The sequence below is a fragment of the Flavobacterium sp. MEB061 genome (genome assembly GCF_000834715.1).
Classification (GTDB): domain Bacteria; phylum Bacteroidota; class Bacteroidia; order Flavobacteriales; family Flavobacteriaceae; genus Flavobacterium; species Flavobacterium pectinovorum.
Genome location: NZ_JXQR01000014.1, coordinates 57,672 through 115,342, shown reverse-complemented (window position 1 = coordinate 115,342; position 57,671 = coordinate 57,672). Strand labels below are relative to the sequence as shown.

Sequence of the window (57,671 nt, the reverse complement as noted above, 5' to 3'; positions counted from 1 at the left end):
TGAATAAAAAATAGAACGATCTACATATTTTTTCACACCATCATTATTATCATACATTAAAGCATTAAGGTTTGGCAATGCAGCCTGGATTGTCAATAGTCTACTAGTATATGCGATACCCAGATCTCCATCAAAAGCAGCGCCTTTATTATAGTTCTGTAATGCAACATCATCTTTATCTCCTATAATTTTATTGTAATCAATAGAAGCAAATTTTGCACCTGCAGATAATCCGAAATTTAATTTTTGATCAACTCCTATTGGTAAATGATAGGCATAAGTTCCCATTATTCTTGTTCTATTGATTAAACCAGCTCTGTCACTACTTACATTTAATCCTAACCCTGTTCTGTTGCCTCCATTATATTCGAAAGTAGCATTCATTAATATTGGATTCCCGGGAACTTCATCCCATTGTCTTTGGTAGCCTATGTTAAATTTCATACCTTCTTCTAACCCTGCCATAGCAGGGTTATTTAAGTATTGATTTTGAAAATACATGGACTCGTATTCTGTTAACTGCGCATTTGCGGTATTTGCTCCTAATAGAATCAGAAACATCATTACCTTTATATAGATTGCTCTCATTTTTTTAATTTTCATTGTTTTATTTCTTTCCTTCTTAATTATTAGTCTCTAATAATTGAAATGAACCCTTTAAGTTTAGGTGAACCATTTCCTAGATCAATTAGATAGTAATAAGTATCCTCAGTAAGTGGAGAGCCTTTATAAGTACCATCCCAATCACTGTTATAGTTATTTTTAGAATATACTAATCTTGCTGCTCTGTCAAAAACTTTAACTGAATTGTTAGGATATACATTCAGACCTGGAACTACCCAAACATCATTTTTACCATCTCCGTTTGGAGTAATAATATTTGAAGGGATAACTGGTACTGCATCTTCTCTGTTTACAATAATAGTATATGTTTCTTGTGTACCATCTGGAGCTGTAACAACTATTGTAACTACATTCTCTCCTGTTTTTAGATCAATTGGAGCCGTATTGTCAGTAACTGTTTTTCCATCAACTATTATCTCAACAGTTGCATTTGGATCGATTGGTGTAGGAGTGATTATAATTGAATTAGTCTCATTTGGCACATCTACTGTGTAATTTTTTGTATCTGTATTAAATTCTGGACTTAAAGTACCTTCACTTACAACAATATCAGATAAACCTGCATTATCAGATGGCTTAGAAGCTGCTTCTTCTCTTGTAACAACTATTACATAAGTATTAGTAGTCCCATCCTCTGCAGTTACTACTGTAGTAATCGTATTTTCACCTACTTGCAAAGGAATTTCTCCAGAAGCTTTTCCGCTTGGTACTTCTACTCCATTTACTGTTACTGTTGCTGTAGCATCTGCAATAGTTGGTGTAACTGTAATCCCTGTAACATCATTAGGTACTGTAGCTGTATAATCTTTAGTTCCTTCTGTAAAAGTTGGGCTTAAAGTACCTTCACTTACAACTAAATCTGTCAAACCTGCATCATTAGAAGCTTCTCTTGTAACAACTATTACATAAGTATTAGTAGTTCCGTCCTGAGCCGTTATTATCGTAGTGATTTCATTTTTACCTACTTCTAAAGGAATATTTCCGGAAGCAGTTCCACTTGGCACCTCTACTCCATTTACTGTTACAGTTGCTGTAGCATCCGCAGTAGTTGGTGTAACTGTAATATTTTTAACATCATTAGGTACTGTAGCTGTATAGTCTTTAGTCCCTTCTGCAAAAGTTGGGCTTAATGTACCTTCACTGATAGTTAAATCTCCTAAACCTGCATCACTAGAAGGCTCTCTTGTAACGATTATTGTATAAGTTTGAGTAGTTCCGTCTTGCGCTGTAATTACTGTAGTAATTGGATTTTCACCTACTTCTAAAGGAATACTTCCTGAAGTAGTTCCGCTTGGTACTTCTTTTCCATTTACTGTTACCGTTGCTGCAGCATCGGCTGTAGTTGGGGTAACTGTGATTTCTTTAATATCATTAGGTACTGTAGCTGTATAGTCTTTAGTTCCTTCTGAAAAAGCAGGGCTTAAAGTACCTTCACTGATAGTTAAATCTCCCAAACCTGCATTGCTAGAAGCAATCACTGTTAAAGTTCCAGAAACGTAGCTAATAGCATAATTTGATGAAACTGCTCCACTAGCAGCAATTGGATAAGTACCTACTGCACTTGTTTTAACTGCTGTAGTTGTAATTGTAGGTAATGTTGTTAAACTAACCTGAGTATCTCCATTTACAAACCCAGCATAACTTGCTGTTAATACTGGATTGTCTGATCCGTAAACTTTACTGTTATCAATTGCAGTAATAGTTAACGCTGCAGGAGTAATAGCCAATACTGCATTTGCTCCATAAGTAATAGTGTAGTTTGATGAAACTGCACCACTTACTGTGATTGGATAATTTCCAACTGCACTTCCTTTAACCGCTGTAGTTGCAATTGTAGGTAATGTTGTTAATTTTGCTTCAGTGTCTCCATTTACAAAACCAACATAAGTTGCTGTTAAAACAGGATTATCTGATCCATAAACTTTAGTGTTATCAACTGCAGTAATAGTTAACGCTGCAGGAGTAATATCTAATATATTTGCTACATAAGTAATGTTATAGTTTGAAGAAACTGCTCCACTAACTGTAATTGGATAATTTCCAACTGCACTTCCTATAACTGCAGTAGTTACAATTGTAGGTAATGTAGTTAATTTCGCTTCAGTATCTCCATTTACAAACTTATCATAAGTTACTGTTAAAACTGGATTCGCAACACCATATTGTCTATCTTTTTTAACTGCTGTGATAGTCAGTGGTGCTTTGTTTACAGTACTTGTAGCTATTGGTATATTTATAGTGGTTGTACCATTACTGGTTAACACTAGATTTCCAGAATAATCTTTTGCGTCAATTGTTCCTTTTAATCGAACATACACTTTTGTAGATGCAATAGCGCCTGCAGCTCCAATAGTAATTGTATTGCTAAAAGTAACTCCATCTGTACTCACTTCAAATCCTGAAGGAGGAGTAACTAAAATTCCTTCAAGCATAGCAAGACCAGAGAGGTCAAAACTATTTGAACTTGATGGCGTACCATAAGTTGTAGTTAACCCAGATAAGCTATCGGTACTTACTACAATTGTTGGTCCAACATTTACAATACCATTATTAGAAGTAAAAAAAGTATTATTTTTATTAACCGCGTTTGAAAGAGAGCTTCCCCATGATCCACCAGATCCTGTTGTAACACCCAATTTTATACTTTTGGCAGTATGTACTAAATTAGCAGTAAGATCAGCAACTACTCCGCTCACGATAGAGAAAGTTTCATTTATTGTAGTTTTTGCACCAAAAGTTTTAGTTCCAGCTCCTGATAATGTAAGATTATTATAAATTATTGATCCCGTTCCTAAATTTTGTGCACCTCCATTAAATTCTACCGTACTTGTTCCCGCTGTAAAATTACTTCCAGTGCCACTTACATTTCCTGAAAATTTTAAAAGACTTGAATTAGCATTTAATGTTCCTTGTGTTCTAACCCAATCAGTAAAACTATGAGTCAAACCAGCTCCAAGATTAAGTGTTCCTGCACCATCAATTATTAATTTCCCTGTATTTAAATTTTTTGTAAAAGTCGCTACACCAGCAGTTTTATTCATAACAACTCCTTTTGTTGCTGCAAAACCATCTATAGTTTGACTAACAGCACCTGTTAAATAAACAAAGCCATCTGTTGTCAACGATCCGTTATTGTTTATAAAATCACCGCCAAAATACAAATCTGTGTTAGTAGCTACTAATGAAGCACCCTCATCTATTACAAGCGATACCCCATCATTAAATCTTTTTTCTACACCATTATTACTTAAAGTTACTATGCTTGAACCTGTAACAGAAGAAATTTGAACCCCTCCGTTTGCAATAAATGGGCTAACCCATTCCGGTCCGGCTGTCAGGGATGATGCGCTATTGTATTGTAAAGAAGCATTGGCACCATAAGTTGGTGCAGCAGAAGCTGTCGCCGTACCTGCCATAGCAAGAATACCGTTTACAATTACTGAAGGAGTAATTGTTCTGATGCCACTACCAGAAATTGTTAAATTATTATAAGTATAGGCACCTATAGCTCGCGTTCCTGTACCATTATAAGATACAGTTCCTTTCCCACTTGTTAAAGTACCTGCATTTAATATTCCTCCTGTCATTACTCCTCCAATCAGCAAATTTCCATCTCCGGAAAAAGTCACATCATTTTGAAGAGCAGTACCATTCATTGTAACATTTCCCGTTACAGTTACTTTTCCAGTATTAATAGTTAAACTACAATCGCTGGTATCCCCCCCGCCACTATTCATAATTATCGATGCAGGAGAAAAAGACCCCGCACTTACTGTTAGAACAACAACACTGCCTGGAGTTGAATTTGACAACTCAAGAATTGCACAAGCAGCTCCCGCAACAGATATTACAGGTTGATTGGATGCATTTGTTATTAATACATTGTCAGTAGCAGTCGGCCTTCCTTCAGGACTCCAGTTTGTATCTACATTCCATGCAGTACTCGTAGCACCGGTCCAGGTTTTAAGACTTTGCCCATACCCTACACTAAATAAAAGAAGGGCTAATACAATAAGTAAATTTTTGTTCATTTTTATTTTATTTCTATTCATTTTTGTTTTTAATTTTCATTCATTTTTGCTAATTTTTCTAATTCATCTTTTTTCTTTTTTTAAGCCATTTTTGTTCATTTTTATCCATTTAATTATTCACTTTTCAAAAAAAATTAAAGTCCAATATCAATTCTTCTAAAAAAATCCATCCATTTCCTTAGACATTTAATCCTAAATCCGCATAAAAAATTAATTTAACCGTCTACTAAAAAAAACAAGAACGAGTTGTAATCGCCTTATTTTACAGTAGTTTTAGATATTAAAAAAAAAATCTGCCGGACTTAGAGACTAACAGAATTTAATTTTCCAAAGGTTAAAGCCATTTTGATTTATTATTGCCTTCAAAAGTTTTTAAGTTTACAAATAAGGACATTTCTTACACTATGAAGAATTGTTTAAAAAAATTAATAAAAACCATATATATTAATAGGCAGGGATCTGCAAAAAAAAGCCTACTTAACACCTTATAAAGTCGGATATAAAATTTAATTGAATAGTGTCAAAAGGATTTTAGGAAGAAAGACAAACAACAATAAAAATCGTATTATAATTTAGTTGTCATAAAAACGTGGAGATCAATACTCAAAAAAAAACAGGCAAAATACATTACTTATGTATTTTGCCTGTTTACTGTGACCGCGGAGGGGTTTCTTTAAAAATCATAACGTAATCAAAATCAACAGTTATCATTTTTCTTTGGGAAGTTTGTGGGAACTGTTTTCAATAATTTCTTTTAATCTTTCTATCAGTTCACTATCTTCTTCTCCTATATCTATAGAGATATTTTCTTCTTCATTATCATTTTTTAACATCATCTTTTTTAGTCTTTTTCATTAATTCTGGTTGTGGTTCATCCACAGATTCATAAACAGTGGAATCCGGCCGATTATATTCGGATCCGGATAACCTTTCTTCTAAAACGCCAATTTTAAAGCGTAACAATTCATTTGTTTCTGCCAATTGAGAATTTGCGGTACTTAATCGGAAAACTTCAGTTCTCAAATCAAGTTTTTCAATGCTGTTTTCATTATTATCGGCATCATTTTTCAGCATGCTTCCACTTCCGGTGATAAACCATTCCGCATTGATTTCGGGAAAATGATGTAATATTTTACACGCTTTATCAGTTCCCATGTTACTGCTATTGTCCAAAAACTTGTTTGAAAAGCCTAAATCTTTACAAAATTTATACTTTGTAATTCCTTTATAATCAAGGTATTGAATTATTCTTTCGGTACTCCCCATTCTTTTAGTGTATTTTTTTACGCTAATATTTGTTTTAGTGTAAAATATTACATTACATTTGTAATAGTTCAAACGTATTTCGCTCGTAGTAAAATTAAACAAATAAAATCAATTCAAAATAGCACTTATCTATGATTAAACCAGCTGAAAGAAAGAAAATGAAAAAGGTCTTTAAAAAAGGCTATTCAAAGGAGGTTCTGGAAAAACTAAATGAAAACGGAATCGTGACACAAAAGGGAACTCCTTATGGGATTTCTTATATAACTCATGTTTTTAACGGTCGTAATGAAAACACGGATATCGAAAAAACGATTGTGGGTTTATATGCAGAAAAAAAGGAGGAAAAGAAAAAAATTGCTGAAGAAAAGAAAGCAATTTTTACCAAAAAAAAACCCGAAGCTGGAACTCCGGGTTTGATTTAAATAATTAACCTATAAAAGATTAATCTAATGGAAAGCAAATCTACATTAAAAAACCAAATTCACCAAATACCCGCAGGACTACTTCCGGGTGATAATCGAACAGAAATATTTGGTGATCGCAAAAGCAAAAAGACATTTTTTGTATCAGATGGACAAACCTTTCAGTTTAACACATTGGCACCAATGAAAAAAGCCCAAATTTTTGAACAGCTTTTAAAAGATGATATCGCTTTTGGAGATCTGAAACACTTGCCACAGGAAGAAGCAACTGAAAAATTCGCCTTTTGTATTTATGGTGCTGCTGATCACATTGCCGACTTTACAGAAAGTGGCCAGCTAAACAAAGTTGACAATTTTATTTGTTCCAACAACTGTAAGTGTCTGAAATGGAAATCAAAATCAATCACAATTGATGGCACTGCTTTAACAATCAGAGAAATTCAGATTGTCAACTTAATGGCTTCTGATCTTCCGGACAAACAAATTGCCGAGAAACTAAAAATCGCTAAAAGCACGCTAAATACGCACAAACAAAATCTTTTCGAAAAAGCAGGTGTAAAATCTAAATCAGGACTAATTACCAAAGCTATCAACCAAAAAATAATCCAATAACCATGACAATAGTAAAAAATTTTAGCTCAAACAACACAGGGTATTCAAAAGGTTTTCAGATGCTTACAAATTTTGTTTTCCAAATTTTAGCTGTAGAATATCGTGATACACTTGATGCATATTTCACAATAAAACTATCAAACGGAAAAATAGATTTGCCTATTAGCGACATAAATATTTGTGGCCAGAATGGAGGGAATTTCAAAGAATTATTATCAGGAACTGAACATTGGATTTTCAATCAATCTATAACAAATGAAGATATAGTTGAAATTTTCATCTATGAATTTGACCAATACAACATCATACTAAAAATTAAAGAACTCCAAAAGGAACAATTCGCCTATGGAAACCAAAGCGCTGCACTTGAAAAATCAGAAAGTATTTCATTCGAAGATAAAAAAACATTACGCTCCCATTATTCTGCCAAGCAAACTGAATTACAGGAATGTATTAACAAACTCACAAACAAATTATCCGTTGTCGGTTCAGAGACAGTTATCGTGCAAAATCACTATTCCAATTGATTACTCCGGAATGACAGTTTCACAATATTATAATCTCTTTATCAAATAATTCATGTATACCGAAAAATCAATAGACGAAGTTAGAAACGCTGATATAGTACGGATAATTGGGCATTTTTGCGAATTGAAGCGCGCCGGATCAAAGTGGACTGCAGAATCTCCTTTTAATCATAGCAAAGATGCTTTTTTCGTAACACCTTCGCTTAACATGTTTAAGTGTTTTTCTACAGGGCATGGTGGCGATGGAATCCGTTTTGTTCAAATTTACAAAGGCGTTTCCTTTGGCGAAGCAATCAAAGTTATTGCTGATATCTGTGGAATTGTTCTTGAAGAAGTACAGCTATCTGAAGAAGATCAGCGAAAAAGAAACTACAAACAAGAGTTATTCGATGTTAATGCCATTGCGTGTACCAAATACGAAATGCAGCTTCAAAATACTGCAGATGACCATTGGGTTAAAAAAATGCTTATTGAGCGTGATATCAAGCCTGAAACGGTTGAAAAATTTAGAATTGGGTATTCATCCAAAGAATACAAATTAATTACCAATCCGTTTATAGAAAATGCAAAGTTAGAACAGGCTATTAATGTAGGTTTATCGGTTTCTAAGGAAGGAAATAATTATGATTTCTTCAGGGATAAACTAATGTTTCCTATCAGGGATTTCCGCGGGAATGTTTTAGGTTTTGGGGGCCGAAAATCAAATGAAGCGGATGGACCAAAATACATCAATACCAAGGAAACCGAAATCTACAATAAAAGCGTTGTCCTTTATGGACTATTCGAAAACAAAGAATTTATAACCAAAGCAAAAACCGCTTTTCTGGTTGAAGGCTATACAGACGTTACGGGACTTTCGCAAAATGGTTGTGAACTTGCAGTTGCCACCGGCGGAACTGCCTTAACTCCTGAACAGGCAAAATTACTGCATCGTTTTGCTGATCATGTTATTATCCTTCGTGACAATGATGGGCTTGACGAAAAAGGAAACGAGCAAAAAGGAACTTTGGCTGCCCTTAAGGATATCAATATACTTTTGGCTGAAGGATTGAAAGTTTCAGTAGTTATTCTTCCAGAAGAAGAAGATCCGGACAGTTATGCCAGAAAAACAAAACATGTCGAAAAAATGCTTTTCGGGAATGCTGAAGATGCCGTTAATTGGAAAACAATAAAACTGAAAAATAAGGCAGCCAATGACCCTGACGAACTTTCTAAATCTGTAGGTGAAGTTGCTTTGATGCTTTCGGTTATTAAAGACGATATCAAAAGATCTTATTATCAAAAAAATTGCGCAAAAATTCTAAAACAACCGGAAAAAGTAATCAAAGAAAAAATTGATAGCTTTTTTAAAGTGGCTGAAATTAAAGCTGCACAAAATGAAAAAGTACAAACGGAATCTTCTGAATATTTAGGATTGCCAAAAGGTGCAGATTACAAACAATTTTTAGAAAAAGGATATGTAACGCATGAAAATAATGTTTATTTCCGTGGAAAAACAAATTTTTACAAAGGTTCAAATTACCGTATTACGCCACTTTTTCACGTTTATGGAAAGCAGGATAATAAAAGATTGTGTGAAGTAATATCTGATACCGGTATTAAAAGACTAATTGATTTTGATACTGCAGATTTTGTTCAGATGGCAAAATTTGAATCTAAATTATTGGATGAAGGAAATTTTACTTTCACATCAGAAGTTACGCCAAATCAGTTCAAATTATTGCGAAATGATATTCTAAGCAGTTTTATCATGGCTTTTGAATTAAGAACGTTAGGATGGCAAAACGAAGGTTTTTTCGCTTATTCAAACTTAGTATCACAAAAAGGAATCACTAAAACGCCAAATGATTACGGGATTATTCAGCTAGAAGCCGAAGTAAGTATTCAAAGTGATTATATCGCAGATGTAAAACATTTTTATTCGCCATCATCTTCAGTAATGTATAAGAATTCCCGTGATGGTGATGATCCGTATGAGAATGATCGCTATTTGGTTTTTAAACAGGCTCCGGTTGCATTTCATACCTGGATGAACCAATTAAAAAAAGTGTATGGTAAAAAAGCAACAACCGGAATCGCTTGTATTTTCTTTTCGCTTTTCAGGGATTTGTTTGTAAAAACCTATCAGATATCGCCAATTCTGTTTTTAACAGGTGAAAAAGGTTCTGGAAAGTCAAAATTTGCAGAAAGTATTGGAGCTGTATTCGCTTACAAACAACCTGCTTTTGATTTGAATGCAGGTACCATTTCGGGGTTTTCCCGAAGAATCAGCAGAACGACCAATACCATGACCATATTGGAAGAATTTAATGATTTGATTGACTTAAAAATGAAACAGTCTATCAAAGGATCTTATGACAATCGTGGGCGTGAAATTGGACAAAACACAGGCGATAACAAAACTAAAATGACCAAAGTAAATTGTTTTTTGGTAATTCTATCGCAGTATTTGTCTAGTTGGGATGATAACTCTATTACATCCCGAAGCGTAATTGAACATGTAATTAAACCACAGGAAAACTTTACTAACGAAGAAGTGGCTGATTTCAATTTAATTCAATCGTGGGAAGAAGAAGGTTTGACCAGTTTTATTTTGGATATCATCAAATACCGTCCTGAAGTTGAAGAAAATTACAGACGTGTTTATGGTGAAATTATCAAGGATTTAAAAAAGCAATTAAAAGACACCGATTATCAGGAGCGAATGCTTCAAAATTATACGGTACTCCTAACACCAATGAAGATCTTAATAGACAAATTTCAATTTCCATTTACGTATAAAGAAATGCAGGATCAGTTTAAGGAAGCCATTCTGGAAAGTTCAGATTTGATTGTGGAAAGTGAAGGTTTAGCAGAATTCTGGCGAACTATGGAGTATTTACGTGACAGATCCCCGTTCCCACTTATTAAAGAAAGAATGCATTTCATTATTGACACACCATTGACTTTAAAACTTCAAACCAAAAAAGGAGAGCCAGACTATGAATGGAAAAACACCAAACGAACTCAGGTTTTATTGCTTCGATTGAATGCAATTCATCAATTATACCATAAAGAAGTTTCAACCCGTGAAGGTGCCGATGTTATTGGAGAAAACACTTTGAGAAATTACTTTAAATCAAAAAAATATTTTATAGGATCTGTTGGAAGATACCATTTTGATGATACTTCTACATCAGCGTATGTTTTCGATTATACCATGATGCACGAAGGAGGAATTTTAAACTTATTAAGAACCGCACCAAAAAAGACAGAGAATGATATTCCATACAACAATGGAAGTTCAGACGAAGATCCGAATTGGTTACAAGCTAAATAATTATGAGAACAAAAGCTGTCATTTTGAATTTAAGAGTTGCCAAAGCATCTGATTTTAGAAATGAATTAGGAGAAAAGAAATACGGTTGCATGTATTTTCAGCAATCGATAAATGGCACTTTTTGTAATCAGCCTTATTTCTTTCATGAAAATACAGATTTAGATGTTTTTAGAGAATTGTATAATTCAAAGCAAATTTGGGTTTTAGCCGGAATATTTGACGATGTAGAATTTACAGAAAAACGTAAACCGATAATTGACAAAAACAAATATGGAATCAGAAGAAGTAAAGAAAGAAAACCAATGGCCTCCAGACCATGTTTATGTAAGCAAAAGCATTGAGGAGTACGTAAAAAAGGCGCGAAAATTTAATCATCAAGATTGGTTAAATCAAATTTATAATAACCCTAAAATAAAAATTGAAATGAAAGAACAAAATGTAAAAACAGAATCTACCAAACAAAAAAGATTCACATTAGTAGTAGAAGCTAAGGAAGTTTTTAAAGGAAACGACCGACAAGAAGTAGCAGGTGAAATCTTTAAGCTTCAGAAAGATTCGCATCCATTAATTATTTTATTGGATTCTGAGGCTAAAGAATCTTACCAATATTCTAAAACAATTCACCAAAGAAACTATCGTGTTCAGGCTGGAAACTACGAAAAAGATAGTGTTTTAAAACCTGCTCAGGAGGTTACGAAAACGGAAGAATAATTTAATAATCTATAAAAATTAAACTAATGGAAAATATTATAAACGTTGAAGTGAAGGCTATTTCACTAGGAGAATTTAATGATTTTCAAACTTGGATTCAAAATTTTGACACTTTCCGTCAAAAATATGGTTTGACAGCACAATTTTTACATCAGGATTGCAACGGTTTTACCACAACCGGATATGATCTAAGGAATTTTAAAAACGAAGCTCCATATCCTGTAAAAACCTATCTGTTGATTCAGGATCCTGAAGTGCCAAGACCTTTACCATATAAATCAATTTCAAAGAACTAAATCATGAAATCAAATAAAGAGATAGCGCAAGAAGTTGAACAAACATGTGCATACGTAAATAAGATGTTTTTTTTAGCAATGTCTTCTGGTTCAAATGAACTGCATAAAGTTTTAAACAATTTTGAAGATTTTAAAAAAACATTCCCAAAAATTCCATCTGAAGATTGGGGATTATATAGCGATAATAAAGAACTGCCCGGACTTTTAGATTTATATGGATATGATGGTTGGTTAGTTGAAGTTAAAGTTTACAAACGTGATCGTTTTAAATCTGAAAATAAAAATCATAAAGTGAAAAGGAACAAATTTATTTACTGTCAAGATTTTAATGAAATTATTCCAAAAATGCTTGAGTTTTCAAAAGATGTTTTAGAAGAAGATATAATAAAATTTAATAGAGATCAAAATGGAAACAAATAACTGTACCGTTTGCGGGCTTCATAAAGGAGCCTGTTTACACCAAATGCAACTGATTGATGATCGGAATGATCGTCGGGTTACCCGAATTGTATGGTTTCTTTTTGGTTTTGTGGCCAGTAGTATATTAATCTTTTATCTTTTAAAATGATGTCAGGAAATAAGAACAAATTGATAGCTTTTAATTACTTCGGAGGAAAGTTCACATGGTTAAACTACTTGTATGCATATTTCCCCAATGATTTTGTTCACTTAGCCGAATTATTTGGAGGTTCAATGGCCGTATCTCTTAATTACAAAGGTAGATGTATAAAAACGGTAAATGAGATCAATGGTGACGTTACTAATTTTTTTGAGGTTTTGCGTGATGATACAGAAATGTTGCTTATGAAATTGGAACTTTCTCCATGCTCAGAAGAAAATTACCATAAATGCTGGCCGATATCTGGCGACAAAACAGAACGTGCAAGGAAGTTTTATGTGCGAGCTCGCCAATCTTTTTATGGATTGGGAGCTCAAAGGGAAAATAAATCTTGGCATATGGCAAAAACGAAACTTCACGCACAAGTAGGTGAGACAGTTTCAAAATGGAATAATGCCTTACCTAAACTGTTAGAGGTGGCCAGAGTGATTAGAGCAAATTTTCAAATCATAAAAACAGATGCCTTATTAGCAATTTTGAAATTAGATTCTCCTAAAACCTTCTTTTACCTAGATCCACCTTATTTATTAGAAACTCGTGGCTCACACGATGATTATATGTTTGAGTTTTCAGAAGAAAAATATAGAGAAATGGCTGCTATTCTTTATAAAATAGAAGGATATGCAATGATTTCCGGTTACGATCACGATTTGATGTTTGAACTCTTTGAAAGCAAAGGATGGACAAAAATAAAATTCCCTACGAAAAAGAACAATATCAGATCAAAGCAGGTTACAGAATGTATATGGATAAACTATCCATTGACAAAAACCAATTCTAATAACGGGAAGCAAAGTGAACTTTCATTAAAAAACTAACTTATGAGAATCAATACAAATCAATATAATCTTAATCTTAATCACGATCCGGAAGCAATTAAAAATCATTCCAAGAAATTAAAATATGCGGAGTTTTTCGCCGGCGGTCTTGGTTGCGCTTGGGCTGCCAAAAAAAATCCTGATTTGGATGTCAGGTGGGTTCTAAACCATGATTTGATTGCTTGTAAAACTGCTTTTTTCCATTTAAATGGTACAAAAGTATATTTTGCAGATATATACATGCAGGACGAACATGAATTAGAACCAGTAGATGTTATTCAGGCTTCTTTTGAGTGCGATTTTCACACGCCTGCAATAGGTTCAACTCGTATTGACCAAAAAAGTTATATGATGGGATGGGAACTATACAGATACGTGGCTTTTTTGAATCCTTTAGTTTTGAAAGTAGAAAATGTGCCAGGCGTCAAAAATTGGGCTCCACTTGGTGAAGATGGCCAGCCAGATAAAAACCGTGCCGGTGAAGAGTTTGAAAAGTGGAAAAAGGCAATGATGGATTTAGGTTACAATTATACTGAAAGTATCAGATGCGCAGCTGATGATGGAATACCAACTACAAGAATACGCTACTTTGCAATTTTCTATAAAGAAGGCATTGAAGTTTCATGGCCGGAAACGACCCATAATGAATTTGGTACTGATGGTAAATCACCATGGATTCCGTGTAAAAATTTCATTGATTTAGAAAATCCCGGACAGAGCATTTTTGGTCGTAAATTCAATGAGAATTTGCCTAAACAACACCGAAAGCCACTTTGTCGTAATAGTATGCGTAGAATTGGAGCAGGTATAAAAAAGAACGCTCCAAATTTTGTTAGACTTATTTCAAAATTCTTATCTGAAGAAGGAATATTACTAGATCAAAGTATAAATAATTATATAGAATCAGAACCAATTGACAGTAAAGATAAATTGATATGTCGTGAAAAAATACAATTTATTGCCGATCATTGTCATTCAGATTCTTTTCAAAAATTAGATGATCCTTTAAAACCTTACACAAGTCAACAAACTAAAAGGTTAATTACAATTGATCAATTTGTGGCTCAATATTATGGCACTATTCAGACACAAACTATTGAAACTCCTTTGAATACAATACCTTGTCGTGACATACATCAGCTACTAACAATAGAAAAAATTCAGTTTTTGTGTGAATATTATGGAGGTTATGGTAATCCGGAATCAACTATTAAAAGCCTTGATAAACCACTATCTCCAATTCTTAGCGAGCCAAAGCATCAATTGGTAACATTACTTAGTGGATTTGATATTAAAGCACGATTTCTGACCAGTGAAGAGCTGGCAGAAATAAGCACTTTTCCCAGAGATTTTTTCTCGCGTAAAGGTTTGAACTTATCACATAAAAATGCAATTAAACTTATTGGGAATGCAGTTCCTCCTGAGTGGTTTTATAAAATACTATCGCATAATATTGACTCTATTTTAGAATATAAGAAAAAAGGATTAGCAGCATAACGCCATATTCTGTATGAAAACTTTGCTTGTCGGCAAGGTCGCTATTTGTAATGTGTTATAATCGGGAGAATATTGGCAAAGTTTTCATGACCCTTTTAAATTACAATAAGACTGACGTGGGAAAGACCTCTTTTTTAAACTTTAAAACTATCATAATGACAATAGAAATATTAGAAAATAAAATAGCTTTTCAAATAGGTTTCTTGGAATTTTCCGGAAAATTACCTGAAGAAATAATTTCTGATCTAAAAGCACTCGCTATAGATTATGCGGAACAATTCAAAATTAAAGCTGAACAATATGACAAATTAGAAAACCGAATAGCTAAATGTTATGTTGATGAAAATGGCAACGAACTTTCTCCAGAAGAATCTGAAAACATTGATTTGGGAACAATTGGTGAAATAGCAGCCGGAGCTTTTGGATGGATTTAAATTAAAATTAAATAAACTTCTGGGAGGAGTTATAAAACCCAAACCAATTATTATGAATAAATTTTTAAAAATTTCAGTTATTTCGGTTGTCATTACTATAATGTTTTTTTTAGTTTCTGGACTATGGAAAGCTGTTTATGAGGGCAATTACTTTGCAAACAATTCCTTGTCTGGTATTTTACTCGTTATTGGAATTATAGTTTTGATGGTTTTGACATTTATAGGATCTAAGACTTTTTGGAAATCTTTTATTTTTCTGTCTTTGGTTGTATTACAAAGTTGCAATTACGCAAAATCCAATCAGCAAGTTCTTGTATCTGAAGATTGCGGAATGAATTGGAAAAAAGTAAACGCTGGTGATGCTGTTCCGAAAGGCGGAATGAATCCGTGTTACATGAAAGTTGTTGTACCTAATTTCCCAATGCAGGGAGATATGAAGTTTTTAGCGAACTTAGATAAGCGAGTAAAAGTAACAACTCATATTGATTATGATTACAGCATAATAAATGGTTTGGCTTTCATCAATGAAGCTAAATACATTGGAAAAGCCAACGCTGATGCTGATAGTCAAGACGCACTTGATCCTGCAGCATTTGAAGGAGCTGAAAACCGTGTCATTGATAAAAGAATTAAAGAGGTTGCAAAACGTCTATTCCTTAATGAAGATATAGTTGACATGGAACAAGACGAACTTGAATTACGTTTGGAAACTGAGGTCAATAAAGTTTTAGAAAAATTCGGCGTAAGATTGAATTTTATAACGCTTACTTTCCTTCCTGACGATCAAACAAAGCAAGCAATTGATATTTCTACAGCTATGCGAATTTACCGCAGCAATGATCTTGAAGAGCTTGGAAAACAAGTAATGATTGCCAGATCTGGCGCAACACAAATAACAATTGAAAATAAAACAGAAACACCTGCTAATATTGAATAAATAATTGCAATCCAAATTTTAAAAACCACTCGATTTGAGTGGTTTTTTTTATTCAATTTTCCAACCTATACGCATAATATCCTCATTAAGCTTATTGATATGAATTTGATATGGAATTTTATCTGCTAACCGGATTAAAAGTTTCATCCGGAAAGGCGATAAGTTTTGAAAATTCTGAAAGATGCAAATAGGATTGTTTCTTTTGTTATTGATTACCATTGTACATCCAGTTTGCAAATTATTGTACTTTGAGAAATACTGCAAGCTTTCAAGTGTTTTTGGCTCTAATCGCCTAAAAATCGCTTTCATATTATCCACTTCCTGATCTATAAAATACCTGGTATTCATTTAAACAATTTCTATTCCGTATCGGACGGTAATTAAATTTTCATATTATTTTCAAATTCTGGGATTACAAAATTATGCATAAACTCATTTGGCTAATGGTTCTAAATTGTAACATTATATTAATCTATAATACAACCTCGATATCACATCCCCCCGGAATTTCAATTTTGCCAATCCCCCCAGACCCCCCAATTTAAAAAATTTTGCAAATTTTTGTTTTTCTAAAAGTAAGAGGTTAAAAAAGTTCCACAGTTCCACAAATAAAATATTTATATTTTATAATATATATAACTATTTAATATACAATATATTAAGTCTAAATTAGTTTTAAATTTTCGTGTGGAACTTTGTGGTATTGTTGTGGAACTTATGGAACTTTATTTTAAGGTTCCACAAAAAAAGACTTATTTCCCCAATTTCCAATTACTAAAACAACCGTAAATGCTTGATAATCTGCAATGTGGAATTGTGGAACTTTATTTTTTGAAAAAACATATCTTAAATTTATTTCTCACTTTTTTTTACTCATATTTTATTTCCTGCTGTCCTAATCACTTCTTTGGTAATTGTCGTAAATTCGTCCAAACCAAAAAAGTAAAAATGATACAAATTTCCATTCCGGTAAAAAAGCATGTAAAAAAATATCTAATTAAAAAATATGGTGAAATTCACACCATTTCAAAGAAGACTTTTTTAGGTTTATTATTATTGGAGCTGATCAGTACTGAAGCTGATACTTCGGATATTGATTTCAATGGTTTTGACAGGTACATAATTGACATTCCGGAACTATATTTTAATACAAAAGGATATGTAATCAATAGAAACAAACTTAAATTTTTAGGAGTTTGCCTAGAAAGACTATTTTTTGAAGATTTTCATGCGTTTGTAGATGTGGAATTGGCGAAAGGAAAATCGAACGCTTGGCAAAGTGTTGAATTGTTCTTGAATTTGAACAATATTAACGAAAACGAAATGAAGTTGGGTAGCATGTATCGCAACTACCAAAGGCATTGCGGAGAAAAAATAAAAGAGAAAAAAATAAATGTAATAGTTTATTCGTAGTTACAAAAACGCCTGAAACCGCACCTGTAACGGTGGCAAAATACGACAGTTTTATAAAAATAAATATCAAAAAAATTATGAATTTTACGTGTACTGAAAAGCTTGCCGGATTTGCCGAATTTGAGTTGTTTCTTATAGAAGAAACTGCTAATTGGCCGCTTGTAATTACTGACACAAATTCGAAAGATGTTGTGTTTACTCCATACGAAAATGATGTTGAAGCCATAATCGATGAAGATAGTATAACTGTAGATGTGAACCCAAAACAGTCTTCAGATGGTGAAATACAACAAATATCAATATCTTTTCGATTAATTACCCGAAGTGAAGCTTTAGAACAATTACTGGAACAATACGCAAATAAACCTTGTGTTGGAAAAGGATCTTTAAACAATGACTTTCGAAAATTGTATGGGACTAATGATCAACCTTTATACATGAATTATGAAGTTAACGACGGTACAAAGGTCGATGGAGATTCATATACGTTGGTTAGAATAAAAGGCGAAACCCGCAAACGCCCTGTATATTACAATCCTTAAAATCGCTGTCCTATTTTAAGATTCTGAATAAATCAAAATTTGTATTGTAGAAATTAACAATACAAATTTTTTTATTTTGAATCAAAGCTTAGATACACTTTTTACAGGTCATTTATATATAGACAAGTCTTACGGCGTTAGTTTAGTTCCTTCTTTAATTTCTATGTATACCGGAAAAAGGATCGTAGAAAAAACAGAAGTTGAAAAAATAAATAGTATTACAAAAGTTTACATCACAGCAAAAACTTCAGCTGCTGATGTTAATTCTGCTTTAAATGATTCTTCAAATAAGGTTGTTGTTCTCGATTTTAAACAACCTGTAGTTAAGTTTAGTACGTATTACTGGCTTGGAACTCAAAGTTATATTTCCATTTTACAACGTTTAAAAAATGATCCCACCGTATTAGGCGTTGTCATTGACATGGATACAGGTGGCGGTCAGGTTTATGGCACCCCTGAGATGTACGATGTTGTTGCTGATTTCAAGAAAGTTAAGCCAATTGGTTTTTATACTAATGGTTATATGTGTTCAGGTGGTTATTATATCGCTGCACCTGGTTCTTTTATTATTGCAAATAAGAGAGCTGATGCCATTGGTTCTATTGGTGCATATACTATTATCATGGATTACGATAGCTTACTTGAAAAGTTTGGTGCTAAAGTTCATACGATTTATTCAGATTTATCTCCAGACAAAAACAAGGGTTACAGAGGTGTAATGGATGGAAGCGATCCGGAATATAAAAACTACATAAAAGAAGAATTAAACCCAATGGTTCTTGTTTTTCATTCTGACATGAAAAATGCGAGACCACAACTAAAAGAAGAAGTTTTTAAAGGTGGTACATGGACCGGAGTACAAGCAGTTGAAATGGGCTTGGTCGATAAAACAGGATCTCTACAAGATGCAATTTCCGAAGTTTTTCAAATAGCTGAAAACAATAGTAAATCAAATACAAATACAAACAAAAATATGAACACAAAACAATTGCCATCGTTACAAGCTGCTTTGGGTTTAGATACTCCTTTGGCTTTTACTGAAGAAAAAGGTACGTATTTAAACGATGAACAGTTAGATACGATTGAGAGTAGAATTGTTGAATTAGAAGGATCTAATACAACATTAAAAACAGACTTAGATGCTGCAGTCGCAAATACTGAAGTGAAGGACAAACTAACAGCTTCGGAAGGAACTGTTACTGCTTTAGAAGCTTCAATCGACAGTATGTTAACATCTGCAGGTTTAGATGTTACAGGAACTTTAACCGAAAAAACTAATGCATTAAGTGCAAAAGTTACGGAAATGGGAAAAGCTGACGGTTCCAAACCAACAGTAATAAAAGTTGATGTAAATAATTCTGCTGCTGCATCAAATGTAGTTGGAGGTATTGACATTACGGGAGCAATGAATTGTTAATCAATAAATTTTAATATATGTCAATTATCGCTACAGATATAGTTACGGCTTTTGGAGCACGCTATATAAATGAAGGGCAAAATATGGAAAGCCTGAAGGAGCAAATCCGTCAGCCATCTGTAACGCCATCTTATGCGGTACCAATCATTACTGAAAATGATGTGTATCGTTCATCTAATGCTGCATTAGGTGAAATTGTTCAAGGATTTCAAAAAGCATTTACCGCAAAAGGGGATTTGACTTTTACACCGAATGAAATCGTTTTGCGTAATGCAAAAATCGATATTTCATTATATCCGGATGATGTAAAAGGAAAATGGCTTGGTTTCCTTGCTTCTTTAGATAAAGCTGCAAGAGCTGAATGGCCTATTGTTCGTTATCTTTTGGAAAAGCATGTTGTGCCTCAGATTCCGCATGATATGGAAACAAAAGCATATTGGGGCGGTTCTTATGTTGCTCCAACAGCGGGTACAGCAGGAACAACTGCAGGAACATTAGACGGCTTGAAAAAACTGATTGATGCAGGTTTAACAGCAACTACAATGAATGCTATCGCATTGACTGCATTGCCTACGCCTACAACAATTTTCGACTGTATTGAGGAATTTACAGATGATATTTTTGCACACAATGCCATTCTGGAAAGTGTGAAAATGCGTGTGTATATGGAGCCAAAGTTTTTGAAAAACTATTTCAGAGACAAACGTAATACACACGGAACTGATGTGGATTATAAAGCAGGTCAAAATACTGTCGATTTTTCTCCATTAGTTGAATTGGTTGCATTACCATCAATGGCAGGTTCTGGTTATATCTGGGCTACACCTGTAGACAATTTTGTTCATTTACGTAAAACAAACGGAATGAAAGATCCTAAAGTTGAAGAGGCTAAACGTGAAGTTGCTTTGATGCTTGACTGGTACGAAGGTATCGGATTTGATTATAACCAATTGGTTTACGCATATAAACCAGCTTAATTTTTAAGAAATGGGAAATAATAAAAAAAATACACCTGCAGTTGATAAGACTGCAGGTGTTAATCAGGAAGAAAGCAGATTCGCTGAAACAAAATCTGAACGCGGAACCGTTGAAGGTGAAAAGCTATTTGTTGAACAACAATCAGAAGCTGAAAAAGCCGAAGCGGACAAAGTAGCAGCTGAAAAAGCGGAATCCGATAAAGCAGCAGCCGAAAAAGCCGAAGCGGATAAAGTAGCAGCTGAAAAAGCCGAAGCGGACAAAGTAGCAGCTGAAAAAGCGGAATCCGATAAAGCAGCAGCCGAAAAAGCCGAAGCGGATAAAGTAGCAGCTGAAAAAGCGGAATCCGATAAAGCAGCAGCCGAAAAAGCCGAAGCGGATAAAGTAGCAGCTGAAAAAGCCGAAGCGGACAAAATAGCAGCTGAAAAATCGGAAGCCGAAAAAGCCGAAGCGCACAATTCAATTAATGCAACAATAATTCCTTCGGGAATATTTATTGCGGAAAATGGTGATGAATTTGAATTCACTGTGAGTTCTTTTACATTCCAAGGAAAAGTTTACACCAAAGAGGAAGCTTTGAGTGATCACGCTGATGTTTTAGAGCATCTAATTTCTGTTAAATCATTCATTCTAAAAAAAGTATAATATGTTAGCATTAGAAGATATCGGAGGCCAAAGCTGTGAACCAGTTGCTGGGTTAGCAAATGGAATATATTATGCCCCACACGCTGATTTTGCAACAATCAATGATCCCAAAAAAATATGTGATCCAACACCTGCTAATGTTGCTGCAACTTTTGCAGAATTGGCAGAAATTTCGATAGCACATACTTTTAAAACGGGAAAATGTTTTTTTAAAAACGAGATTGTTACTGAAACAGGATCAATTAAATCAACCCAAATTGGTGAAAATGGAAGGGGATTGTTTCAAAATGAATTAGTAGTTCAAATTGCTGGTTCTGCTGCAGATGTTTTAGGTTATTGCCGTTGGTTGAAAAATCAAAAATTAGTTGTATTGTCAGAAGAATTTGGAAGTGGAAATATTCGCCAATTAGGATCGTCAAGATTGCCTTGTACTGTAAAAGTAGAGCATAATCTTGAAGCAACAATTGAAGGAAACAATTCTGCAACAATCACTTTTAGTGATAAGAATTTTGGACCCGCTCCAATTTATAAAGGTGTAATTCAATTAGTGCCGGAGGCATAATCTTTTAAGGGAGGAATAAAAAAAGCCCTCCAACAATAAATACTTTCCTACGGTAATTTATTTTATAGCAACAAAGCCAAAGCGTTGGAGGACTAAAAGTCTTCTTGCTTTGGCTTTCTTGCATGTTTTAAATTATCGTAGGAATTGCAAATATAATCATCATCAATCAAAAATCGAGCAAAAAATGAAATCAAATTTAAAAAACACAAAGGCTTATGAGCCAGTCAAATCAAGACTTAAAACACCAATTTCTTACTATGGTGGCAAACAATCAATGCTTAAATACATTTTACCATTGATACCAAAACACCGGGTTTATGTGGAGCCTTTCTTTGGCGGTGGTGCTGTATTCTGGGCAAAAGAGCAATCCGAAGTTGAGATTGTGAACGATTTAAACGGTAATGTTATTAATTTTTATCAGCAGCTAAAAACGAATTTTAAGGAATTAAAAGAAATTATAATGTCAACGCCGTACAGTCGCGAAGTGTATAAAAACGCAATGGTCATTTATGAAGTGCCGTATATTTTTAGTCCTGTTCATCGTGCATGGGCTTTTTGGGTTGGTACTGTTCAGGGATTTTCAAATAAAATCGGTTCTTGGCGTAGTGCAACCACAAGAAGTAAAGAAAGTACATTGAATTATAATAAAAAAGAAGGTTTTAATGAGTCTTTATGCAAAAGACTTGAATTAACTCAGATTGAATGCAAAGATGCTATTGATCTTATTTTAAAACAGGATTCGGAAGATACATTTTTTTATATAGATCCTCCTTATGTTGGTGCGAATCAAGGTCACTATGGCGGTTATACTCAGGAGCATTTTGCTTCACTTCTTCACGTTTTAAGTACGATAAAAGGAAAATTTTTGCTTTCTAGTTATCCAAATGAATTACTTGATCAATATCGAAATGATTTTAAATGGTTTAGCAATGATAAGGATATGGTTCTTTCTGCAAGTCGTGAAAGCAACAAAAGAAAAACCGAAGCTTTAACTTCTAACTATCCTATTTAATCTAAAATCAGGTATGTAAATTTGCTTAACGTAAAATTATATCCCTATGCTTGATTATTTAGAAACTGTTCGAGAATTTTTTATTGATAATTTTACACCAAGTAATCCTGAAAGTGCAAATGTAAAATTATCAACTAGAGATCTATTAGTATTTATTTTTAGAACCTTTCCTGCTAATTGCATTTCAGATTACGAACTAAATGAAATTCTTATATCTCTGAGTTATAAGCGTTATACATACGTTATCGAAAGTTACGCTGAAGTTGAAAAAGATGATCGAACAGTTTATGAAATCCGAAAAAGTTTAGATTTCGGTTGGTGTCTAAAATCCGACTTGGATTTAATGACTCAGGAAGTCGAAATGTTGTAAAACCACTCAATGAGTGGTTTTTTTTATGTCCTATTGTAAAAAGTTCACACTTTCCATATTTGTACTATGGAAATTATACAAAATTGGTTTGAAGAAGGGTGTGATTATACGAAAGGAATTGTTATATACGGCAATCTTCCAAAGCATAGTCCATTACTTTTAAAAACGTTTCAAAAAAAGAATAATTCATTCAATAGTGAAAAGCTTAAATACGAGCTGAAGAAGTTTGTTGAAAAATACAAACAAACTGAATTCGTTGCCACTATCCAAAAAGCAATTATCGAAGTAACAAAACCGGTACCAGAAAAAGTTTCTGAAAAGGAACAAAAGAATGCTGTTTTGTTTCATCAACTTCCTGAATCATTGCGTCCAGTGTTACTTGAAGCAACCCAATTGTTTAAAGAAAACTGTTTGCTTAAAGTAAATTTAAATGAACTTCCTGCACATGCTGAAAAGGCAGCTTTAGAACTCCAGATAAAAATTCACACTAATTTCAAAAAGAATGAGCTGTGTTGGCAAAAGATTGATTTGTATTTAGAAAAGAGAATCGTTCCAGAAGCTCCAAAACAGGAATTTGAAGGATTAACACCTGCGGGAATGCTTAGACAACAACAATTGTTATACGCTTCTATTTCAAAATTAAATACCAGGTTAAAAATTAATCGTGAACAGCATTCTAAAGCAACAATTGTCGCGATTAAATCAAAAATTGAACGGCAGATTATAAAACAGGAAGAAAACTTACTACAGCAAAACGAAAAATTAATCATTATAAGCGGTTTGATTGATGGGAACTAAAAAAAGAAATATGCTGATTAAACGTGGTGACAGCACTTTTGATAAGATAAAAGCTCATTATATTAATCCTGAGCTTTTTCCACTCAGTGAAACAAATACCGATATCTTAAATCGATTAAATGAAGTTTTTGCTTTACGCTTAAACCATTTTTCATCACAGCAAATTGTAAATAAATGGGTAAAAGATAAAGGATTGTCACAGGCTCAAGCATATTTGGATATCAGGCAATCTGAAAAGCTTTTTGGTAGTGTAATGAAATCAGATACTGAAGGATCCCGTGCAATTTGGTTAGAGCATACACGTGATTTTTTGAAAGTATGTGTACAAAAAGGAGACAGAAACAATCAGGCAAAAGCATTGCTTTTATTGGCTAAATATGGCGGTTTTGCAAATGAAGATAACCCTGAATTCAATCCGGAGAAATTCGAAAATATGGAAATCCATGTTAATGTACCAAAAGAGGTTCAAAACCGACTTATGGAAATGTTGTCGGGTGGTTCAGTTGATTTAAACGATTTAAATGTTACTGATATTGATTTTGAAGAATTAAAACCTGAAGAAGACGATGATCAGTAAGAAAAAATTTGTTGAACTGACAGTACCTCAATTAACCTGCGTTTTAGCTCCACAAAAAAACAAATACATTGAGATGGGTCGTGGTGGTGGTAAGACCACTATTTTTGGCTTTCAAATGAGGGAATTAGTAAGGCAAATGCCAAGGGCTTCATTTGCTTTAACAGGATCTACCTACTCTCAAATTCTTGCCAGAACATTGCCCTCAGCAATTGAAGGATTGGCAATGTTTAATTTGCACCAAGATGTCGATTTTGTTGTGGGCAGATCAGGTAAAAAGCTTGGCTATGAAATGCCTTTTCAACCGCCGAATCAATGGAACAATATTATACATTTTCCAAATGGTTCGATTTTTCAATTGGTATCTTTAGATAATGCCAATTCTGGCCGTGGTCTTAACTCTTATGCTGAATTAGGTGACGAAGCTGCATTGCTTGATCCGGAAAAACTGTTTACAAATGTAAAAACAACCAATAGAGCCAAAAAGGAGATATTTAAAAATTGCAGTCTTTTAGGTTCTGAATTTTACGTTTCATCAACTCCAATCAATAAAAAAGGGAAATGGTTCACTGATATGGAGGCCGTGGCTAAAAAGAACCCAATGCTGTACGCATTTATTAAGGCTTCAGCACTTTCAAACCCTTATTTAAATCCTGCATGGTTTAAGAAAATGCGTGATCAGGCAGTATCTGAAATACTGTATAATGCTGAGATTTTAAATATCAGACCAAAAGAAATCGTTGATGGCTTTTATGGTAATCTTATTCCGGCTAAACATTACTACACTGATTACAATAATAGTTATCTGGAGACAATTGGCGTTGTTGCCAGACAAGAACACTTTAATTCTAATCAGGACAATGATGTCCGTCCCAATGAACCGCTTATAATGTCAGTTGATTTCGGTGTGTTCAATTGTTGTGTTGTTTCTCAGGTACAGGATGATACATATCGGGTATTAAAGTCATTCTTTGTTAAGTCACCTAAACTATTGGATGATATGTTTATTGAGCAGGTTATCCCCTACTATAGACCGCATCAAGAAAAGTTCGTTTACTTATATGGTGGTCACGACGGTAATAATAAGCTGCCTAACGATAACAGGACATACTTCGAACAGATTACCGAAGTACTTATTAAACACGGTTGGACAGTATATCAAATGACGAAAGGTGCTGCACCAACGCACACAGATAAGTATCTACTCATCAACGCTATGCTTAAAGAACATCAAATGCGATTGCCAAAGATCCGTATCAATGAGCATAACAACCCTGATCTTATCATAGCCTTAGAGCGTACAGAAGCTAAGGAAGCTTTGAAGGGTGGTATAGAAAAGGAAAAGAAGGATGAGCGCAACAAGCTGTTCCCTCAACAACACGCTCCTCACCTCACCGATGCCTTTGACATTCCGATCATGACAATGTTCAATGACATCTTTAAAGGATCAAACCTCCTACTGTCCGAAAGCCGTATTCAAACCACATAATCATTGCATTTTCATATATCCTGACTTTTTGGATATGGAAAGTGTGAAAACTTATAGGGACAGGCGTGCTTTTCTGTCAAATATTATAAAAAATATTATTTCTTTTTTAGTCAAAAAATTGATTATCAAATAAATAAACTTTTAAATATTAGAATACATATCAAAAAAATGCTTAAAAAATGCTGTCCTATTTTAAAAACCGCCAAAGAATGAATTTTGGAGTATGCAAAAGGAAACAATTTCATTAAAAGAAGGTTTAGCCATACTTAATCAAAAAGATCAAAAAGGAACGCTTATTCCTTTTGATTTGACTTACCGGACTTTTAATGCCACATCAAAACGAGGAGGTAAATTAAAATCTTATTTGGGTGCGAGACTTCTTTTAGAAAAAAATCCAAACAAAACTCATAAAGACACAATTGAAAATATTTTAGTTCCGATCAAGAAAACCAAAAATGCAAACCATTTTGAGAACAGGACCAGAAATATCGAATTATCAGATCAGAGTGTTGTTACAATTCGCATCGATTTTATAATCAGTATTAATAATAAAGAAATCATTTACTAATGTCAGAAAGTACATTCTTAGGTAATCATATCGCAATCTCCCAACACAAAGGATCACCGGCAATGGTTTCTTTTAAAAATTCCATTGATAAAATGGACGGTACCGTTACCGCTGTAAAAGTTGATGTAAAAGATAAACAAGGTGAAATTGCATCTTGGGGCAAAAACAATGATTATCCACAACAGGTAATCAAAGAAGTAAAGAAAAATGGTGCAGCTGCTTCTTCATTGCGATTCCTTAGAAAAGCACATTACGGAAATGGGTTGGTTTTATTGAAAAATGAAGTTTCACCTGAAGGAAAGAAAGATCCTAAAGTTGTTGCGCTTAGTGAAGTTCCTGAAATTAATGAGTTTTCCCGTAAATCTCAACTGATTCGATTTTGGCAGGAAACAATTACTGATCTGGAATGGTTCGGAATCGCATTTCCAGAATACATTTTATCTGAAAATTATGCAACAATCAACCGTGTAAAACGACAAAAAACAGCATGGTGCCGTTTCGAAATGATGAACGCTGAAAGTGGTTTGGTTGAACACGTTTATATTTCTGAAAAGTTTGGTAAAGGCGGCTCTGTTGATGTTAGTAGCGAATTCGTTGCTAAAATTCCCCTAATTGATAGTTACTGGTCAGCTGATGAAGTACGTGAATATTGCAAAGCAAATAAAATCACAAAGTTCATTAGACCTGTATTCTATCCTTTACTTGATGAAGCGTATTATCCTGAAAGTGAGTGGCAAGCAATTTTAAAATCTGGCTGGTTAGATGTTGCCAATTCAGTTCCGGCACTAAAAAAAGCATTGTTTGCCAATCAAATGACAATTAAGTTTTTGATTGAAATTGACGAACAATACTACACAAACATTTATGCTGAAGAATGGGCAAAAATGAAAGTGGAAGAACGCAAAAAGATTAGACAGGATTTAGTTGATTCTATTAATGATGGACTGGTTGGAAATGAAAAAGCCGGAAAGTCAATTCAATCAATGAAATATACTAATCAGAAAGGCGAACAGGTTTCTGCAGTTACAATTACAGCTATTGATGATAAATTAAAAGACGGTGTATACCTACCTGAAGCTTCTGCTGCAAACTCTGAAATATTAGTAGCCTTTGGTGTTGATGCCACTTTAATTGGTGGTGCAGGTATTCCAGGCGGTGCATTAGGTGCCGGTTCTGGTTCAGATAAGCGTGAAGCCTTTTTAATCCTGCAGTCACTTTACAAAACCAATAGAGAAACCACACTTGAAATCTTCAATTTTATTCAGGATTACAATAAATGGGATCCTTTAATTGTTGCCGGGTTCGAAAATACCGTGCTAACCACATTAGATAAAAATCCAACCGGAATAAAAATCACTACAGCATGATATTAGAAACTACAGCCGACTTAAAAAAATACGTTTCAGTTGCTCAGTCATTTGAGTTTACCGATTTTGAGCCATACATCACAAAAGCTATAAACTCTTTTACAAAAAAATACATTGGTAATCTTCATATCTTTTTAAAAGATGAAGCTGCGGATCCAGATATAAATTTTGAAATCAAAAACGAATCGCGCGAGCATTTACGCAATGCAATTGCAAACTTCGGATTGTTCATATATTTTCCGTTTATGTCCGTAATGTTAGACAGTTCTGGTGCAACGGAAGTAAAGAATGATCAACGCCAAAGAGTCAATTGGGGAACCGAAAAAGACATACGCAGGGAATGTTTACGCTCAGGTCACGAAGCAATGGATTACTTATTGGAGATTTTAGAGAAAAACCCTGATGTTTTTCAGGATTGGACTTCTGAATTTGGCACTATAAACAGACAATTATTGGTTTACAACACGTCTACATTCAACGAACACTATCATATTTTCAATTCAAGACAAACCTTTTTGGCTCTTCAATCTACAATCAAACAGGTAGAAGATCAATATTTACGAACAATGCTTTGCCCGGAACTCCTCTCTGTTCTAAAAACTGACGTTTCAGGAATCACGCAAGAAGTAAAAATTGAACTGCAAAAAGCCGTTGTCGCTTTTACTGTGGCAAAGGTCGCGAATCGTGGGCTTTTCCTTTTAGATGATAAAGGCCTAAGAGTAGATTTTGAAATTCTTATCGATGGCAAAAAGGAAAGTGTTAGTTCTGGAAATACTGCCAATCAAATTGCAAAATTAGTTGAAGAACAATCAAACAATGGAATTCAATATTTGGCGGTGGCCAGAGAATTAATAGAAACCAATATTACTGAATTTACTCAATGTGAATTTCCATTAAAAAAAACAATTTCGACTGGTACGGGATATACACCATACGATACACCGGGTGTATTGTCAATCTAATCCTGTCCTATTTTAAAAATGTCCAAAACTTGAATTTTGTCCTATGAGTATTTTAGCTGCAAATAACGTATTTCCACATGATCCGGAAGATAACTGGAAACTTAAAACCGACAAAGGAGGTTATGAAGGTACTTCACAAGATCTAAAAAAACAGATTGACGAATTAATGTCGCCGGATGATATATTGGTGCGTGGTGCGATTACTAAGGATGGCAATAAAAGAATAATTGCACCTTATGCTTTTACAATAAGAATTGATCAGGTTGAATATACAAATCCAGACTTATTTGAAACTACAATAAGAACTGCAGCCGAAGGACATTATAGAATTGACATTTTTGTCTTTACAAAATTTTCAACAATTGTAAAAATAGAAGGTGACGAAGGTATTGAATCTGCACAAGAACCGGATACACCAAACGGTACAATCAAAATAGGCTTTAATTCCGTTTTTGGTTCTATTATAAATGAACCTGAAATACCGGTTCCGGATAACACTACCGTAAAAAAAATAGAAAGTCAAGATTTTATAACCAATTATGGTTTAACTGCTATTATTGAAAAAATTGAATTACTTGATGAGCGCAGTTCTATTTCATTAACTGGAGCTGTGACAGATATAAAATCAATCCAAACTACCGTTGAATTAATTAGACCCGGTAAACCCTTCTTCATCAAAAACAGAACTGCTCATAATGTTAAAATATGGCACAATTCCGGTACAGGAAATATTAAATTTTTCTTTCCGGATGGCTATGATTTATTACTTAAACCAAATGAAATTTTACAATTCAATTTAAATGCAAATGACCTAAGTAATATCAAATTAGAATTAGTAGGTTCTAATGGCAATATTTTAAATTCGATCGTACCAAATTCTTCAATTAGTTATACTTTCAAATTATCTGATCTCTACAAAAAAGCAATTATTGAACATTCAAGTTCATCAGCAATAACTGAAATTATACCAAATAATTCGTCCGTTGCTTTTCCTATTGGAACTGTTTTACAAAGTGTAGCCACTGGCACCGGAATCCGTACTACATCGGGTGCTGCAGGTGTAACAATAAAAACAAACTTAAATCTTTCTTCAGTTCAAAATGAAATTAGACGATTTATAAAAATAGATACAAATACCTGGTTGATTGAAGGCAACATAAAAAAATCTAACGAAACTTTTATGATTAGGGACTCGCATTATTCCTCTGCGCTCGCAAATAGTAATTGGTTCTTTAAAGTATACACAAATGCCCTTACTAGTGCAGACAGCACAACGACCGACTTTTTAACTGCGATTACAAGTGGTGCATCATCAAACTACATGAGCATATTTGAAGCTCCATTTACTTGTGAAATAGTAAGTATTACCGTTTCAATGGAAAATGATTGGCCTACTACAGGATCATTTGGATTTGGTAAGCACAAAAAAAAACAAAGTTCTGGCGCAGGCGTACCAACAAACCCAGAAATTATACACGAGTTCCCATTCTCAAAAGGATCTTATTCCCAATTGTATAAAAAAGTCTCAACTGCAGATTTCGGTATAAAGACAATAAACGAAGGTGAATCACTCGTTTGGGGATGGAAAGGTGAAATCAGATATGCCAAGATTTTGATAGAAATAAAGAAAGTTTAACTAACATATAAAACGAATGAAACTAAATACCACACTCTATGTTTCTCCAATCGTTACAGAAGGCAAATTCGATGACGTTTACATTGAAGATACGTCATTTGAACTAAACAGAAAAGATTCAATATTGAGAATAAATTTTGAAATGTTCTATTTCCGAGACGGAAAACGAACAGTAATATCAACAGCTTCTCTAGGTTTTCAAGGGATGAATGACGATGTAAACTCAACGAACGAAAAGACACTTTTTAAATTTAATGATTCCGAAGATACTCACGGACTCATTCAGTATTTTCTTGATAACAATGGAATGTATCCAGAAAATAGTGAGATTGTTAATTGGGGATTTCCAAGTTTCGAAGATGCACTGACATATCTAAATGGCGGTAGTTTTCAAAATCCAGAATTACATCCGGTTAATGATTTTGTAAAAGATTGGATTAGAAATTCAGTAATTATGAAATCAGAAGCTATAGGTAATCAATTTGAATTTGTCGAATAGTGCTAGCAAGTAAATCCACATTTTTCAGCAAAACAATTGAGGATCTGAAATTAGCCAGGTGCAACATTCAAACAATTCTGATGATCAAAGGATATAACAAATTAGAAATTTCAATCTACTTAAAAGCTTTTGATTATTTCTGCCAAAACCCAACAGATTTTGACGGTGCAACGGTTGTAAAGGATTTACAAGATCTCCCAAAATTAGACCTCGATGCAATGCTACATGACTATCAATATTCTGTACAAAATGTAGCTGCAACATTTTACACAAAATGGTACTCCGATTGGCTTTACGCAAAAGGTCAAGAACGAAAAGGAAAAGGGCAATACAGCTCATTCAGTCGATTTATAGGCTTAACTCTTATCGGAATTGGTTTTGTTCCATATGCTAATTATAAACGTGGCAGTATAACATTAAAACAAAAAAAAGAATTTTTAGAAGATTATAAAACATTAATGAATTAAACATGAAAACATTTCTATTGTATCTCTTAACGGCTACATGCTTATTTTTTACCCCAATTGTTGGTTTACTAGTTGCTGTGGGAGCTGCAATAATTTTAGACACTGCATTTGGTATTTACAGATCAATCAGAGTTAAAGGTTGGAAATTCATTACAAGCAGAAGACTGAGTGAAATTATCTCAAAAATGTTGCTTTACGAAATGTGTATTATTTTCCTGTATGTAATTGACTTTTTTGCATTGTCTGAATTCTTTCAAACTTGGTTTTCAATTTCATTTTTTGCAACAAAAGTTTGCGCAATTATACTGATTTTCATTGAAGGTGTTTCTATAAAAGAAAATTTTGAAAAGGCAACAGGTAAAGATATATGGGCTTTAATAAAAAAGGCTTTAGGACGTGCAAATGAAATTAAAGATAGTATAACAGATTTTAAAAAAACAGAATAATTATGACAGCATTTATATCAGCGGGACATAATCCTAAAGGAATTAAAGTAGATCCGGGTGCAGTTGCAAACGGATTACATGAAGCCGATTTAACGGTAGAATTTAGAAACTTAGTAGTTGAACAATTAATTAAAAAGAAAGTAGCCGTAATCACCGACAAAGATGATGCCCGTCTTGGTGATTATTTAAAAAGCATTCAGACAGGTAGTGGTTCTGTGGTTTTAGAATTTCATTTTGATGCAGCAGTTTCATCCACTGCAACCGGAACCACATCTTTATTTGGTAGTGATGCTGATCGCTTAGATAAAGCTTTTGCAAAGGAATTGGTTGAAACAACATCCTCTATTTTAGGTATTAAAAACAGAGGTGCATTATCTGAAAAAGATAGCCATCGAGGAAGTTTAGGATTAATGAGAAAACAGGGAATCGTTTCTCTATTAGAAATTTGTTTCATTTCTAATCCGTCAGATGTTAAAGCCTATAATGACAATAAAAAAGCATTGGCTTTAAGTATCGCGAATATTGTTGAACGTTACGAAAATATGATCTAAGATGAAAAAAGTATTATTAATTATCTCTTTTCTAATACTGTTTTCCTGTGGTCGCCGACAATCTGAAACCTACAAAACAGAAGAAATAACAAAGTTAGAAGCTTCAGGAATTATTAGGAATTCCGGGAATTCCCAAGAAATCCTAAGTCAGGAATCTAACTTAAAGCAAAATTCAATATCAAGGATCAATGAAGAAAGTGATTTTTGTACAGAAGAAAATACATTTGAGCCTGTAGATCCGAGATTTCCCGCAAGCGTTATCGATTCAAACGGTAAAGAAACCCAATTGAATAACGCAAAAATGACTAATAAAAAAAGTCATGGGAAAAACAAGACAAATTCCGAGAATTCCCAAAACTCCGAAAAAACCATAAAAACAGATTTACAAAAAAATACGGAACAAGAAGAAAAGGCAGATATAAAAATAAAAGCTGCAGAAAAGAAAAAAGGCGCAACAAAAAAAACAATCCGTGAACCTTGGAGTTTGTTAAACCTATTTTGGTTATTGATTCCAATTGGTTTAATAATTATTATTCTGTGGATCAGAAAAAAGAAAAAACAACTAAATCCATTATCATGAATTTACCAGAAGAAATTTTAAACCTGAAAGAAAAGAAAGCCCGTATTTTTTTTGAAATTGAATCGCTCGCAACTGTAAATGATCAAGTTTTTACAAAATTTGGAAAAGTAGTTTCTGAACTTATGCTAAAAGAAAAGCAACTACTTCGTATCAAAAATGAAAATTTAGATGAAGAAAATTAAATTATATATTCCTAAAGATTGGAATGAAATGAGTGAAACGCAATTAGAAAAAATTGCGTTTCTTTTCAATAGTAGTGAAGCCAATATAAAATTTTACATCAAACTTTTCTTTATTTTGAATGGTGTTAAATGGTGGCAATTTTCAAAAAAAGCACGTCTGAGAATTGTTCTCAGAAATTGCCCGCTATCAGAACTTCATAAAAACTACGAATATATTTTTAAGGAAAATAACAGAACCATTTTCCCTCAAGTCATCAAAATAAAAAAAACAAAGTATTTCCCTCCACAAAACCAAATTGCAAACCTTACTGCAGATGAGTTTGCGGTTGTTGATGATTTGCACATTCAATGGAGGAAAACTAAAAACATTGAATGTCTTCAGTATTTAAATGCAGTTTTATATACTGAAACAAAATCCCGTCCACTGTTTGATAAAGACGATTTACACGAGAAAGCATTGTTATTTAAAGATGTACCATTAGCAAAGCTTTTCGCTGTAGAAACTGCCTATTTTGGTTGCAAAAATAATTTAGTCAAACGTTTCAAAAAAGCTTTTCCAGAACCAAAGCCCGGAGCGAAACCATCAAAACAAAAATATGGATTTGGAAAAGTCATTTTAGGAATGGCAAAAGGTGATTTATCGAAATTGGAAAAAATTAAACAGGTTAACATTTACGCTTTCCTTGAACAATTTGAGGAAGATCTAACACCTAAGCAATAATGAGAAAAGTTACACATAAACCGATCGTAGAATTTCACAAAAGCATCGCTGATGCACATAAACAAATAAATGGTTTTTACCGATTCAATTGGAATGAGATTACAGGTAAATTCAGATCAGGTATACAAACACCTGCATTATTATTAGAAAGCCATGATTCCGGTCTTAATACAAATTCAAATAACACAACGACTTTTAATGGCCGTAACATTTCTTTTATTTTACTTGATTTTACTGGCAAAGTAGACAATTATGCCAAACAGGAAGAAGTATTGGATAACTTAGAAAACATCGGGTTAGATATTGCTTCATACTTAAAGAAGCTAAACGGAGATGGAAACTCTTGGTTGTTTGGTCTTTTTGTAACTGATTCCTGGCGAATGGAAAAAGTAGGTCCGATTTTCGATAATATGTATGGTTGGAATATTTTATATACTTTAAAAAATCACGAATCCCTCTCTTGGAATGGCGATAATTGGGAATTCCCAGAACCGCAAACCTCTCAAATCTGAGAGGTTTTTTTATGTCCTATTTTAACGCTTTGTGTACCGATAATTTAGCTAAAAAATAAGCTATGGCAGGAACTATCGATATTGCACAAAGAGAAAAGGAAATCACTTCACAAGCTGTAAAAAAACTTCGTACAGCGGTCAAAGAAGGAATTTCACACACTACAGAATCCCGAACAGGGCAGGCCTTACGAATGGGTGGTGCCGGTAGCCGTTTTAAAAACCAAAGATTACAGCGTATCACAATGTCAGCTCCTTACTACATTTTTATGCAACATTATGGTTTTGAAGGCAAAAAATCAAACGGAGTAAATCAACGGCTAAAAGCTACAGATATTTTTACTAAAGCCATCGACTCCGCAAACATTTTAGAAAACCTTGCTGATGAAATTTCGGAGCTTAGAATTGATCAGGTAACCGCTTTAATCCAATTCAAAAAATAATGGCTAAAAGAAAAGAAATCCCTAGAGAATTATCCATATACATTAATGATAAAGAAGTTGTTAATTCCCTTGCCGGAATTACCAGAGCAATCAGCCAGACCAAAAATGAAATAAACAATCTAAATAAAAATTCAGATACTTATAATGATGATTTGAAACGTTTAGGAAAAACGCTTGATGAATTAACAGATGTACAAGGCGAATTTAAAGATGAATTAAAATCCATCTCAAAAGCTTTGGATGACAGTGCCGGAAGTTTTAAAAAATTTAAAGATGGTTTGTTATCGGGTGATTTAGAAAGTGCAAAGGAAGGATTTTTGGGGCTTCGCTCAGAATTGACCATGCTGGTAAAAACTTCTATTGCATTTATTTCGACTCCTTTAGGTGCATTCATTGCTGCACTATCTGCTATTGCTATCAGTACAAAATATGTATTTGATTTTAATAAAGAACTTGAAAAATCAAATGATGTACTGCGTGCCTTTGGGGTTTCTGCAGAATCACTTTCAAATGTGAGATCTGAGATTATGGCAACTGCACAAACTTTTGATAAAGAGTTTTCAGATATCGCATCCAAAGCGAATTCCCTTTCAAAATCCTATGGTATTTCAATGTCTCAGGCAAATGAAATTATTGCAAAAGGTCTGGCAAATGGTGGTGCGCAAAACGAAGAGTTTTTGGACAGTATTGGTGAATACGATGAATTCTTTGCAAAAGCAGGTTATTCTGCATCCGAATTTATTGATATCATAAACAAAGGCTTTGATTTGGGTATATACTCAGACAAATTGCCGGATGCCTTAAAAGAAGCTGATTTATCATTAAAAGAACAAACCCAAGCGAGTAGAGACGCCCTTGTAAATGCATTTGGCGCAACTTTTACAGACGATATTTTATCAAGGGTTACTGCGGGTAAAACCACAACTAAAGAAGCATTAGAAGAAATTGCTGCAGAATCGAAAAAAACTCAACTTTCGCAACAACAGCAAGCGCAATTAACTGCAGATATTTTCAAAGGTGCGGGTGAAGATGCCGGTGGTGCTTTGAAGATATTAGAAGCAATCGGAAAAACTGTTCAAACAGAAATGTCTGCAGGAACAAAAGCACAATTAGAATTATTGGCTGCAAATGAAAAACTGAATAAAGCTCAGGCGCAACTTTTCGAAATTGTTGGTTTTGGCGGTATGTGGGACGTTGTTAAGGCGAAAGCTACAGATGCACTTGCAGAAATTTTAATCTATATCGCAGAATTAAAGGGAGATATTCAACCACTAATTGATTTGGTTGCATTTGTATTGGTTAATGCATGGACTTATTTAAAATTCACGGTAGTTAATGCATTTACGATCATCGGTACAGCTCTTAAAGTTTTCTTTGATTATTTCAAATTCGTTTTTGATGTTATCAAAGCTATTATAACCGGAGATTTTAAAGGAGCTTTTAAGTTGGTTGGTGATTACTTAGTAAATCTGGGTAAAACGATCAGCAATTTCTTCGCAAAAATAAAAAATAGTATCCTAGATGCTATAATGGGAATCGTCTCAAATATAGCTCCACTATTAGAAGCAATGGGAATCGACGTTGATAAACTTCAAAAAAAGTTAGAATCATTAAAGTCTAAAGAAATAGTTATCAAAACGACTGACGATGATAAACGACGTACAAAAACCCCAGAAGAATTAGCAGAAGAAGAACGTTTATTAAAAGAAGCTCTCGCAAAACAAAAGGCTTTGCGTGATGCAGCACGTCAAAAAGAAGCTGACGCCCGAAAAAAAGCCTTAGAAAAAAAACGTGCTGAAGAAGAAAAGGCTGCCAAAGAAGAATTAGACAGGATTTTAGCATTAGCAAAAGCAAAAGCCGATCTGGCAAAAGCGGAATTGAATTTCTTTATTGTAAGCAACAGAAGTAAAATAGATTCTACAAAAGAACTTACACCTGAAATTATAGCCGAGGAAACCAGACGTTTGGACTTGATTAAAGACAAGCAACTTACGGTTTTAGCGGAAGAACGTTTGGCTAATGTCGAAAAAGCTCAGGCAGATGCAAAATCAGCTGAAGAGTTTGCACTTTTAAAACTTGCTATTGATTATAATTACGAAACTCAACGTCAAAATTTAGAACTAAGTTTTCAAAGTTCAACCGATGCACTTAAAAAGCAATATGAAGAAGAGCAAAAAGTTTTAAAAGCCGAACAGCTCAAATATGATAATGAATTGGCATTGGCAGAAGCCGACAACAAATATGAGTATGATAAACTTAAACAAGCGCAGGACTATCAAACGCAATTAGACGATTATAAAAAGCTATACGATAGTAAAAAAATAACCGAAGACGAATATTACAGGTTTAAAAATGCAGCTGCTAATTATCAAAAAGACCTTGACAACGAACGACAAAACCAACAAATACAAACTTCTCTTGGTGCATTAAATACATTGGCCGGTGCATTGGGAGAAATGTTCGGTCAAAGTAAAGAGTTGGCAATTGTCCAGGCTAATATTTCTGGAGCGCAAGCAATTTTATCTATTTGGCAAGCTCCGGCTGCACTACCACAACCTTATGATGCAATTCTGAAAGGTGTATTAACTGCAGCTTCTGTGATACAAACAGGTGCGCAAATTAAAAATATTCAAAAGCAAAAAGCTCCAAAAAAACCAAAATTCTTTTATGGTGGTTTTACAGGAAGTAGTGCGCATTTGGGTTATGACGAATTTGGACCGATGACAGGTATTGTTCACGATCAGGAATATGTTATTCCAAAAGCAATGACGCAAAATCCAAGATATGCCAATACTATTGCATGGATAGAACAGGAAAGGACAGGCAAAAAAGTCAAAAAATTTGCCGATGGAGGTGCAACTTCGCCAAATACTATTCCTGATAATGTTATTGCCGAAAATAATGATGATATGATTCTTTTATTGCGAGCTGTATTAAACCGTTTAGAAAATCCCGTGGCTCCCAATTTGAATTTTGGTTATGATGACGCAAAGAAAGTTCAGGATTTACTTGACGAACGTGCAGCTTCTGATCAAAACGGAATTGTTAGTTAATTTTTTTGTAGGTTTGTTCTACACCTAAAATATAATTTATGAATAAAACTGTATTATTATTGTTGTTTTTCTGTTTCTTAGGATATGGCCAGAAACTAATTGTTACACCAGAAGGATTTAAAAATTCAGAAGAACTAACAAAGAAATATGTTGTAATTGATGTAGAGGGAAAAACCGCGAAGGATCTTTATGAAAATGCATTAAGATTCATAAACAAAAATTATAAAAATCCTGAAAAAGTAATTACAGGAAAGGTTGAAAATGAGTTTATAAGTATTAATACCCATGCAACTGATTTTATTACAATTAAAAATTCATTTGCAAAAATTCCGATATCAACTGATTATAATTATGATTTAAGTTTTAAAGATAATAGAGTAAAATTTGAAGTCACAGAAATAGACATGTATGACAAATCTGGAAAGTTTAAGCTTAAATTTAAAGGCGAAGGGGCATTTTCGGGTTATTATATTTATAACATGAAGGATGAACTGAAAAAGCCAGAAGCAAAAGCAGAGTTAGAGAATTACTTTAATAGCTTTATAATTGTTATGTCAAATTATCTAAAAAGTACCGTTGCAGAAGACAAATGGTAAACACAAAATTATAGACTAAAACCTCTCAAATCTGAGAGGTTTTTTTATGTCCTATTATTAGCAATCCAACTCTTTTAATTTCGTGTTATAATAATGAAATTATGATATCAATTGCTAAAGCTCCGGCTTTAAATCGGGTTCTTCTAGACGCTAATAATACTGAGGTGGTCATCACATCAACAAATGGCAGTGGTTTTTATTTCAGAGCTTTAATTTATGTTGATGATGTTCTTTTTGATGAACAGGGCTGGTCCCGAAAAGATAGTTATACAGCTTCAAAAGATCTGGTGAAACTTTACAACGCTTATTTTGAAACAGTTTTGAATATTTATGTGGAAAATGGTTTAACTGAACAAACGCACCTAAAAAAGAAAATTAAAATTACCATCGAAGAAAAATCCCTTGCTACTGATTCAGTCGTTGCTTCCGTCGATTTGCCTGTTTTTTACTTTATGTACAATGTAAATCCTATTCATTTTGATGATACTACTAAAGTTCAAATTTTAGGTCTTACACCTCCTGTAGTTCGTGTTCCGGATAACGGGAAAATTATCTTTCCTTTTTATGTTAAAGCAGAAGCTGAGACTGCAACTGTTGAATTAAAAGACAATTTTGGAAATATTATAAACACACAAACAACCGAAGTTTTTACAGGTAAAAAAGTATTCATATACTCATTTGATTTGACTCCTGTTGTTCTAATTAAAGACACACTATACTTTGAACTTAATATTGTTTGTGGTTTAAAAAGTGTAACTAAAATGTACCGGTTAATTCGTTTTCCTGATTTTAAAGTAAAAGAAATATATTTTAAAAACAATTTCGGATACTATATTCCAGCCTACTTCGATGGCGAACTTGAAATACAGGATTCGTTAAAAATTGATGATTATCAAGAAGCTGACGGATCAAGTGTAATTTATGAGATAAATGAGGAAGCCGCATACACAATTAATACAGGATCATTATTGCAAGACGAAAGGGCAATTGTAAATCAAATTACAACTTCACATGAAGTCCTTTTCAAGGTCAATAATGATTGGCGAAAAATTCAGACCACAACTAAAAAAATTCTGGAATATCGAGATAAAAAGCATTTGTACGCTCAGGATCTTACATTTTCTTTTGTGAAAAATGGCAAAGTCAGTAATTATTATGATGTGATTGCTCCTGATTGGGATGATAATGATTTTTTACCTAATGATTGGTTAACTTAAAAATAAAAAAAATGGACTTTGACGGATTTGTTACAATGATAGAAGGTTTAGGTACCGGAGAAAAGAATACAGCTTTAGAGATGAGAACCCTTTTAACTCATTTAATTCAAAATATATATATACCAGGTGATGTGAAAATGGTTATTTGCACACAAGAGGAATTAATTACAGATTATGATGAAACTGGTATAGGAAAAGGTAAGAGAGCCGGATGGGCTAAACTTAATGGTTTAGGCGGGCGTTTACCCTTTGGTGGGCGTGTACCGATAGGGCAAAGCGATGCATACCCAATCATTGGTACGCGAGGTGGTTTCGAAAAACATAAATTAACAATTGCAGAAATGCCTGCTCACAGTCACGATATAAAGGTAAATAGCGGTTCTGGAGGATCAATTAACGGTGCAGAAGATGCTGTTAGTAGCGGCACTACTATTTCTACCTCCTCAACAGGCGGTGGAGAACCACATAATATCATGCAGCCATTCGTTGTTGTCCTTTACCTTGTAAAACTAGAATAAATGAGTTTAATAAAAATAATTGCTAACGATATCGAATTAGATTTTGTAAAAGAAACGTTGTCTATAAAAACAGAAAACAATGCTTTTTCACGTGATTTTAAGGTATCTGCAACGAGCTATCCGTTTCTAATTATTGAAAATACAAAAACGAACAATGCTTTAGGTACTCGCGATCTTGCGTCAGTTAAAAAAAAGAAAATAATACAGGTAACTGTATTCGATGGAGGTTTGAAATATTATGGAGAATTACAAGTATTAACTTATTTGACCAATTTTCGTAAATGCAACCTGAAATATTCGTCCGTTATTTTATCAATAATGAACAAAAAAATTGCTGATTTTATGCCAATAGTTTCAGTTATTCCTGATGAAGAAAATCCGGTTCCATATGCTGAAGAAACAAGCGGAATTGTCGAAGGTTCAAATTATTGGCAAACATATCCGTTATCATTTTTAAATAAAATATTTCCCGAAGTAAAATGGCAATTTCCCACAATGAACTGGTTTAACAAATTTGGTGTAGGACTAGAATCGGACGATGAATGGTATTATTTTAAAAACAAGATAAATGAATACGACCAAAACGGATTAATTTTAAATACATACGAGCTTATAGATAATGATATGATCGTAAAAAATAAAAATGTGGTAAGCCCTCAAGTTTTTTTATTATCGCCTTTATATTACGCTTTAGAAAGCATTGGTTTTAAGGCAATAGGTTCTGTTTGTGAAAATGATTTTATAAAAAGATTACTTTTTTTATCTACTAGAAATAATTTAACTCTTACTGATTATTTTAAACAAGTCTTCCCTCCATTAGCAAAGTTCGATGCGGGTAATCACTTTTTCTGGAGTACTAATTTTTTTTACGAAATTTTTACACCTGGTACATATTACATAAAATATCGATTTGAAGAAAAAACATTTCCAGAAAATCCGTACGGCGTAACTTTCAACATAATGTTTGCAGGAAGTTTAATATTTTCTTACGTATATCCATCTAATTCACCTGACAAAGTTTTCGAAGGTATTGTTGAATTCGAAGTTACTGGTGAAGAGTTAACGCATCAACTTGTTTTTGGATATTCAACTCAGCAAAATGTTATGCCTGTTTACAGTTTATCTACATTAAATAATGACAATAAATATCACCAAATGCATCCAACAATACAACTTGGACGATTTTTACCAGATTGGACATTTGGAAAATATTTAAATGAAATGCAAAAATTATTTAATTTAGAAATTATCCCGGATGATTTTTCTCAAACATTAGCTTTAAATTTTAATGAAGATACAATTGCAAATTCTGCTACTTATGAGATAAAAAAATCTTTAAATATGTCTTCTTACGATCCAACTCCGTACAACGCATTTTTATTGAAATATGAAAATGAAGAAGATACAGCACTTTGGATTACTACCGAAGGCGTTGAAGATTTCAATACGCAATCCTCTGATTTTTCCCAAACTTTAGGATCAAATTTTAAATATGTACCGGTTACATCTTCAGCTGATTTGTCCGACGCTTTAGAATCAAAAAGCGGTAGCGGTTTAATGATTTACGATCCAACAAATAAGCCCTTTATTTCAGAAAACTATATTGGTCAAACTCTAAAGATGACCGGAGCAAAGGGAATCTATCAAATGTTTTGGCGACTTCAATTAAAGTTTCTTTTAAATAGTTCAGCAGTCGAGCTTTCAGGTGCATTTACAGAAACGGAAAAAAATAAGATTCTAAAACTAAAAAGAATTTTTATTGATCATCAGGAATATTTTATTTCAACAATGGAAAGTACCGAAACGCAGCAGGAAAATTTTAAAATCAAGTTTAATTTATTTAGCATAACCTTTTAAAGTAGAAAAGCCTCTTAATTAAGAGGCTTTTCTATTAGAATATCGTCCATATTATGAATTTGTCGATCGGTTATACTATCAACAATATGCACATAAATCATAGTTTCTTTGATATCCGAATGTCCAAGAAGTTTCTGTAAAACTTCTACCCGACCATTACACAAAAGAAAGTTTGTAGCAAAGGAATGTCTCGCAACGTGGAAAGTTATTTTTTTCTTGATACCTACAATTCTGGCAATTGCTTTCAGTTCTTCGTTTATGTGCTTTTCAGAATAATCTTTCTCAAAAAGTCTTTCTTTTCCAATAAATTTTAAAGCTGACTCACTTAATGGAATACGTTGTAATTTTTCTCCTTTGTTTGCCACGAAAATTAATATATCACCGACTATATTGTCAATTGAAATCCTCTTAATATCAGAAATTCGTAAACCGGTAAAACATGCAAATAAAAACCTCGATAGAATATTTTTATAGGTTTCATTTATAAAATTAGATTTGTAAAATTCATTTAGTTTATAAATTTCCTCCGGCATTAAAAAAGTTCGATTCGATTGGCTTCGTGGTGTTTTGATATCTTGGTATCGTAAAGGCGTTTTAATACCTAACTCATTTGCAATATGAAGGTATTTCTTGAAATTTTTACCAAGGGTTTGAACTGTGTGCGGTGAGTTTTTTTCAACTTTCGCAAAATGAAAAATCATTTTTTCATAAAAAGATTTTGTTATTTCATTAAATAAAATTGATTTTTTATAATTTTTTACTTTTCGAAGTGAACTCATTTGCTGTTTGACTGTTGCAGGATCTCTAATTAATTTCTGGTTTTCCATTTCTTTTTCCCAAAAAGAAATAAAATCAATTCTGGAGGTAGGATTTTGAAACTCATGCAATAGTTTTTCCATCGTTAGAACTTCACTACCAAGTCTATAACTAATTTCAATCCTATTTAAGTCCGCTAAAGATTTTTCGATCAGTAAATTATAATCTTTCCAGAATATCTCTTTGCTTTTAACACGTTGCTTTATTTTATCATAATCAACAGGCTTTACAGAAATGTTTAAAGGAATTTTTTTCTTTTCTCCATCTAAAAAAATTTGAAGATATAAAGCGCAAGTTCCGTTTGTGCGAACGTAATCATCTTTGATTACAATTTTCGCTGTTAACTTCCCACTAAAATTCATTGGGAAGTTTATTGGGAAGTGTGGAGTGTTTTCTGAATATAATAACATACGTAAGCATTTTTAGGATTACCCGTAAACGGCTAATGGCGTGAACATTACACGCCATTTGTGTAATGTTCACGCCATATGAAAATTGAGTTTGTGACCGCGGAGGGGTTCGAACCCCCAACCCTCAGAGCCGAAATCTGATATTCTATCCAGTTGAACTACGCGGTCAATATATTTAAAATTCAATTTTTAAATTCCAAATTCCAATTTAAATTTGGAATTTCTATTTTGGGTTTTCCAATTTTGGAATTTGGATTTTTTTATTGGAATTTAAACCAAAAGTTTCTTCACAATTGCAGAAATGGTTTTTCCTTCAGCAGTTCCACCCAATTGAGCAGATGCCAATCCCATTACTTTACCCATTGAAGCAATTCCAGAAGCTCCTGTTTCAGCAATAATTTTTGCAATTACAGCTTCTACTTCTTCTTCACTTAATTGAGCTGGTAAGAATTTCTCAATTACCGCAACCTGAGCTAATTCTGGCTCAGCCAAATCAGGGCGGTTTTGTTCTGTAAAAATTCTTGCGCTTTCTTTACGTGTTTTAACTAGTCTTTGAAGTAATTTTACTTCTTCGTCTTCTGTCAATTCTTCTTTAGAGCCAGAAGCTGTTGCAGCTAATAACATTTCTGATTTAATAGCTCTTAAAGCTTCTAAAGCTACTGTATCTTTTGCTCTCATGGCGGTTTTAATCTCGTCCATGATTAATGTTTGTAAACTCATTTTTGTTTTTATTTGAATAAGCAAAGCTTATAAATTGATTAATTTTTCTGAAAGTTGCTATCAACCTCCACTCGAATTGACAACAAAATTAACTTTAAAGGTTAAGCATAGAAGTCAAATTTTTAAATTCTGTGCGAAGATAAAAAAAATAACCCGAAAATTAAATCCAATTTTCGGGTTATCCTATTATTATGAATGTAATATTAATCTACGTTATCGTGCAAAAATGAATTGTTTGAACGTAATTGTAAATCGTTATTACTATCTGTACCAACAGAGATTCTCGAATTAGTTGTATTAGATTGATTATTTGAAAGATCAATACCTAATCTTTTGTAAGCAGGCTCTTTTTCTAGTTCATCAATTCTAGAAACATTGTTATGGAATTTATAATTAAATTCTTTTAGTTTCTTTCTTCTTTCTTCTGCTCTTAAACGTAATGTTTCTTCGATTGTTAATTCCATCGGAGACGCATGATCTGTTGTTGTAAAAGCAGTTTCCTGTGCAAAATCAACTTTTGGTTTCAAAGTGATATTCAATTCCTCAGGAACTACATCTTCTACCACTTTTTCAACTGGTTTAGATGTGATTAAATCATTTTCAACCTCCATATATTCTTCTAAAGAATATTTGATGATTCCGTTTTCAGCAACTTCAGTTACCGGAACAAATGAAACAGGATCATTTACCTTAATATTACGTGTTTCGTTTGTTAATTCAAACAAAATTCTAGTATCTTCAACAACCGGTTCTTTCTTTACTTCCGGCTCTGCTCTAAAAAGAGGTAAATCAAAAGAGAACGTTGTTTGTTCTTCCTTTTCAAATACCCTTTGAACAGGTTTTACTTCCTGAAAAGTTTGCGCTTGCGGAGTAGAAATAGTAAAATCGATATCTGTAATTGGCGAAACGATTTCAAAAGTTACATCAAGGTTTTTAATAAACTCTGACATTACTACTAATTCTTCCTGATTGATTACTGGAGCAACAGCAACCGGAGGAGTCTGAATCACGGGAGCAACAACCGTATCTTCCATCAAATCAAAAACAATTTTTTCTTCTGATTTTGCAGTTGGTGTACTACTGCTTAAATCGAAAGATGTAAGTGCTTTATTCGTTAAATTATGAACACTTCTTTGTTCATCTTCCAACGTATGAATGATTTTCTTAGGTTCTGTATTTACAATTTCATTTTGTTGTTCAACATCAAAACCAGTAGCAATAATAGTTACGGCAATAGCCTCACCAAGAGTTTCGTCTTCACCAACTCCCATGATGATATTTGCGTTGTAACCTGCTTCTGCCTGGATATGATCGTTGATTTCTCCAATTTCGTCAAGCGTAATTTCATCAGATCCAGAAACGATAAGCAACAATACGTTTTTGGCTCCTGTAATTTTGTTGTCGTTTAATAACGGAGAATCCAATGCTGAAATAATAGCATCTTTTGCTCTGTTTTCACCTTCGGCAACAGAAGATCCCATGATCGCAGTTCCGCTGTTTGCTAAAACAGTTCTTGCGTCACGTAAATCGATATTTTGAGTATAGTGATGTGTAATTACTTCAGCAATACCTCTTGAGGCTGTTGCCAAAACTTCATCCGCTTTAGAGAATCCTGCTTTAAAACCAAGATTTCCATATACTTCTCTTAATTTATTATTATTGATTACGATTAACGAATCAACTTGTTTACGTAATTTTTCGATTCCTAAAAGCGCTTGTTCCTGACGAACTTTACCTTCAAACTGAAATGGGATTGTTACGATACCAACGGTCAAAATTTCTCTTTCTTTTGCCAATTGTGCAATTACCGGAGCAGCACCTGTACCGGTACCACCACCCATACCAGCGGTAATAAATACCATCTTAGTACCACGGTCTAACATTTTTTCGATATCAGCGATACTTTCAATAGCAGATTGCTGTCCTACATCAGGGTTTGCTCCTGCTCCAAGACCCTCTGTTAAGTTCATACCTAACTGAATTTTATTTGGTACAGCGCTATTTTGAAGTGCTTGTGAGTCTGTATTACAAACGATAAAATCTACCCCTTTAATACCTTGCTTGAACATGTGGTTGATTGCGTTACTTCCGCCTCCACCGACACCTATTACTTTGATTACATTTGATTGGTTTTTCGGTAAATCAAATGAAATACTTCCAAATTCTGAGTTGCTCATCATCTTTTTGGTTTTGAAATTCTTATTAAATACATTTTTTACTTCTTGACTTGGGGCAAAAAGTAATCCTTTTCGTTTTACTTTATTATTATTCTGCGTTGTCTAAAAAATCTTTGATTTTATCGACATAACGATCAAAAAATGATCTTCTTATTTTTGTTTCTGTAGACTCATCTTTTGTAGCCACGTTACTTCTAACTTCTCTTGGTGGTTCAAAAGCTTCTACTCTTTCAACGTAGTTTTCTTCAACTTCGTATCGCGGCTGAATAGGTTGTTGTGCCTGAGGCGGAACGTTTCTGTATACTACTTTTGGCTGTTCATTTACAAGTTCCATTCTAACAGCGCTTTGTGTGCTATTTTCGATACTGTTCATTACTAAACCAACTGCAGTTGCAAATAATGGACTTGAAATTTCTTCGCTTGAATTTCCTGCTAAATGCTCGTTTGGATATCCAATTCTAGTGTCCATTCCTGTAATGTACTCCACTAATTGTTTGATATGTTTTAATTGAGCTCCACCACCTGTAAGCACAATTCCTGCAATTAGTTTTTTACGAGGATCTTCGTGTCCGTAAGCTTTTATTTCTGCAAAAACCTGTTCTACGATTTCCACCACACGCGCATGGATAATTTTAGATAAGTTTTTTAGCGAAATTTCTTTTGGTTCTCTGCCTCTTAAACCTGGAATAGAAACAATTTCGTTGTCTTTATTTTCCCCCGGCCATGCTGATCCGAATTTTATTTTTAAAAGCTCTGCTTGTTTTTCGATAATCGAACAGCCTTCTTTAATATCTTCTGTAATTACATTTCCTCCAAAAGGAATTACAGCAGTATGACGAATAATACCATCTTTAAAAATAGCCAAATCTGTTGTTCCGCCACCGATATCGATAAGGGCTACACCAGCTTCTTTTTCTTCCTGACTTAAAACTGCATCTGCAGAAGCTAATGGTTCTAATGTTAATCCGGACAACTCAATTCCTGAACTCTGAATACATCTTCCAACATTTCTAATAGAAGACGCTTGTCCAACTACTACGTGAAAACTAGACTCTAATCTTCCGCCATACATTCCGATTGGTTCTTTAATTTCAGATTGTCCGTCGATTTTAAATTCCTGAGGCAAAACGTGAATAATTTCTTCTCCCGGTAACATCGCAAGTTTATTAACCTGATCAATTAAAAGCTGAATATCATTTTCGCCAATTACTTCTTCCGGATTACTACGGCTGATGTAATCTGTATGCTGTATACTTCTGATGTGCTGTCCGGCAATGCCTACAACAACATCCTTAATTTTATATCCTGAATTATTTTCTGCTTCTAAAATAGCTTGTTGAATCGATTGAATAGTTTGCGTAATGTTGTTTACAACACCTCTCGCAACACCCAAACTTTTGGATTTACCAATACCCAAAATTTCCAATTTACCATACTCGTTCTTCTTGCCTATCATGGCAACTATTTTGGTTGTTCCAATATCTAGACCTACTGCAATATTATCTTTTTCCATTTTCTATTATTTTGTGCAAACTACTTGTTCCGTAAATCTCAGGTCAATCTTATTGTATTTATATAACGAACTATCTAAAACTGCTTTTTGAAAAAAGGCTTTATAGTTATTAAATTTCTTGTCAACATTCATCGTTCTGCCAAAATCGATGAAGTAATTATAATTTCTATTAAACATTTTTAGGCTACCATTAGGCATAATTTGAATTGCAATGATGTTTTTTTTCAAAAACGCATCGTCATAAATTGTGCGAAATAAGGTAGCTAAATCTTCGTTATTTTTTTTATTTATTGCCCCTGAAACGAGAGGAACACGCGCCGTAAAATTGTCTGATAAAGGCATTTTATTTCCCTCATAGTCAATATAAAAAGAGTTATCACCATCATAAACTCTCGCTATTGGTGTCTTCTGTTTTACTATCGCTTTTAGAACTCCATCAATACTTACAAAAACATCCGACTTTTCAATCATGTCTTGCGTATCAAGGGTTTTTTCTATCTTATTCAAATCTACTTCATCTTTTCGGATAGTGGAAGCGTCTTTTTTATTTTCTATTAACAATTTATTAACCGCTTCAGGCTTTATGAACAGAGTGTTTTCTCCTACAAAAACAACCGTGCATTTCTTCAATTTTCTATCTCCATTTCGATGTTGGGCAAACGAATATAAAAAAAGTACAAGCCCAAAAATGAGTACTAATCGAATATTTGTCCAATTAAATATTTTCATTTAGCATTTTTTTAATTGACGGAACCATCTCTCCAATATCACCAGCTCCTATTGTCACAATTATTGGCGCATCACTGGCTTTGATTTGCGCTAATAAATCACTTTTTGCAACAATTTTTTTGTTCGAATTTGTCATTTTTCCTAACAGCCAATCAGATGTAATCCCTTCCATCGGTAATTCGCGTGCCGGATAAATATCCATCAAGAACACTTCGTCAAATAGAGATAAACTTTCGGCAAATCCGTCAGCAAAATCTCTTGTTCTGCTAAACAAATGCGGCTGAAAAATGGCCAAAACTTTACGATTTGGATACAATTCCCTAACTGCTTGATGTACAGCATTTATTTCTGTTGGATGATGTGCATAATCATCTATATAAACTAATTTGTCAGATTTAATCTGATATGAAAAACGTCTTCTTATTCCGTTAAAGGAAGCCAATGCTTTTGCAATCGAATCTGTAGCAGTCCCGAAGGTTTTTGCCATTGCAATAGCCATCAAAGCATTCATTAAATTGTGTTTTCCAGGCAATCCAAAACGTAAATCTTTCATAATTTCTGATGGCGTCTGCACATCAAAAACATAACTTCCGTCTTCTATTCTAACATTAAACGCCTTATATATAGCATCTTCATTTATAGCACATTGCACTCCTTCAAGAGGCAATTCTTTGGTTATAAACAAATTGTTTTTATTTTCAACTTTATTAGCAAATTCTACAAACGAAGCTTCAATTGCATCACTTGTTCCATAAATATCCAAATGATCTGCATCCATTGATGTTATACAGGCAATATTTGGGTGTAAATGCAAAAACGAACGGTCAAATTCATCTGCTTCTACAACTGTTACGGTTTTTCCGCTTCCAATTAAATTAGAGTTGTAATTCTCTACAATTCCGCCCACAAAAGCTGTTACATCTGCGCCACTTTCGTATAAAATATGTCCTAAAATACTTGACGTTGTTGTTTTTCCATGTGTTCCTGCAACGGCAAAACTGAAAGTATCTTTGGTTATAAGTCCCAAAACTTCTGCACGCTTTTTAATTTCGTAATTTCTTTCTATGAAATAATTCCATTCAGAATGTGTTTTAGGCACGGCAGGCGTAAAAATTACCAAAGTATTCTCTACAAAATAATCACTTGGAATCAAACTGATATTATCTTCAAAATGAATATCAATACCACTTTCAATTAATTCACTTGTTAGCATTGATGGCGTTTTGTCGTAGCCCGAAACCTGTTTTCCAATATATTTGAAATAACGGGCCAGCGCACTCATTCCGATGCCTCCAATACCAATAAAATAAACGTTTTGTATTTGATTTAAATTCATTTTAATTTCTAATTTTGAGCTATTTACAGGTTGCTTTATTGTATAAAAAACTAGTAGTTAAGCCTTTGTAATTTTCTTATTTTAATAACTCAAAACGCCTAAAAATAGCGTTCTAATTTTTTTATTCTGTTCTATAATTATCTTAAAAAGTTACATTATAACAACTTTTTAATTTCCTCTACTATAACTTTTACAGCATTCGGTCTGGCCAGTTTTTTAATATTTTCACTTAATTGACTTTGTTTTCCTTTATCTTTTAATAAAGCTTCAAAAACAATACTAAACTGACTTTCCAATTCTGATTCCTTTAATAAAACCGCTCCTTTCGCATCTACAATTGCCTGCGCATTTTTGGTTTGATGATCTTCAGCAACGTTTGGTGATGGAATAAAAATTACTGGTTTCCCTACAATGCATAATTCCGAAACTGATGATGCTCCTGCGCGTGAAATAATTACATCTGCAGCAGCGTAAACAAAATCCATTCTTTCAATAAAATCAACTACTCTTACGTTTTGTTGATTGTATTTTTTATAATCTTCAAAATATAATTTTCCGCATTGCCAGATAATCTGAACATCTTGTGAAAGTATATTTTGTAATTCTTTTTCAATTAACTGATTAACTCTTCTGGCTCCTAAGCTTCCGCCTAAAACCAACAATGTCTTTTTGTTCGAATCTAAACCATAAAAAGCAATTGCTTCGTCTCTTTTGCTGTCAATATCGATTAAATCCTGACGAACCGGATTTCCTGTCAAAACAATTTTTTCTTTTGGAAAAAATCGCTCTAAATTTTCGTATGCGACGCAAATAGCATTGGCTTTTTTGCTTAGTAATTTATTTGTAATTCCCGGAAATGAATTTTGCTCCTGAATTACTGTCGGAATCCCTGCGCCTCCTGCCGCTTGCAATAATGGTCCGCTTGCAAAACCTCCGGTCCCTATTACTACATTAGGTTTAAATTGCCTAATGATTCTTCTTGACTCTAACAAACTTGTTGCCAATTTCAGTGGAAACATCATATTTTGTAACGTCAGCTTTCTTTGCAAACCGGCAATCCAAAGGCCTTTAATTTCATAACCAGCCTGAGGCACTTTTTGCATTTCCATTTTATCTTTGGCACCAACAAAAAGAAATTCTGCATCAGGAAATTGTAATTTTAACTCATTTGCAATAGCAATTGCCGGATAAATATGTCCGCCAGTTCCGCCACCACTTAGTATGAATTTATACTTTGTCATATCTTTAAAAGTTATAAGCTCTAAAAGCTATTCTCTTTTTCTTTTATTTATTTAAAACTGCATTCATCGGATTTCTTGAATTATCTTCGATGGAATACATTGGTTCTCCTTCGTAGATTTCTCCCTTAATTTCTTCTCTCTCATCAACCGGCAAGTCTTCTTCTGCCAATTCTTTATCAATCAATCTTTGAAGCGCTTCTTTTCTTCTTTCCTTTTCCTGTTGCTCTTCTACGATTTCCTCATCCTTTTTAGTTACGCTAATGATGATTCCGAGAGCAAAACATGTCATCCAGATCGAACTACCTCCACTACTTATCAGCGGAAGCGTTTGCCCTGTTACAGGCAATAATTCTACTGCAACAGCCATATTAATCATGGCCTGAAATATCATCGGGAAACCGAGCCCAACGACGACTAATTTCCCAAATAATGTGTTGGCTTTATGCGATGCAATTACAAATCGGAACAAAAGCAATAAATACAAAAGCAAAATCGAAACACCACCAACTAAACCATATTCTTCCACAACAATTGCATAAATAAAATCGGAAGAAGATTGTGGCAAAAAGTTTTTCTGAACACTTTTTCCGGGTCCTAAACCTCCTAATCTTCCTGATGCAATGGCGATTTTTGCTTTTTCAATTTGATAATCATCTTCATCAGGTTTATCTGTAGTAAAGTTCGTAATACGACTTTCCCAGGTCGCTACCCTGCTAAAGAATCTTGATTCCGGAAATGCTTTGGCAACTAATAAAAAGAAAGCCAGCATTGCAATTCCTGAACCGATAATAAAACCGATATATTTTAATGGATACTTACCAATAAAAGTCAACATCATAACCATTGAAAAAATCAACGCTGTTGTCGAAAAGTTAGCTGGTAAAATAAGCACAAGCGTAATAAAAACCGGAATCCAAAGCTGTACAAATGAGGTTTGAAACGGCTCATTTTCCTCTTTGGTTTTTGATAAATATCTCGCTACATATATGAATAAAACTATAGAGGCCAAAGTTGAAGTCTGAAACGTAATTCCGATAAAAGGAACCTGAATCCAACGACTTGCATTTGCTCCTGCGATTACGGTTCCTTTTAGCAATGTATAAAGCAATAAAATCCATACTACAGGCAAAGCAATTTTTGAAATCGCCCTAAAATAATGATACGGAACTTTATGCACCCAATAAATAATCATGAAACCAATACAAATGTGCGCCAAGTGTTTTACCAAATAGCCCAACGTATTTCCTGTTCCGTGACCGATATAAGCCAAATTACTACTCGCACTAAAAACAGGCATAAACGAAAACAGCGCTAATAAAGCCACGAATGACCATATTACTCTATCTCCTTTTAATTTGTTAACTAACTCCTTCATTGCTTTTAGTTTCAGGTTTCTTTTGTTTCAGGTTTCAAGTTTCGCCTAACGTGAAACTTGAAACCTGAAACTATTTTTCTTTTACAGGTTGTGAACTGCTTGTTTAAACTGTTTTCCTCTGTCTTCGTAGTTTTCGAATAAATCGAAACTTGCGCAAGCCGGAGATAATAAAACAGCATCACCTTTTTCTGTTAATCTTTGTGCTGTTTTTACTGCATCGTTCATGTTGTTTACTTCAACCATAATGTCAACAACAGCTCCAAAAGCATTAATAATTTTATGATTATCAACTCCTAAACAAATAATTGCTTTTACTTTTTCGCGAACTAATGACATCAATTCGTTGTAATCGTTTCCTTTATCAACACCACCCACAATCCAAACTGTTGGCACATTCATGCTGTCTAAAGCAAAGAAAGTAGCGTTTACATTTGTTGCTTTTGAATCGTTGATGTATTGTACATTCTGAATTTTTAATACTTTTTCTAAACGGTGTTCAACACCTTGAAAATTTGATAAACTTTCGCGAATTGTTGCATTTCTAATTTGCATCAATTTTGCTACAGAGCTTGCTGCCATTGCATTTTTCATATTATGTTTTCCTTCTAACGCAATGTATTCTGTTTCCATTGTAAACTCTTCTTGGTTGATCTTTATTTCCATTTTGTTGTTATTTATAGAAGCTCCTTCGTCAAAATTTTTTGTTAGTGAAAAAGGAATTAATTTTGCTTTTGTTTTGTTGTTTTTTAACCATTCTGTACTTGCTTCATCATCTGCATCGTAAATCAAATAATCGCTTTCGGTCTGGTTCATTGTTATTCGAAACTTCGAATCGATATAATTTTGATACTTATATTCATATCGGTCTAAATGATCCGGGCTTATATTTGTAATTATTGCAATATCAGGTCTGTATTCTATTATTCCGTCAAGCTGAAAACTACTTAATTCAAGAACGTATGCATCATATTTATTTTCGGCTACCTGCCAGGCAAAACTTTTTCCTATGTTTCCTCCCAACCCTACATTCAAACCTGCCGATTTCAATAAGTGATGCGTTAACATTGTTGTGGTAGTTTTACCATTACTTCCTGTAATTCCAATTGTAAGAGCTTCTGTAAACGGTTTAGCAAATTCAATTTCCGAAATCACTTTAATCCCCGCTGCGACAAGCTTTTTTACTATGGGAGATTTCTCTGGAATTCCCGGACTTTTCATGACGACATCGGCATTCAAAATCAGGTCTTCTGTGTGCTGTTCTTCTTCCCAGGCAATCCCATTAATTATAAGAACTTCTTTATAGCTTTCTTTTATCTTTCCAAAATCAGAAACAAAAACATCGTATCCTTTTTTCTTTCCGAGAATAGCCGTTCCAACGCCACTTTCTCCTCCGCCTAAAACAACTAGTCTCATCTATCTTAATTTTAGGGTAACAATTGATAATATGGCTAACATGATGGCAACAATCCAGAATCGGGTTACAATTTTACTTTCATGATAGCCCTTTTTCTGATAATGATGATGTAATGGCGACATCAGAAAAATTCTTCGGCCTTCGCCAAAACGTTTCTTTGTATATTTAAAATATGCCACCTGAATAATTACTGAAGCACTTTCCGCAAGGAAAATTCCGCAGAACAATACAATCAATATTTCTTTACGAACTGCAATTGCCAAAACTGCAATGATTCCTCCAATTGTCAAACTTCCTGTATCGCCCATAAAAACAGAGGCGGGATAGGAATTATACCAGAGAAACCCAATCAAAGCTCCCACAAAGGCAGATATAAAAACCGTCATTTCTCCCGAATTGGGTATGTACATTATATTGAGGTAATTCGAAAAAATAATATTTCCTGAAACAAACGTAAATATTCCGAGTGCGAGGACGGATATTGCCGAGGTTCCTGCGGCGAGTCCGTCAATTCCATCTGTTAAGTTAGCTCCGTTAGAAACTGCTGTGATGATAAAAATTACTACGGGAATAAAAATCAACCATGCCCATTTTTCATATCCATCTCCTAAAAACGATAAAACTTCTGCATAATCAAATTCATTATTTTTTACGAATGGAATTGTTGTTGCAGTTGATTTTTCTTCAACAGGTGCTGGTACAACCAGAGTTGTAGTCGTATTTGCTTTCAATAAATCGGTTCTTCCAGTATCGGTTCTTACGGTAACAGCTGGATTGAAATACAAAACCGTACCTACAATAAGTCCTAACCCAACTTGCCCAATAACTTTAAAAATTCCTTTAAGCCCTTGTTTATCTTTTTTGAATATTTTAATATAATCATCCACAAAACCAATTGTTCCCATCCAAAGTGTAGTTACAATAAGCAATACGATGTAAATATTTTGCAAACGAGCAAACAATAAAACTGGTACAATAGTGGCAAAAATGATAATCAAGCCCCCCATTGTTGGTGTTCCTGCTTTTTCATTTTGACCAGCAAGACCAAGCTCACGAACTGTTTCACCAACTTGCTGCTTACGCAAAAAATTGATAACCCTTTTTCCGTAAATTGTTGATAGAAGCAACGAAAGCATAAATGCCAACGCTGATCTAAAAGTAATGTACTGAAAAACCCCTGCTCCCGGCATGTCTAATGTTTTTCTCAAATATTCAAATAAATAGTATAGCATATATTTTTGTTTTAAACTCCAATTTTGAAACTCCAAATTCCAATTCTATTCTGTGGCATTTTCGGATTTAAAAACTGATTATTATTTATTTAGCTGATCTAATATTTCTTTTATAGTTTCCATATCGTCAAAATGATGACGAACTCCATTTATTTCCTGATAAGTCTCATGTCCTTTTCCGGCAATTAATATAATATCATTAGGCTGAGCCAATTGACAGGCCGTTTTAATAGCTTGCTTTCTGTCTGTAATTCTCAGCATTTTTTTATAATTCTGTGGTTCAACACCTTTTTCCATTTCATCCAGAATCACTTCAGGATCTTCATTTCTTGGATTATCAGATGTTAAAATGGCTTTATCGCTTAAATCTGTAGCAATTTTAGCCATAATTGGTCTTTTTGTTTTATCCCTGTTTCCACCGCATCCTACAACCGTAATCAATTGTTCATTTTTAGTTCGGATGTCGGCAATCGTTTTTAAAACATTGTCTAAGGCATCAGGCGTATGCGCATAATCTACAATTGCTGTAATATTTCCTTCTGAAATGATATACTGAAAACGTCCTGAAACGCTTTCTAAATCAGACAATAAACGCAAAGCTTCTAAACTGTCCATTCCTAATTCTACCGCAGTTCCGTAAATTGCCAGAACATTATAAGCATTAAAAGTTCCGATAAGTTTTACCCAAACTTCGTTATCATTTACTTTCAACAATAAACCTGACAATTGGCTTTCTAAAATTTGAGCTTTAAAATCAGCATAAGTTTTTAGAGCGTAAGTTCTTTTTCTTGCAACCGTATTTTGAAGCATTACGGGTCCGTTTTTATCATCTATATTGGATAAAGCGAAAGCCGTTTTTGGCAATGAATCAAAAAATGATTTTTTTACATCTCTGTATTCTGCAAAAGTTGGATGATAATCTAAATGATCGTGCGAAAGATTAGTAAAAATCCCTCCAACAAAATGCAAGGCTTCTGTACGTTTTTGGTGAATTCCGTGTGAACTCACTTCCATAAAACAGTGCGTTACACCAGCTTCAATCATCTCATTTAAATAATGATTAATGGTGATAGAATCCGGAGTTGTATGTGTTGCATTATATTCTGTTTCATCAACCATGATTTTTACGGTTGATAATAAACCTACTTTAAAACCTGCTTTTTGAAACAACTGAAACAATAATGACGCAATTGTTGTTTTTCCGTTTGTACCGGTTACACCAACTAATTTTAATTTTTCAGAAGGATTTCCAAAATAATTAGCCGCCATAAAAGCCAATGCCGTATTGGTATCTTTCACTTTTATATAAGTGATTCCTTTTGCAGGATTGTCTGGTAAAGTATCGCAAATAATAGCAATTGCACCTAATTGAATTGCTTTTTCGATATAATCATGACCATCAGAAAGTGATCCGCGAATGGCTATAAAAACATCATTGTCTTCAATTTTTCTTGAATCGAAATCAATTTTGTTTACAGCGATTTCTGTCGAACCAGTTACAGACTCAATAGCTACTTTATATAATATGTCTTTCAGTATTTTCACGATAATTCTAATACTATAGTTGTGTTTTTACTAATATTTTGTCCAGCTTGTAACGACTGTTTTTTTACTTTTCCTACTCCGTTTACTTTTACTTTCAAGCCTAAGTTTTCAAGTAAAGCAATAGCATCCATTCCGGGCATTCCTTTTAAATCCGGAATTCGATTTGATTTTTTATTGGCTTCAACTACATAATATTTATCATAACTAGAATCCTGTTTTGGAACTCTTGAATCCAGTTTTTTAATTTTATTGGTTGATGGCGCATCTGTAAATATCTTTTGGGCAATTCTTTTAAAAACCGGTCCTGCAACATCGGCACCATAATAATTATTCTTAGATGTATTTGGTTTGTGAACCACTACAATACAAGAATATTTAGGATGATCTGCCGGGAAGTATCCTACGAAAGAAGAAGCGTAATACAACGCTGATTTCCCTTCTTTCCCTCCATAATTCATCTGAGCTGTTCCTGTTTTTCCTGCCATCGAAAAATCTTTCGAATACAATTTTGATCCTGTTCCTTTTTTAACAACATTCTCTAATACTGCTTTCAGTTTTTTAATAGTTTCCTGTGAACAAACTCTTGGGTTCATTACTTCAACATCAAACTTTTTAATGGTCTTATTCCACTCTTTAATTTCTGACACAAATTGCGGCCTTACCATTACACCATTATTGGCAACTGAATTGTAAAATGCAAGTGTTTGCATTGGTGTAACTGAAACTTCATATCCAAAAGCCATCCATGGAAGTGAAATTCCCGACCAATGTTTGTCTCCAGGTTTTGGTATATAAGGTCTTCCTTCTCCTTTAAAATGCAATCCTAACGGTTTATCTAATCCATAACTCTTAATGTGATTCACAAATTTGGATGGATTGCTTTTATAGTTGTCATAAACTGCCTGAACCATTACGGTATTTGAGGAAAGTTCGAAACCACGTGCTAATGAAACTTTTCCATAACCTCCATGGTGCGAATCATTAACAGGACGTCCATAATATTTTACTTGTCCGCCATGACTATCATAAACCGTACTTGTATCTGCTACTTTATCTTCTAAAATCGCCATTAGATCGACTA

58 protein-coding genes and 1 tRNA gene (2 of these 59 cut by a window edge) are annotated in these 57,671 nt (G+C 33.8%); 40 read left to right on the top strand and 19 right to left on the bottom strand.

The features are described 5' to 3' along the window. From RT99_RS06070 to RT99_RS25565, 4 genes are all read right to left on the bottom strand, one after another. A protein-coding gene (locus RT99_RS06070; RefSeq protein ID WP_165587181.1) for a PorP/SprF family type IX secretion system membrane protein crosses the window boundary here: on the bottom strand, positions 1–588 show its 5' portion. It extends 297 nt beyond the left edge of the window; the window shows 588 of its 885 coding nt (coding positions 1–588); the start codon lies at positions 586–588; the stop codon falls past the left edge of the window. Between the two features lie 41 nt (positions 589–629). Further along, positions 630–4,655: a cadherin-like beta sandwich domain-containing protein gene (locus RT99_RS06065; RefSeq protein WP_165587180.1), complete on the bottom strand. Its 4,026-nt coding sequence runs from the start codon at positions 4,653–4,655 to the stop codon at positions 630–632. 707 nt (positions 4,656–5,362) lie between these two features. Then, positions 5,363–5,491 (bottom strand): hypothetical protein, encoded by a 129-nt coding sequence (locus RT99_RS25790; RefSeq protein WP_256365460.1) that lies wholly within the window; start codon positions 5,489–5,491, stop codon positions 5,363–5,365. Continuing rightward, positions 5,475–5,921: a hypothetical protein gene (locus tag RT99_RS25565; protein ID WP_052483582.1), complete on the bottom strand. Its 447-nt coding sequence runs from the start codon at positions 5,919–5,921 to the stop codon at positions 5,475–5,477. The genes RT99_RS25790 and RT99_RS25565 overlap by 17 nt, the downstream gene beginning before the upstream one ends. A gap of 131 nt (positions 5,922–6,052) precedes the next feature. Between RT99_RS25565 and RT99_RS06055 the strand changes: the two genes are divergently transcribed. The 12 genes from RT99_RS06055 to RT99_RS06000 all read left to right on the top strand — a co-directional run bounded on the left by RT99_RS06055 (position 6,053) and on the right by RT99_RS06000 (position 16,113). Then, positions 6,053–6,343: a hypothetical protein gene (locus tag RT99_RS06055; protein WP_042563840.1), complete on the top strand. Its 291-nt coding sequence runs from the start codon at positions 6,053–6,055 to the stop codon at positions 6,341–6,343. A gap of 27 nt (positions 6,344–6,370) precedes the next feature. After that, on the top strand, positions 6,371–6,955 hold the full coding sequence (locus RT99_RS06050) for a response regulator transcription factor (protein ID WP_042563839.1): 585 nt from the start codon (positions 6,371–6,373) through the stop codon (positions 6,953–6,955). Between the two features lie 2 nt (positions 6,956–6,957). Further along, positions 6,958–7,482, top strand: coding sequence for a hypothetical protein (locus RT99_RS06045; RefSeq protein WP_042563838.1), 525 nt, complete (start codon positions 6,958–6,960; stop codon positions 7,480–7,482). A 52-nt stretch (positions 7,483–7,534) separates the two neighbouring features. Next, a complete protein-coding gene (gene dnaG, locus RT99_RS06040) occupies positions 7,535–10,801 on the top strand; it encodes a DNA primase (protein WP_042563837.1) in 3,267 nt (1,088 codons plus the stop codon). Between the two features lie 2 nt (positions 10,802–10,803). Then, positions 10,804–11,142, top strand: a complete 339-nt coding sequence (locus RT99_RS06035; RefSeq protein WP_042563836.1) for a hypothetical protein — start codon at positions 10,804–10,806, stop codon at positions 11,140–11,142. Next, positions 11,072–11,512 (top strand): hypothetical protein, encoded by a 441-nt coding sequence (locus tag RT99_RS06030; RefSeq protein ID WP_165587179.1) that lies wholly within the window; start codon positions 11,072–11,074, stop codon positions 11,510–11,512. Before RT99_RS06035 ends, RT99_RS06030 begins: the two co-directional genes overlap by 71 nt. A gap of 26 nt (positions 11,513–11,538) precedes the next feature. Further along, positions 11,539–11,808: a hypothetical protein gene (locus RT99_RS06025; protein WP_042563834.1), complete on the top strand. Its 270-nt coding sequence runs from the start codon at positions 11,539–11,541 to the stop codon at positions 11,806–11,808. 3 nt (positions 11,809–11,811) lie between these two features. Continuing rightward, positions 11,812–12,228 carry a hypothetical protein gene (locus RT99_RS06020; protein WP_042563833.1) on the top strand — a complete coding sequence of 139 codons (417 nt, stop codon included), beginning with the start codon at positions 11,812–11,814 and terminating at the stop codon, positions 12,226–12,228. Positions 12,229–12,372: 144 nt separating this feature from the next. Continuing rightward, on the top strand, positions 12,373–13,245 hold the full coding sequence (locus RT99_RS06015) for a DNA adenine methylase (RefSeq protein ID WP_082036922.1): 873 nt from the start codon (positions 12,373–12,375) through the stop codon (positions 13,243–13,245). 3 nt (positions 13,246–13,248) lie between these two features. Continuing rightward, positions 13,249–14,742: a DNA cytosine methyltransferase gene (locus RT99_RS06010; RefSeq protein ID WP_042563832.1), complete on the top strand. Its 1,494-nt coding sequence runs from the start codon at positions 13,249–13,251 to the stop codon at positions 14,740–14,742. A gap of 155 nt (positions 14,743–14,897) precedes the next feature. Continuing rightward, positions 14,898–15,176: a hypothetical protein gene (locus RT99_RS06005; RefSeq protein WP_042563831.1), complete on the top strand. Its 279-nt coding sequence runs from the start codon at positions 14,898–14,900 to the stop codon at positions 15,174–15,176. A 52-nt stretch (positions 15,177–15,228) separates the two neighbouring features. Beyond that, positions 15,229–16,113 (top strand): hypothetical protein, encoded by an 885-nt coding sequence (locus tag RT99_RS06000; RefSeq protein ID WP_131494900.1) that lies wholly within the window; start codon positions 15,229–15,231, stop codon positions 16,111–16,113. A 48-nt stretch (positions 16,114–16,161) separates the two neighbouring features. On the opposite strand, the gene RT99_RS05995 is transcribed toward RT99_RS06000, so the two are convergent. Further along, complete coding sequence (locus RT99_RS05995; RefSeq protein ID WP_042563829.1) at positions 16,162–16,461, bottom strand: hypothetical protein; 300 nt, start codon at positions 16,459–16,461, stop codon at positions 16,162–16,164. Between the two features lie 600 nt (positions 16,462–17,061). Here RT99_RS05995 and RT99_RS05990 point away from each other — a divergent pair. The 4 genes from RT99_RS05990 (at position 17,062) to RT99_RS05975 (ending at position 20,462) form a co-directional block, all read left to right on the top strand. Further along, complete coding sequence (locus RT99_RS05990; protein ID WP_042563828.1) at positions 17,062–17,526, top strand: hypothetical protein; 465 nt, start codon at positions 17,062–17,064, stop codon at positions 17,524–17,526. Positions 17,527–17,603: 77 nt separating this feature from the next. Continuing rightward, positions 17,604–18,068, top strand: coding sequence for a hypothetical protein (locus RT99_RS05985; protein ID WP_042564053.1), 465 nt, complete (start codon positions 17,604–17,606; stop codon positions 18,066–18,068). A 76-nt stretch (positions 18,069–18,144) separates the two neighbouring features. After that, entirely contained in the window at positions 18,145–19,485 is a 1,341-nt protein-coding gene (locus RT99_RS05980; protein WP_042563827.1) for a S49 family peptidase, read from the top strand. Between the two features lie 17 nt (positions 19,486–19,502). Continuing rightward, entirely contained in the window at positions 19,503–20,462 is a 960-nt protein-coding gene (locus tag RT99_RS05975) for a hypothetical protein (RefSeq protein WP_042563826.1), read from the top strand. A 63-nt stretch (positions 20,463–20,525) separates the two neighbouring features. On the opposite strand, the gene RT99_RS25910 is transcribed toward RT99_RS05975, so the two are convergent. Further along, on the bottom strand, positions 20,526–20,987 hold the full coding sequence (locus RT99_RS25910) for a pentapeptide repeat-containing protein (RefSeq protein ID WP_082036921.1): 462 nt from the start codon (positions 20,985–20,987) through the stop codon (positions 20,526–20,528). Positions 20,988–21,106: 119 nt separating this feature from the next. On the opposite strand from RT99_RS25910, the gene RT99_RS05965 reads away from it, so the two are divergent. The 24 genes from RT99_RS05965 (at position 21,107) to RT99_RS05850 (ending at position 42,082) form a co-directional block, all read left to right on the top strand. After that, on the top strand, positions 21,107–21,667 hold the full coding sequence (locus RT99_RS05965; protein ID WP_042563825.1) for a hypothetical protein: 561 nt from the start codon (positions 21,107–21,109) through the stop codon (positions 21,665–21,667). 184 nt (positions 21,668–21,851) lie between these two features. After that, positions 21,852–22,679 (top strand): DNA adenine methylase, encoded by an 828-nt coding sequence (locus tag RT99_RS05960; RefSeq protein WP_042563824.1) that lies wholly within the window; start codon positions 21,852–21,854, stop codon positions 22,677–22,679. A gap of 46 nt (positions 22,680–22,725) precedes the next feature. Then, on the top strand, positions 22,726–23,049 hold the full coding sequence (locus RT99_RS05955; protein ID WP_042563823.1) for a hypothetical protein: 324 nt from the start codon (positions 22,726–22,728) through the stop codon (positions 23,047–23,049). Positions 23,050–23,115: 66 nt separating this feature from the next. After that, positions 23,116–23,847, top strand: a complete 732-nt coding sequence (locus tag RT99_RS05950) for a hypothetical protein (protein ID WP_042563822.1) — start codon at positions 23,116–23,118, stop codon at positions 23,845–23,847. A 10-nt stretch (positions 23,848–23,857) separates the two neighbouring features. Continuing rightward, positions 23,858–24,424: a hypothetical protein gene (locus tag RT99_RS05945; protein ID WP_042564051.1), complete on the top strand. Its 567-nt coding sequence runs from the start codon at positions 23,858–23,860 to the stop codon at positions 24,422–24,424. Continuing rightward, on the top strand, positions 24,414–25,910 hold the full coding sequence (locus tag RT99_RS05940; protein ID WP_042563821.1) for a hypothetical protein: 1,497 nt from the start codon (positions 24,414–24,416) through the stop codon (positions 25,908–25,910). Before RT99_RS05945 ends, RT99_RS05940 begins: the two co-directional genes overlap by 11 nt. Before the next feature lie 223 nt (positions 25,911–26,133). After that, positions 26,134–26,478 carry a hypothetical protein gene (locus RT99_RS05935; RefSeq protein WP_042563820.1) on the top strand — a complete coding sequence of 115 codons (345 nt, stop codon included), beginning with the start codon at positions 26,134–26,136 and terminating at the stop codon, positions 26,476–26,478. Then, positions 26,478–27,845: a hypothetical protein gene (locus RT99_RS05930; RefSeq protein ID WP_042563819.1), complete on the top strand. Its 1,368-nt coding sequence runs from the start codon at positions 26,478–26,480 to the stop codon at positions 27,843–27,845. Before RT99_RS05935 ends, RT99_RS05930 begins: the two co-directional genes overlap by 1 nt. After that, positions 27,842–28,807, top strand: a complete 966-nt coding sequence (locus tag RT99_RS05925; RefSeq protein ID WP_042563818.1) for a DUF6712 family protein — start codon at positions 27,842–27,844, stop codon at positions 28,805–28,807. Before RT99_RS05930 ends, RT99_RS05925 begins: the two co-directional genes overlap by 4 nt. A 43-nt stretch (positions 28,808–28,850) precedes the next feature. After that, entirely contained in the window at positions 28,851–30,443 is a 1,593-nt protein-coding gene (locus RT99_RS05920; RefSeq protein WP_042563817.1) for a hypothetical protein, read from the top strand. Positions 30,444–30,459: 16 nt separating this feature from the next. After that, entirely contained in the window at positions 30,460–30,942 is a 483-nt protein-coding gene (locus RT99_RS05915) for a hypothetical protein (RefSeq protein ID WP_042563816.1), read from the top strand. An 80-nt stretch (positions 30,943–31,022) separates the two neighbouring features. Beyond that, entirely contained in the window at positions 31,023–31,409 is a 387-nt protein-coding gene (locus tag RT99_RS05910) for a hypothetical protein (protein WP_131494899.1), read from the top strand. 2 nt (positions 31,410–31,411) lie between these two features. Further along, positions 31,412–31,855: a phage holin family protein gene (locus RT99_RS05905; RefSeq protein WP_042563814.1), complete on the top strand. Its 444-nt coding sequence runs from the start codon at positions 31,412–31,414 to the stop codon at positions 31,853–31,855. A gap of 2 nt (positions 31,856–31,857) precedes the next feature. Further along, complete coding sequence (locus tag RT99_RS05900) at positions 31,858–32,406, top strand: N-acetylmuramoyl-L-alanine amidase (protein ID WP_042563813.1); 549 nt, start codon at positions 31,858–31,860, stop codon at positions 32,404–32,406. 1 nt (position 32,407) lies between these two features. Then, positions 32,408–32,986, top strand: a complete 579-nt coding sequence (locus RT99_RS05895; RefSeq protein ID WP_042563812.1) for a hypothetical protein — start codon at positions 32,408–32,410, stop codon at positions 32,984–32,986. Beyond that, positions 32,983–33,168 carry a hypothetical protein gene (locus tag RT99_RS05890; protein ID WP_042563811.1) on the top strand — a complete coding sequence of 62 codons (186 nt, stop codon included), beginning with the start codon at positions 32,983–32,985 and terminating at the stop codon, positions 33,166–33,168. Before RT99_RS05895 ends, RT99_RS05890 begins: the two co-directional genes overlap by 4 nt. Beyond that, positions 33,155–33,889: a hypothetical protein gene (locus RT99_RS05885; RefSeq protein ID WP_042563810.1), complete on the top strand. Its 735-nt coding sequence runs from the start codon at positions 33,155–33,157 to the stop codon at positions 33,887–33,889. The genes RT99_RS05890 and RT99_RS05885 overlap by 14 nt, the downstream gene beginning before the upstream one ends. Next, positions 33,889–34,401 carry a hypothetical protein gene (locus tag RT99_RS05880; RefSeq protein ID WP_042563809.1) on the top strand — a complete coding sequence of 171 codons (513 nt, stop codon included), beginning with the start codon at positions 33,889–33,891 and terminating at the stop codon, positions 34,399–34,401. The genes RT99_RS05885 and RT99_RS05880 overlap by 1 nt, the downstream gene beginning before the upstream one ends. A 62-nt stretch (positions 34,402–34,463) precedes the next feature. Further along, complete coding sequence (locus RT99_RS05875; RefSeq protein WP_042563808.1) at positions 34,464–34,841, top strand: hypothetical protein; 378 nt, start codon at positions 34,464–34,466, stop codon at positions 34,839–34,841. After that, the gene (locus RT99_RS05870; protein ID WP_042563807.1) at positions 34,841–37,894 is read left to right on the top strand and encodes a phage tail tape measure protein; all 3,054 of its coding nucleotides are present in this window, start codon (positions 34,841–34,843) and stop codon (positions 37,892–37,894) included. Before RT99_RS05875 ends, RT99_RS05870 begins: the two co-directional genes overlap by 1 nt. A gap of 38 nt (positions 37,895–37,932) precedes the next feature. After that, entirely contained in the window at positions 37,933–38,490 is a 558-nt protein-coding gene (locus RT99_RS05865) for a DUF4468 domain-containing protein (protein ID WP_042563806.1), read from the top strand. Between the two features lie 101 nt (positions 38,491–38,591). After that, entirely contained in the window at positions 38,592–39,707 is a 1,116-nt protein-coding gene (locus tag RT99_RS05860; protein ID WP_042563805.1) for a hypothetical protein, read from the top strand. Between the two features lie 11 nt (positions 39,708–39,718). Beyond that, entirely contained in the window at positions 39,719–40,225 is a 507-nt protein-coding gene (locus tag RT99_RS24610) for a hypothetical protein (protein WP_131494898.1), read from the top strand. Further along, positions 40,226–42,082, top strand: coding sequence for a hypothetical protein (locus RT99_RS05850; RefSeq protein ID WP_042563804.1), 1,857 nt, complete (start codon positions 40,226–40,228; stop codon positions 42,080–42,082). 14 nt (positions 42,083–42,096) lie between these two features. On the opposite strand, the gene RT99_RS05845 is transcribed toward RT99_RS05850, so the two are convergent. The 13 genes from RT99_RS05845 to RT99_RS05785 form a co-directional block, all read right to left on the bottom strand. Next, positions 42,097–43,308, bottom strand: a complete 1,212-nt coding sequence (locus RT99_RS05845; RefSeq protein ID WP_042563803.1) for a site-specific integrase — start codon at positions 43,306–43,308, stop codon at positions 42,097–42,099. A gap of 94 nt (positions 43,309–43,402) precedes the next feature. Next, positions 43,403–43,476 (bottom strand) — tRNA-Arg (locus tag RT99_RS05840). A gap of 102 nt (positions 43,477–43,578) precedes the next feature. Further along, the gene (locus tag RT99_RS05835) at positions 43,579–44,028 is read right to left on the bottom strand and encodes a GatB/YqeY domain-containing protein (RefSeq protein WP_042563802.1); all 450 of its coding nucleotides are present in this window, start codon (positions 44,026–44,028) and stop codon (positions 43,579–43,581) included. 203 nt (positions 44,029–44,231) lie between these two features. Further along, a complete protein-coding gene (ftsZ, locus tag RT99_RS05830; protein WP_042563801.1) occupies positions 44,232–46,208 on the bottom strand; it encodes a cell division protein FtsZ in 1,977 nt (658 codons plus the stop codon). Positions 46,209–46,293: 85 nt separating this feature from the next. Further along, complete coding sequence (ftsA, locus tag RT99_RS05825; RefSeq protein WP_042563800.1) at positions 46,294–47,718, bottom strand: cell division protein FtsA; 1,425 nt, start codon at positions 47,716–47,718, stop codon at positions 46,294–46,296. A gap of 6 nt (positions 47,719–47,724) precedes the next feature. Then, on the bottom strand, positions 47,725–48,447 hold the full coding sequence (locus RT99_RS05820; RefSeq protein ID WP_042563799.1) for a cell division protein FtsQ/DivIB: 723 nt from the start codon (positions 48,445–48,447) through the stop codon (positions 47,725–47,727). Further along, entirely contained in the window at positions 48,434–49,783 is a 1,350-nt protein-coding gene (gene murC, locus RT99_RS05815; RefSeq protein ID WP_042563798.1) for a UDP-N-acetylmuramate--L-alanine ligase, read from the bottom strand. The genes RT99_RS05820 and murC overlap by 14 nt, the downstream gene beginning before the upstream one ends. A gap of 155 nt (positions 49,784–49,938) precedes the next feature. Continuing rightward, entirely contained in the window at positions 49,939–51,024 is a 1,086-nt protein-coding gene (murG, locus tag RT99_RS05810) for an undecaprenyldiphospho-muramoylpentapeptide beta-N-acetylglucosaminyltransferase (protein WP_042563797.1), read from the bottom strand. 43 nt (positions 51,025–51,067) lie between these two features. After that, positions 51,068–52,399 (bottom strand): FtsW/RodA/SpoVE family cell cycle protein, encoded by a 1,332-nt coding sequence (locus RT99_RS05805; RefSeq protein ID WP_042563796.1) that lies wholly within the window; start codon positions 52,397–52,399, stop codon positions 51,068–51,070. An 81-nt stretch (positions 52,400–52,480) separates the two neighbouring features. Then, positions 52,481–53,812, bottom strand: coding sequence for a UDP-N-acetylmuramoyl-L-alanine--D-glutamate ligase (gene murD, locus RT99_RS05800; protein ID WP_042563795.1), 1,332 nt, complete (start codon positions 53,810–53,812; stop codon positions 52,481–52,483). Further along, complete coding sequence (gene mraY, locus RT99_RS05795) at positions 53,813–55,045, bottom strand: phospho-N-acetylmuramoyl-pentapeptide-transferase (protein ID WP_042564049.1); 1,233 nt, start codon at positions 55,043–55,045, stop codon at positions 53,813–53,815. 81 nt (positions 55,046–55,126) lie between these two features. Continuing rightward, on the bottom strand, positions 55,127–56,590 hold the full coding sequence (locus RT99_RS05790; protein WP_042563794.1) for a UDP-N-acetylmuramoyl-L-alanyl-D-glutamate--2,6-diaminopimelate ligase: 1,464 nt from the start codon (positions 56,588–56,590) through the stop codon (positions 55,127–55,129). Next, a protein-coding gene (locus RT99_RS05785; RefSeq protein ID WP_042563793.1) for a penicillin-binding protein crosses the window boundary here: on the bottom strand, positions 56,587–57,671 show its 3' portion. Its footprint extends 928 nt past the window's final position; the window shows 1,085 of its 2,013 coding nt (coding positions 929–2,013); its start codon lies beyond the right edge, outside the window; it ends in the stop codon at positions 56,587–56,589. Before RT99_RS05785 ends, RT99_RS05790 begins: the two co-directional genes overlap by 4 nt.

Coding starts and splice junctions, on each gene's coding strand:
- RT99_RS05865 (WP_042563806.1), top strand. CDS start 37,933: ATGAATAAAACTGTATTATTATTGTTGTTTTTCTGTTTCTTAGGATAT.
- RT99_RS05985 (WP_042564053.1), top strand. CDS start 17,604: ATGAATTTTACGTGTACTGAAAAGCTTGCCGGATTTGCCGAATTTGAG.
- RT99_RS05920 (WP_042563817.1), top strand. CDS start 28,851: ATGAGTATTTTAGCTGCAAATAACGTATTTCCACATGATCCGGAAGAT.
- RT99_RS06000 (WP_131494900.1), top strand. CDS start 15,229: ATGAATAAATTTTTAAAAATTTCAGTTATTTCGGTTGTCATTACTATA.
- RT99_RS06035 (WP_042563836.1), top strand. CDS start 10,804: ATGAGAACAAAAGCTGTCATTTTGAATTTAAGAGTTGCCAAAGCATCT.
- murC (WP_042563798.1), bottom strand. CDS start 49,783: ATGAATTTAAATCAAATACAAAACGTTTATTTTATTGGTATTGGAGGC.
- RT99_RS05935 (WP_042563820.1), top strand. CDS start 26,134: ATGCAAAAGGAAACAATTTCATTAAAAGAAGGTTTAGCCATACTTAAT.
- RT99_RS06065 (WP_165587180.1), bottom strand. CDS start 4,655: ATGAACAAAAATTTACTTATTGTATTAGCCCTTCTTTTATTTAGTGTA.
- ftsA (WP_042563800.1), bottom strand. CDS start 47,718: ATGGAAAAAGATAATATTGCAGTAGGTCTAGATATTGGAACAACCAAA.
- ftsZ (WP_042563801.1), bottom strand. CDS start 46,208: ATGATGAGCAACTCAGAATTTGGAAGTATTTCATTTGATTTACCGAAA.
- RT99_RS06020 (WP_042563833.1), top strand. CDS start 11,812: ATGAAATCAAATAAAGAGATAGCGCAAGAAGTTGAACAAACATGTGCA.
- RT99_RS05945 (WP_042564051.1), top strand. CDS start 23,858: ATGCTGATTAAACGTGGTGACAGCACTTTTGATAAGATAAAAGCTCAT.
- RT99_RS05895 (WP_042563812.1), top strand. CDS start 32,408: ATGAAAAAAGTATTATTAATTATCTCTTTTCTAATACTGTTTTCCTGT.
- murD (WP_042563795.1), bottom strand. CDS start 53,812: ATGAGACTAGTTGTTTTAGGCGGAGGAGAAAGTGGCGTTGGAACGGCT.
- RT99_RS05990 (WP_042563828.1), top strand. CDS start 17,062: ATGATACAAATTTCCATTCCGGTAAAAAAGCATGTAAAAAAATATCTA.
- RT99_RS05940 (WP_042563821.1), top strand. CDS start 24,414: ATGATCAGTAAGAAAAAATTTGTTGAACTGACAGTACCTCAATTAACC.
- RT99_RS05955 (WP_042563823.1), top strand. CDS start 22,726: ATGCTTGATTATTTAGAAACTGTTCGAGAATTTTTTATTGATAATTTT.
- RT99_RS06050 (WP_042563839.1), top strand. CDS start 6,371: ATGGAAAGCAAATCTACATTAAAAAACCAAATTCACCAAATACCCGCA.
- RT99_RS05965 (WP_042563825.1), top strand. CDS start 21,107: ATGTTAGCATTAGAAGATATCGGAGGCCAAAGCTGTGAACCAGTTGCT.
- RT99_RS06005 (WP_042563831.1), top strand. CDS start 14,898: ATGACAATAGAAATATTAGAAAATAAAATAGCTTTTCAAATAGGTTTC.
- RT99_RS05905 (WP_042563814.1), top strand. CDS start 31,412: ATGAAAACATTTCTATTGTATCTCTTAACGGCTACATGCTTATTTTTT.
- RT99_RS05950 (WP_042563822.1), top strand. CDS start 23,116: ATGGAAATTATACAAAATTGGTTTGAAGAAGGGTGTGATTATACGAAA.
- RT99_RS05820 (WP_042563799.1), bottom strand. CDS start 48,447: ATGAAAATATTTAATTGGACAAATATTCGATTAGTACTCATTTTTGGG.
- RT99_RS05870 (WP_042563807.1), top strand. CDS start 34,841: ATGGCTAAAAGAAAAGAAATCCCTAGAGAATTATCCATATACATTAAT.
- RT99_RS05875 (WP_042563808.1), top strand. CDS start 34,464: ATGGCAGGAACTATCGATATTGCACAAAGAGAAAAGGAAATCACTTCA.
- RT99_RS05890 (WP_042563811.1), top strand. CDS start 32,983: ATGAATTTACCAGAAGAAATTTTAAACCTGAAAGAAAAGAAAGCCCGT.
- RT99_RS05930 (WP_042563819.1), top strand. CDS start 26,478: ATGTCAGAAAGTACATTCTTAGGTAATCATATCGCAATCTCCCAACAC.
- RT99_RS06055 (WP_042563840.1), top strand. CDS start 6,053: ATGATTAAACCAGCTGAAAGAAAGAAAATGAAAAAGGTCTTTAAAAAA.
- dnaG (WP_042563837.1), top strand. CDS start 7,535: ATGTATACCGAAAAATCAATAGACGAAGTTAGAAACGCTGATATAGTA.
- RT99_RS06030 (WP_165587179.1), top strand. CDS start 11,072: ATGGAATCAGAAGAAGTAAAGAAAGAAAACCAATGGCCTCCAGACCAT.
- RT99_RS05995 (WP_042563829.1), bottom strand. CDS start 16,461: ATGAATACCAGGTATTTTATAGATCAGGAAGTGGATAATATGAAAGCG.
- RT99_RS05925 (WP_042563818.1), top strand. CDS start 27,842: ATGATATTAGAAACTACAGCCGACTTAAAAAAATACGTTTCAGTTGCT.
- RT99_RS06045 (WP_042563838.1), top strand. CDS start 6,958: ATGACAATAGTAAAAAATTTTAGCTCAAACAACACAGGGTATTCAAAA.
- RT99_RS05880 (WP_042563809.1), top strand. CDS start 33,889: ATGAGAAAAGTTACACATAAACCGATCGTAGAATTTCACAAAAGCATC.
- RT99_RS24610 (WP_131494898.1), top strand. CDS start 39,719: ATGGACTTTGACGGATTTGTTACAATGATAGAAGGTTTAGGTACCGGA.
- RT99_RS25565 (WP_052483582.1), bottom strand. CDS start 5,921: ATGGGGAGTACCGAAAGAATAATTCAATACCTTGATTATAAAGGAATT.
- RT99_RS05960 (WP_042563824.1), top strand. CDS start 21,852: ATGAAATCAAATTTAAAAAACACAAAGGCTTATGAGCCAGTCAAATCA.
- RT99_RS06015 (WP_082036922.1), top strand. CDS start 12,373: ATGATGTCAGGAAATAAGAACAAATTGATAGCTTTTAATTACTTCGGA.
- RT99_RS05975 (WP_042563826.1), top strand. CDS start 19,503: ATGTCAATTATCGCTACAGATATAGTTACGGCTTTTGGAGCACGCTAT.
- RT99_RS06010 (WP_042563832.1), top strand. CDS start 13,249: ATGAGAATCAATACAAATCAATATAATCTTAATCTTAATCACGATCCG.
- mraY (WP_042564049.1), bottom strand. CDS start 55,045: ATGCTATACTATTTATTTGAATATTTGAGAAAAACATTAGACATGCCG.
- murG (WP_042563797.1), bottom strand. CDS start 51,024: ATGACAAAGTATAAATTCATACTAAGTGGTGGCGGAACTGGCGGACAT.
- RT99_RS05850 (WP_042563804.1), top strand. CDS start 40,226: ATGAGTTTAATAAAAATAATTGCTAACGATATCGAATTAGATTTTGTA.
- RT99_RS05885 (WP_042563810.1), top strand. CDS start 33,155: ATGAAGAAAATTAAATTATATATTCCTAAAGATTGGAATGAAATGAGT.
- RT99_RS05845 (WP_042563803.1), bottom strand. CDS start 43,308: ATGTTATTATATTCAGAAAACACTCCACACTTCCCAATAAACTTCCCA.
- RT99_RS05900 (WP_042563813.1), top strand. CDS start 31,858: ATGACAGCATTTATATCAGCGGGACATAATCCTAAAGGAATTAAAGTA.
- RT99_RS05835 (WP_042563802.1), bottom strand. CDS start 44,028: ATGAGTTTACAAACATTAATCATGGACGAGATTAAAACCGCCATGAGA.
- RT99_RS05860 (WP_042563805.1), top strand. CDS start 38,592: ATGATATCAATTGCTAAAGCTCCGGCTTTAAATCGGGTTCTTCTAGAC.
- RT99_RS06025 (WP_042563834.1), top strand. CDS start 11,539: ATGGAAAATATTATAAACGTTGAAGTGAAGGCTATTTCACTAGGAGAA.
- RT99_RS05910 (WP_131494899.1), top strand. CDS start 31,023: ATGATCAAAGGATATAACAAATTAGAAATTTCAATCTACTTAAAAGCT.
- RT99_RS25790 (WP_256365460.1), bottom strand. CDS start 5,491: ATGATGTTAAAAAATGATAATGAAGAAGAAAATATCTCTATAGATATA.
- RT99_RS05805 (WP_042563796.1), bottom strand. CDS start 52,399: ATGAAGGAGTTAGTTAACAAATTAAAAGGAGATAGAGTAATATGGTCA.
- RT99_RS05915 (WP_042563816.1), top strand. CDS start 30,460: ATGAAACTAAATACCACACTCTATGTTTCTCCAATCGTTACAGAAGGC.